Raw genomic sequence first — 55,923 nt, 5'->3', positions numbered from 1 at the left:
CCATGTCCACCGCCCCCGCTCCGCGCACCACCGTCGAGACGGCCCTGCTCACCGACGGAGCCACCGTCGAGATCCGCCCGGTCACCGCCGCGGACCGGCGGGCCGTCCTGGACCTGCACACCACCGGGATGTCGGAGGAGAGCCGCCGGCTGCGCTTCTTCGGCGCCAGCCGCACCGCGCCGCGGCTCGCCGCCGACCGCCTGTGCGGCCCGCACGGCCCGGGCCTGCTGGCGCTGGGCGCGTGGGCCGGGGGCGCCCTCGTCGGCGAGGCCGACTGCGAACTGCTGGACGAACCCCCGGGGACCGCCGAGCTGGCCCTCGTGGTCGCCGACCGCTGGCACCACCGGGGCGTGGCCACGCTGCTGCTGGAACACCTGATCCACGCCGCGCGGGGCCGGGGCGTGCGCTTCTTCGAGGCCGACACCCTGACCGGCAACCGCGCGGTGCACAAGGTCTTCGCCGGGCTCGGCCTGCCGGTGCACCGCCGCTTCGAGCGGGGCGAGGTGCGGGTCCGGGTGCCGCTGGAGGAAGCCGACGAGCACTACCGCGAGGCGGTCGACGAGCGGGCCCGCCGCGCCGACGTGGCCAGCCTGACGGCACTGCTGCGCCCGGCCTCGGTCGCGGTGGTCGGCGCCTCCCGGCGGGAGGGCTCGGTCGGCGGGACCGTCCTCGCCCGGATCCGGCGGGGCGGCTTCACCGGCCCGCTGTGGGCGGTCAACCCGTCCGCCGGAGCCGTGGGCGGAGTCCCCTCGTACCCGTCCGTCGGCGCACTGCCCGCGGTGCCGGACCTCGCCGTGCTCGCCGTCCCGGCCGCCGCCGTGCCGGATGTCGCCGAGGAGTGCGGGCGGGCCGGGGTCCGCGCCCTGGTGGTGCTCGCCTCCGGCCTCGGCCCGGAGCAGGCCCGCAACCTGCTGCGCACCTGCCGCCGGCACAGCATGCGCCTGGTCGGGCCGAACAGCCTGGGCATCGCGCACACCGATCCCGCCGTCCGGCTGGACGCCGAGTTCGGTGGGGCGTTCCCGCTGCCCGGCACCGCCGGGGTGGCCGTGCAGAGCGGCGGGGTCGGCATCGCCCTGCTGGAGCGGCTGGCCTGGCTGGGGGTCGGCGTGTCCGGCTTCGTCTCGCTCGGCGACAAGTACGACGTCAGCGGCAACGACCTGCTCCAGTGGTGGGAGCAGGACGGCCGCACCGACCTCGCCCTGCTCCACCTGGAGTCCTTCGGCGATCCGCGCGCCTTCGCCCGCACCGCCCGCCGGGTCACCCGGCGGATGCCGGTGCTCACCGTCGACGCGGGCCGCTCGGAGGCGGGCCGGCGGGGCGCGGCCTCCCACACCGCGGCCGCCGCCACGCCCACCGTCACCCGGGAGGCGCTGTTCCGCCAGGCGGGCATCACCGCCACCCGCAGCATCGACGAACTCGTCGCGACCGCGGGCCTGTTGCACGTCCAGCCGCTCCCGGCGCCGCGCGGCGCGGTCGCCGTGGTCTCCAACGCGGGCGGGATCGGCGTCCTCGCCGCCGACGCCTGCGCGGAGGCGGGCCTGTCGCTGCCCGAGCCCGGGCCCGGGCTCGCCCCGCTGCTCCCGCCGGGCGCCTCCGCCCGCAACCCGGTGGACACCACCGCGGCGGTCGGGCCGCAGGACCTCGCGCGCTGCCTGGACGCCCTGGAACGGGACCGGAGCATCGATGCCGTGCTGCTCTGCCTGGTCCCGACCGCGCTCGCCACCACCGCCGACCGCGATCCGCTGCGCGCCCTGCTGGACGGTCCCGCCCGGCGCCGCGTCCCGTTCGCCGCCGTGCTGCTCGACCAGCAGGTGCCGATCAGCTATCTGACCTGCGCCGACGGCGGCCGGATCCCGGCCTACTCGGACACCGTCGCCGCCGCCCGCGCGCTCGCCCACGCCCGGGACCGCGCCCGCCGGCTCGCCGAACCGCCGTCCCCCGAGGCCGACGCCCCGGGCTGCGACGTGCGCACCGCCCGCAGCCTCGTCGACGGCCACCTCGCCGCCCACCCCGGCGGTGGCTGGCTCGACCCGCTCACCACCGCCGACCTGCTGGAGAGCTACGGCCTGCCGCTGGTCACCTCGGTCTGGGCGCGCGACGAGCACACCGCCGCCGTCACCGCGGCGGCACTGGCCCGGCTCGGGCACGAGGGCAAGGTCGCCCTCAAGGCGTACTGGCCCGGCCAGGTGCACAAGAGCGCGGCGGGCGCGGTCCGTACCGGGCTCGCCGGGGAGGGCGACGTCCGTGCCGCCTACCGGGAGTTCACCGCCGCCTTCGGGGCCGGGCTGGCCGGCGCCGTGGTGCAGCCGATGGCCGCTCCCGGCGTCGAGCTGCTCGCGGGCGTGGTCCAGGACCGCGTCTTCGGCCCGCTGGTGGTGTTCGGCCTGGGCGGTACCGCGACCGAGGTCCTGGACGACCGCACGACCAGGCTGGCCCCGCTCACCGAACGCGACCTCACCACCATGGTCGACGACCTGCGCGCCGCACCGCTGCTGTCCGGCCACGGCGGGACGCCCCCGGCCGACCTGGACGCCGTCCGGTCCGTACTGGCCCGGCTCTCCCGGCTGGCCGCCGACCTCCCCGAACTCGTCGAGGCCGACCTCAACCCGGTCATCGCCCGCCCCGACGGCGCCGTCTGCGTCGACGCCCGGGTCCGCCTGGAACCCCGCCCCTCCTTCGACCCCTACCTGCGCCGCCTGCGCCGCCCGGCGTCCGCGGAGGACGGGTGAGGGCGGGAGGCCTTGCCGGCCCGTGACACGAGCCCCCGGTCCCGGAACGCGGGACCCCACGACGGGAAGCGGCTGGTGGGAGGGGCGGATGCGTCGCCGTCGCGGAGACGCGCGCCCTGATCACCCTCGATCACCGTCTCGAAACCGCGGCGCCATATTCCGGCCGGTGTTCCCGCAAATCCCTCCGGAGCCAGAACCGAGAGTGCGGACAACGTCGGGGCGGCCGACCGGACATCGAGTACGGACTGGGCGATTCGGGGCCCATGTCCGCGATCCAGGCGCGGCAGTTCTTTGCGGGCCGGAATCCGCACCGGTCTGCCGCACCGAGAACGGTTCGAATGTTCTCGTAGAAGACGTCCCGTTTGGCGAGTTGTGCCAGGGCCCCGGTTCTGGCCGGTACGACGTACTGGACGGCCTTCTTCGGCGGGCTGATGGCATCGAGCAGGACTTCACGGCCGGCCACGAGGTTCGCGAGCTTCACCGCCATGGGGCGGCGGGCTCACGGGTGCTCCTCGGACGGTCGTCGCCAAGGCGGTGGCGGTTGTGCTCCGGGCGCCCCGTACCCGCCGCCGCCCGGTGTGCGGATCTCCAGCGCGTCCCCCGCCGCCACGTCGGTGCCGCCGCAGCCGGGCAGTTCCTCCACGCTGCCGTCGGCGCGCAGGACGCGGTTGGCGCCGAGCGCGCCGGGGGAGCCGCCGGCGAGGCCGTACGGTGCGACCCGGCGGTGGCCGGAGAGCAGGCTGACCGTCATCGGCTCGCGGAACCGCAGGCGGCGCAGCGCGCCGTCGCCGCCGTGCCGGCGGCCGGTGCCGCCGCTGCCGGGGCGCACGGCGAACTCCTCGACGAGGACCGGGAAGCGCCACTCCAGGACCTCCGGGTCGGTGAGGCGGGAGTTGGTCATGTGGGTCTGGACGGCGTCCGCCCCGTCGAAGTCCGGGCCCGCGCCGGAGCCGGAGGCGATGGTCTCGTAGTACTGGTGCTCCGCGTTGCCGAAGGTGAGGTTGTTCATCGTGCCCGAGCCCTCCGCCTGCGCGCCGAGGGCCGCGTAGAGCGCGCCGACGACGGCCTGCGAGGTCTCGACGTTGCCCGCGGCGACGGCGGCGGGGTACTCGGGCGCGAGCATCGAGCCGGACGGCACGACGATCCGCAGGGGGCGCAGGCAGCCGTCGTTGAGCGGGATGTCGTCGGCGACGAGGGTGCGGAAGACGTAGAGGACGGCGGCGGTGACGACGGCGGTGGGGGCGTTGAGGTTGCCGTCGAGCTGGGGCGACGTGCCGGTGAAGTCGATGGTCGCGCTGCGGTCCCGGTGGTCGACGCGCACGGAGACGGCGATCACCGCGCCGGAGTCGGTCTCGTAACGGCAGGAGCCGTCGGACAGGCCGCCGACGGCCCGGCGCACGGCGGCCTCGGCGTTGTCCTGGACGTGCCGCATGTAGGCCTGGACGACGGCGAGTCCGTACTGGTCGATCAGGGCGTTGGCCTCGTCGACGCCCTTGCGGTTGGCGGCGATCTGGGCCCGGAGGTCGGCGAGGTTGGTGTCCGGGTCGCGGGACGGGTGGCGCGCCCCGGTGAGCAGCCGGAGGGTCTCCTCCTCGCGCAGCCGCCCGTCCAGCACCAGGGGCCAGGTGTCGAACAGCACGCCCTCCTCGTGGATCTCGTGGCTGTCGGCGGGCATCGAGCCGGGGGTGGTGCCGCCGATCTCGGCGTGGTGGCCGCGGGAGGCGACGAAGAACAGGAGGTCGCGGCCGTCCTGGTCGAAGACCGGGGTGACCACGGTGATGTCGGGCAGGTGGGTGCCGCCGTGGTAGGGGTCGTTGACCGCGTAGGTGTCGCCGGGGCGCAGCCGCGGGCCCCGCCGGCGGATCACCTGTTTGACGGTGGTGCCCATCGAGCCGAGGTGGACGGGGATGTGCGGGGCATTGGCGACGAGGTTGCCGTCCGGGTCGAAGAGCGCGCAGGAGAAGTCGAGCCGCTCCTTGATGTTGACCGACTGGGCGGTGGACTCCAGCCGGGCGCCCATCTGCTGGGCGACCGCCATGAAGAGGTTGTTGAAGACCTCCAGCAGGACGGGGTCGGCGGTGGTGGTGACGGCCTGCTCGGTGCGCGTCCCCGTGCGTTCGAGCGACAGGTGGCCGCCGGGGGTGACGGTGGCCCTCCAGCCGTCGTCCACGACGGTGGTGGAGTCGGGCTCGGTGATCAGGGCCGGGCCGGTGACCGTGTCGCCCGCGCGCATCGACCGGCGTTCGAGCAGCGGGGCCCGGCGCCACTCGCCGCCGCTGCGCAGCGTGACGGTGGCGGGCTCCGGGGGCTCCCCGGGGGGAGGGGCGGGGGAGAGGGCGTCGAGCCGCGGCTGCTCGGTGAGTCCGGTGCCCTCGACGGTGAGGGCCTCGATCACCAGCGGGCGGTCCATCAGGAAGGAGTAGGCGGCCCGGTGCCGCTCCTCGAACTCGGCCGTCATCTCGCCCGGCCCGCCCAGCGGGACGCCGATCGCGGTGTCGGTGCCCCGGTAGCGCAGTCGGGCCCGGTGGACCAGGCGGATGCGCTCGCGCGGGACGTCCTGGTCGAGCAGCTGCTCGGTGGCGTCCGCCGCGAGCTCCTGCGCGAGGTCCCGGACGGCGGCCATCTCCTCCCGCGCCAGCGGCCGTTCGACGGCCCGCTCGTGCAGGACGGTGGTGTCGGCCAGCCCGATGCCGAGGGCGGACAGCACCCCCGCCATCGGCGGGACCAGGACGGTGCGGATCCCCAGGGCGTCGGCCACCGGGCAGGCGACCTGGCCGCCCGCGCCGCCGAAGGTGGTCAGCGTGTAGCGGGTGACGTCGTGGCCCTGCTGGACGGAGATCCGTTTGATCGCGTTGGCGATGTGGCCGACCGCGATCCGCAGGAATCCGTCGGCCGCCTCCTCGGCGGTGCGGTCGCCGATCTCCTCGGCCAGTTCGGCGAACCGTCGTCTCGTCAGGTCGAGGTCGAGCGGCTGGTCGCCGTCCGGTCCGAAGACGCGGGGGAAGTGCCCGGCCTGGATGCGGCCGAGCAGCAGATTGGCGTCGGTGACGGTCAGCGGCCCGCCGTTGCGGTAGCAGGCGGGGCCGGGGTCGGCGCCGGCCGAGTCCGGCCCGACCCGGAGGCGTTCGCCGTCGAACCGCAGCACCGAGCCGCCGCCGGCGGCGACGGTGTGGATGGCGAGCATCGGCGCCCGCAGCCGCACCCCGGCGACCCGGGTGGTCACCACCCGCTCGTACTCGCCGGCGTAGTGCGAGACGTCGGTGGAGGTGCCGCCCATGTCGAAGCCGATCACCCGCCGGTGGCCGGCGAGCTCCGACATCCGCACCATGCCGACGATGCCGCCGGCCGGGCCGGAGAGGATCGCGTCCTTGCCCCGGAAGTGCCCGGCCTCGGCCAGGCCGCCGTTGGACTGCATGAACATCAGCCGGACACCGGCCAGTTCGTCCGCCACCTGCCGGACGTAGCGGCGCAGACCGGGGTTGAGGTAGGCGTCGACCACGGCGGTGTCCCCGCGCGGCACCAGCTTCATCAGCGGGCTCGCATCGCTGGACAACGACACCTGGTCGAAGCCGAGCCGTTCGGCGAGCCCTCCGATCTCGCGCTCGTGGGCGGGGTGCAGGTAGCTGTGCAGGCAGACCACGGCGATCGACCGCAGGCCGTCACGCAGACAGGCGCGCAGGTCCCCGGCGAGCCGGTCGAGGTCGGGCGGGCGCAGCACCCGGCCGTCGGCGTCGATCCGCTCGTCCACCTCGACCACCCGGGCGTAGAGCGGCTCGGGCAGGACGATCCCGCGCGCGAAGATCCGCGGCCGGTTCTGGTAGCCGATGCGCAGCGCGTCGGCGAAGCCGCGGGTGACGCACAGGACGGTCGGTTCGCCGGTGCGCTCCAGCAGCGCGTTGGTCGCCACCGTGGTGCCCATCCGGACGGACGCGATGTCCGCCCCGGGGGGCAGCAGGGCCCGGATCCCCGCCACCGCCGGGTCGCGGTGGCGGGCGGGGTCGTGCGAGAGCAGCTTGTGGGTGAGCAGCCGGCCATCCGGAGCCAGTGCGACCACGTCGGTGAAGGTCCCGCCCCGGTCCACCCAGAACTGCCAGCCCCTGGAAGCCATGACGGGTTCCCTCCGCCGTACCGCGCGGCGTCCTGTGCCGGCGCGGCCCCGTGCGTGAGCGGTTCTGTCCACGAGTATCCGACCGGGCGAACCGTTCGGGCAAACGGAACATACTGGGCATGACGGGCGGATGCGGGAGGCGGCGATGACGGCCACGACGGTGGGGGTGCTGCGGGAGACCGTCCCGGGCGAGCGCCGGGTGGCCCTCGTGCCCGACCTGGTGCGGGCCGTCGGCCGCCTCGGTGCGACGGTCCTGGTCGAATCCGGCGCCGGCGCCCGGGCGGGCCACCACGACGCCGGCTACCGTGCCGCGGGGGCCGTCGTCACCGGGCGCGGCGAACTGCTGGGCCGCGCGGACGTGCTGCTCGGGATCCACCCGCCCAACGCCGACCCGACGCGCGAGCTGCGTCCCGGGCAGGTGCTGGCCGCACTGGTACGACCGGAGCGGATCCCGTACCTGGTCCGGATCTGGGCGGACCGGGGGGTGACGGTGATCGGCCTGGACCTGGCACCCGACCTGCCCGCCGCGTACCCGCTGGACGCCGGGGCCTCGCAGGCCCGGGTGGCGGGGTACCGGGCGGTGCTGATCGCCGCCGCGCGGCTGGAGCGCTGCCTGCCGCCCTGGGGTACCCCGGACGGGCTGTTCGACCCGGTCCGGGTGCTGGTGGTCGGCGCCGGCCACGCGGGCCTGCAGGCGGTCGACACCGCCCGCCGCCTGGGCGCGCCGGTCGACGCCGTCGAACCGCGGCTCCGTGAGCGGACGGCGGTTGCCGCGCTGGGGGCCGGGCTGCTGGACCTGCCCGGTCTGCGCACGGTGGGGGACGGCCGGGAGCTGGCGCGGTCCCTGGACCGCCACCGTCCGGCGTGGGTGGCCGGGCTCGCCGCGGCCGCCGTCCGGTACCCCCTCGTGGTGTCGGCCCTCGCCCCGCCGGGCCGTACGCCCCCGGTCCTGCTCCACACGGCGACGGTGGCGCGGATGCGGCCCGGCTCGGTGCTGGTGGATCTGACGGCCGGTCCGGAGGGCGGCACCGTCGAGGGCGTGCTGCCGGACACCACGACCGAGGTCGGCGACGGGGTCACGGTGATCGGCGCCGGGGAACTCGCGGCGCAGGCGGCGGGGACCGCCTCGCGCGCGTTCGCCCACAACGCGCTGGCGCTGCTCGACCGGCTCGCGCACACCGGTGCCCCGGCACAGGACCCGGTCCTCGGCCCCATGCTGGTGACCGACCGGGGCGCCGTGCGGCACGGACCCACCGTCGGGCTGCTGACGCGGGCGACCGCCGCGGCGGGGCTTCCCTAGGCTCAGGGGCGTGCGAACAGCGCGGCGTGCCGGGCGACCGCCCCGGCACGGTCGGCGCACTGCTGGTAGCAGCAGGCCAGCACCACGAGGTCCACGAGATCGACGGCGTCCACCGGGTCCGTTCCCTCCCCGCCCCGCAGCAGCTCGTACAGCAGCCGCTGCCGCCGGGCGACTTCGTGCAGGACGGCCGGAACGTCGGCGACGCCCTCGGGCGCGCCGGTCTCCAGGATGTCGGCGCACCGCGCGACCAGGTCCAGCGCCGCACCGGCGAGCCCGTGCAGCGGAGTCCGCAGCCGCCCGTCGAACGGTTCCCGCTCCCGACGGGCCCAGGCGGCCTCCAGCAGCCGCTGGGCGAGCCGCCCGAGCGTCTCCACCTCGCACCCCACGTGGACGGCGACGACGGTCCCGGCCCGCCCGCCGGGCGCCACGGCGGCGTCCTCCTCGATCCGGGACAGCAGATCGGCCAGAGCCTTCTCCGCGGCCGGGATCCCGTCGCCGCCGTCGGCCGGATCCGTGAGGACGGCCGTCGCGCCGGCCAGCGCGGCGTGCGCGAGCCGTACCAGCGCGGCCAGCTCGTCGACCAGTGCGCGGTACCCGGTGTCGGCGCCGTCGGACATCCGGTTCACTCCTGTCGTCCGGTCCCCTCGACCAGTCTCGCTCCACCACCGGCGGCACCGCAGCCGCACCGGGCCCGCGACCGCGGTCGCCCCCCGGGACGGTGGCCCGCCGGGCCGGTCGGCGGACCAGGACCCGCTCGCCGGAGCGGGGGACCACGGCCGTCCAGCCGAGCTCGCGGTCGATCCGGTCGCGCAGGGCGGCCGAGCCCTCGGGCTCGCCGTGGACGAGGTACACCGCGCTCGGCTCGGGAGCCCCGCGCAGCCAGTCGACGGCCTCGGCGGCGTCGGCGTGCGCGGAGAACGCCGGGACGTGGACCACCTCGGCGCGCACCGGCACGTACGTGCCGTACATCTTCAGCGTGCGCGCCCCGTCCACCAGATCACGGGCCCGGGTGCCCTCGGCGGCGTAACCGACCACCACGACGGTGTTGCGGGGATCGGGCAGCGGGTGGCGCAGGTGGTGGACGACGCGGCCGCCGGTGGCCATCCCGGAGGCCGAGACGATCACCGCCGGACCGTGGGCCCGGTCCAGGGCGAGCGAGTCCTGGAGCGAGTGCACGAGGGTGAACGGCTCCGGGTCCAGCGCGGCCGCGACCCGGGCCAGGACGTCGGGGCGCAGCTGGTCGGAGCCGGCCGCGAAGGCCTCCCGGTAGATCTGCAGGGTCGCCAGCGCCATCGGACTGTCCACGTACACCGGGACGCCGGCCGGGAGCCGGCCCGAGCGGCGCAGCTCGGTCAGCCGGTGCAGCACGACCTCGGTCCGGTCCACCGCGAAGGAGGGGATCACCGCGGTGTCCAGCGGGACGGGGTCGAACATCCGCAGGGCGTTCTCGACGTCCTCGTCGTCGTAGAGCGGCTCGGCCGGCCGGTGCTTCGACCAGCCGTACCGGTTGGCGTGGTCGGCCTCCTCCCGCAGCAGGTGGGCGCTGTCGCGCAGGATCAGTTCGGCGATCCGGGCGGTGTCCGGGGTGGTGAGCACCGGGCCGCGGAAGCCGTCCCGGACGAGGCGGGGCAGGTGGCCGCAGTGGTCCAGGTGGGCGTGGGTGAGCACCACCGCCCGGACGTCGGCCGGGGCGAGCGGCAGCGGGCGCCGGTCGCGGCGGCGCAGCTCGGCGAGGCCCTGGAACAGGCCGCAGTCGATCATCAGCCGGGCGTGGTCGGTCTCCACCAGGAACTCGCTGCCGGTGACGGTGCCCACGCCGCCGAGGAAGGTCAGCAGGCCCGGCCGGGCCGGCGCCGGGGTCCGGCGCTCCCCCGGTCCGTGGTCATGGCCGCCTCCAGCGGAATCGGGGTCCCGGGTCCTCCCATCGTGGCGGCAGGCCGGTCCGCTGTCCCGGGGCGGACCGGCCCTGCCGGCAGGGACCGTCCGGCCCTGGGCGGCGTCCCGCGGGCGGCGGACAGTGGAGTCGGGACCGGCCGACCGCGGCCGTCGGTGCGCGGTGGTCCCGCCCCGACGCGCAGACCCGCCCCGAGGAGGAGTGAGGACGATGCAGCACCGCAGCGTCAACGACGTGATGACCCCCGAGGTCGTCACCGCCCGGCCCGACACGCCGTTCAAGGAGATCGCGGCGCTGTTCCACCGCAACGACATCACCGCGATCCCGGTCGTCGACGACCAGGACCGGCCGCTCGGCATCGTGTCCGAGGCCGACCTGATCCGCAAGGCGGCCGTGCTGCCCGACCCCGAGGGCCGCTACCCGGGCCGCTGGCTGGACGGCCCGGACCGTGCGCGGGCCGAGGCCGAGACGGCCGGCGGTCTGATGACCAGCCCGGCCGTCACCGCCCGCCCGGCGTGGACGGTCGCCGAGGCCGCCCGGCTGATGGACAAGCACCGCGTCAAGCGCCTGGCGGTCGTCGACGAGGCCGGCCGCCTGGTCGGCATCGTGAGCCGCAGCGACCTGCTGGAGGTGTTCCTGCGGCACGACACGGAGATCCGTGAGGAGATCGTCGACGAGGTGCTCGGGCGGACCCTGCGGCTCGCCCCCGACGCCGTTCGGGTGACCGTCGAGGACGGGATCGTCACCCTGACCGGACGGCTGCCGCGGCGCAGCCAGATCCCGGTCACCGAGCGGCTCTGCCGCGCCGTGGACGGCGTGGTGGCCGTGCACCGCGAGCTCGACTGGACCGAGGACGACACCGAACCCCGGCTCGAACACCCCCGCGCCTACCGCGCGGCGTCGTAGGAGGCCGTCATGACGGGCACCCCGAACACCGTCGCCGACGTCATGACCCACGGGGTCGTCGCCGTCGGCCGTGACGCGGACTTCCGCGAGGTCGCCGAGACCCTGCAGCGCTGGCAGGTCAGCGCCCTCCCGGTGCTGACCGGTGACGGCCGGGTCATCGGCGTGGTCTCCGAGGCCGACCTGCTCACCGCCCGGGACCGGGACGGCGAACGCGCCGACACCCTGACGGCCGGGCGGATGATGTCCGTCCCCGCCGTCACCGTGCACCCGGGCAGCCCGCTCAACGAGGCCGCCCGGGCGATGGCCCGCGGCCACCTCAAGCGCCTCCCGGTGGTCGACGCGGAGGACTTCCTGGTCGGCATCGTCAGCCGGGGCGACCTGCTGAAGGTGTACCTGGCCGAGGACCGGGAGCTCGCCGACCGGGTCCGCTTCGAACTGGTCGCCACCCTGGGCCCGGCCGGCCCGACGGCCGTGGACGTCCGGGCGCGGGAGGGCCGGATCACCCTGTCCGGCACCCTGCCCGACACGGTCCCCCTCCCGGTGCTGGAGCGGCTGGTCCGGTCCGTCCCCGGAGTCGTTGCCGTCGAGGTCCGGCTCAGCGCCCCGGCCTGACCGCACGAGTTCCCTGGTGCGCCGGGCGGTCCCCGCGCGCAGAATCGGTCACATGACCGGCCCGGTGACCCAGGGAGCAGCGATGGACGCGACCGAACCCGCCGCGGCCGAGCGGCGCGTGCGGGTGTTCCTGTTGGACGACCACGAGGTGGTCCGCCGCGGGGTGCGCGACCTGCTGGACGGCGAGCCGGACCTGGAGGTCGTCGGCGAGGCGGGCAGCTGCGCCGAGGCCCTCGCCCGGGTGCCCGCGCTGCGCCCGGACGTGGCGGTCCTCGACGTCCGGCTGCCGGACGGCGACGGCGTCACCGTCTGCCGGGAACTGCGCGACCGCATGCCGCACCTGGTCTGCCTGATGCTGACCTCGTTCGACGACGACGACGCCCTGCTCGACGCGATCATGGCCGGGGCGGCCGGCTACGTGCTGAAGCAGGTCAAGGGCGGCGACCTGGTCGGCGCGGTCCGGACGGTCGCCTCGGGCCAGTCCATGCTGGACCCGGCGACCACCCGCAAGCTGATGGAGAGCCTGCGCCACCACGACCAGACCCCGACCGAGGCCGCCCTGGCCCAGCTGACCCCGCGGGAGCGGGAGATCCTCGCCCTGGTGGGGGAGGGGAAGACCAACCGGCAGATCGGCCGGGAGCTGTACCTCGCGGAGAAGACGGTCAAGAACCACGTCTCGCGGCTGCTCGCCAAGCTCGGCGTCGAACGCCGCCTCCAGGCCGCCGTCCTCGCGGCGCACGCCGATCCGGAGGCCGGGCACCACCCGCACCCGCACTGACCACGGGGCCGGTGGGGCCCGGCAAGGGGCCCGACCGGCCCAAGCGGCCCGCCGCGGCCCCGGCGCAGGGTGGACGTGGGGCAACCCGCCCGCGCACCCCCTTGGAGGCGGCCATGTCCATCCTCGCCCTCGACGCCGCCGCGCTGGAGAGCCTCGTCTCCGCGGCGGTCGCCGCGCCCTCGCTCCACAACAGCCAGCCGTGGCGCTTCCGGCTCCGGCCGGAGACCTCCACCCTGGAGGTCCGGGCCGCCCGGGCACGGGCCCTGCCCGTGATGGACCCCGCGGGGCGGGCCCTGCACATCTCGGTCGGCGCGGCCGTGCTGAACCTGCGGGTGGCGGCCCGCCACCTCGGCTGGGCCCCCGAGGTCCGGCTGCTGCCCGACCCGGCCGATCCCGACCTGCTGGCCGCCGTGCAACTGGACACCGCCGCACCGGTGCGGCCGTCCCTCACCGAGGCGCTCTACACGGCGATCTGGCACCGCCACTCGATCCGCACGCCGTTCACCGGCGAGCCCGTCCCGCCGGCCGTCCTCGACGAACTCGCGACGGCCGCCCGGGCCGAGGACGCCCACCTCGGACTCCCGGACCACGAGGAGACCGTCCGGCTCCTGGAGCTCACCGCCGAGGCCGAACGGCGCAGTACCACCGACCCGGGGCGGAGCACCGAGAGCCGCGCCTGGATCCACAGCGGAGACCTGTTGCCCTACGGCATCCCGGCCCGTGCGCTCGGACCGCAGGACCGCGACGGGCACCTGCCCGTGCGCGACTTCACCGCCCTGCGGCCCGCCGGGCACCGCACGCCCGCCACCTTCGAGCGCGAACCGCGGATCGCCCTGATCGTCACCGGCCGGGACCGGCGCGCGGACTGGCTGCGCGCCGGCCTCGCCCTGGAGCACGTCCTGCTCACGGCCACCGTGCACGGGGTCCGCGCCTCCCTGCTCCACCAGGCGATGGAGTGGCCCTCCCTGCGCTGGGCCGCCCGCGAGCCGCACCTCGGTCCCGGCCACGTCCAGATGCTGATCCGCCTCGGCTACGGCCCGGAGGGCGCCCCCACACCGCGCCTGGCCGCCCGCGACGTCCTGGACCCCCGGTCCTAGGCGTCCGGCAGCGGGACCCGCCAGAGCAGTTCGGTGCCGCCCTCGGGGCGGGCGCCCGCGGTGAAGGTCCCGCCCAGGGCGGCGGCCCGTTCGGCGAGGTTGGCCAGGCCGCTGCGGCGCCCGCCCTCCGGCAGGCCGACGCCGTCGTCCGTGACGGTGAGCGTGAGGTCCGCCCCGGCGGTGAGGGAGACCTGGACGGCGCGGGCACTCGCGTGCCGGGCGGCGTTGGACAGCGCCAGCAGTTCGTCCAGGCGCAGCTTCGGCACGGGGGCGAAGCTCTCGGGATCGCTGTCCACGGCATCCTCCACGGCCTCGCCCGACGCCCCTGATCAGCGTAGTCGCGCGGTGGCGCCCGCCGCCGCGGACCGGGGCCGAACGGCCCACCCCGTCCACCCGGCGGACCCAAGCCGGGAGCCCGACGCGGCGGAACGCTGGAAGGGGGGAGCGGGGGCGGCGCCGCCGCTCCGCAGCCCGAGAGGAGTGACCGGGAGATGAAGGCACTGACCTACCACGGACCGGGCCGCCGGACCTGGGGCACGGTCCCCGACCCCGCCGTCCAGGACCCCGAGGACGCGATCGTGCGCGTCGACGCGGTCACCATCTGCGGCACCGACCTGCACATCCTGAAGGGTGACGTCCCCGAAGTCGCCGAAGGACGCGTCCTCGGCCACGAGGCCGTCGGCACGGTCACCGAGACCGGCCCGGGCGTGCGCACCGTCGGCGTGGGCGAGCGCGTCCTCGTCTCGTGCATCTCCGCCTGCGGCCGCTGCGCCTACTGCCGCACCGCGACGTACGGCCAGTGCACCGGCGGAGGCGGCTGGATCCTCGGCCACCTGGTCGACGGCTGCCAGGCCGAGTACGTCCGCACCCCCTTCGCCGACACCTCCCTGCACCGGCTGCCCGGCGGAGTCACCGACGAGCACGCGCTCTTGCTCGCCGACATCCTGCCCACCTCCTACGAGGTCGGGGTCCGCAACGGCCGGGTCGGTCCCGGCGACACCGTGGTGATCGTCGGCGCCGGGCCGATCGGACTCGCCGCGATCCTCACCGCCCGGCTCTACAGCCCGGCCCGCACCGTGGTGATCGACCTGGCCCGCGGCCGCCTCGACGCCGCGAAGCGGTTCGGAGCCGACATCGTGCTCACCGTCGACGAGGCCACCCCCGAGGCGGTGCGCGCGCTGGGCCGGGACGGTCTGGGCGCCGACGTCGCGATCGAGGCGGTCGGCGTCCCCGAGTCCTTCGAGCTGTGCACCCGGGTGGTGCGCCCCGGCGGGCGGGTCGCCAACGTCGGCGTCCACGGCCGGCCGGCCGTGCTGCACCTGGAGGACCTCTGGATCCGCGACGTCACCGTCACCACCGGCCTGGTCGACACCCGCAGCACCCCGATGCTGCTCGACATGCTGGCCGCCGGCCGCCTGGACGTCTCCGGCCTGGTCACCCACCGCTTCGGCCTGGACGAGATGCAGGAGGCCTACGACGTCTTCGCCGCCGCCGGGGAGAACGGCGCCCTCAAGGTCGCCCTCTTCCGCACCTGACGCCACCGGTACCGGCCGGCCGGGGCCCCGCGGCGACCACGGCGGTTCCGGCGAGTGCGGCGTGCAGGTTCGCGCCGTCGCGGGGTAGACGCCGGGCCGACGGGAGGTGGGCGGCGATGGGCGCTGACGACGCGGTGCTGGGCGGTGTGCTGGCCCGGCTGCTGGCCCGCTCCCGGGCGCACGGTCCGGCGGAGCTGCCCGGCCTGGTGCGGGAGGCGGCCCGCGGGCTGGGCGCGGACGGGGCCTGGATCCTGCTCGCCGACGTCCAGCAGCGGCACCTGGTGCCGCTGCCCGGGACGGGGGACGGCGAGATCGACGTCGAGGGGACGCTCGGCGGCCGCGCCTACCGGCTGCAGTGCGCCCAGTTCTCCACCGGCCCGCCCCCGGTCGGCTGGTACCCGCTGGTCGACGGGGTCGAGCGGATCGGTGTCCTGCGGATCGAGGGCGGGCCCCGGGACGAGGACATGACCCCTCGCTACGAGGCGCTGGCCTCCCTGGTCGCCCTGCTGGCGGTGTCGAAGAGCACGTACAGCGACGTCATGGTCGAGGTCGGGCGCCGGCAGCCGATGAGCCTGCAGGCCGAGCTGCTGTGGGCGTTCCTGCCGCCGCGCACCATCGGGACCCGCGACGTCACCTCCAGCGCCGTCCTGGAGCCGGCCTACGACGTGGGCGGGGACGCCTTCGACCACTCGGTGGCGCACGGGCGCCTGCACGTGTCCGTGTTCGACGCGATGGGCCACGACCTCGCCTCCGGCGGCGCCAGCTCGGTCGCCCTGGCCGCCTGCCGCTCCACCCGGCGGGCCGGCGGCGGGCCGGCCGACATCGTGCGGGCCATCGACCGCACGCTGGCCCGGTGGATCCCGGACCGGCTGCTGACCGCGGTGGTCGCCGACCTCGACACGGCCACCGGCGAGCTGTCCTGGGTCAACTGCGGCCACCCGCCGCCGCTGCTCGTCCGGGACCGCCGGGTCGTGTCGGACGCCCTGCTCCGGCGCGCCGAGCTGCCCCTCGGCCTCGGCTTCCACGAGAGCGGGCCGCAGCCCGTGCACCACGCCCGGCTGCAGCCCGGCGACCGGTTGCTGCTCCACACCGACGGGGTGACCGAGGCCCGCTCGGCCTCCGGCGAGCTCTTCGGGGAGCGCCGCCTGGCCGACACCCTGGTCCAGCACATGGCCGGCGGGGAGCCCGCCCCCGAGGCCCTGCGCCAGCTGATCCACGCCCTGGTCACCCACCAGGACCACCAGCTGCGCGACGACGCCACCATCCTGCTGGCGGAGTGGCACCCGCACCGGCCCGGCCAGTGAGGAGACGGGCGTCCGGCCTCGGCCGTACCGGGCAATTTCCGCCGCGTCCCGCGCCCGGGCGCCTCGGTCACCCTGATCGCGCCCGACGGCACCCCGGCCCCCGAACCCTTCGGCAACGGCGGCCTGTTCCTGCCCTGGGGCATCGCCGTCGACGGGGAGGACACGGTCTGGGTCGCCAACTTCGGCGGCCACCGCGTCGCCCGGCTGTGCGGCACCGACCCCAACGTCTGGCTGGTCAACAACTGGCGTACCGCCCCCCTCCAGGCGAATCCCGGCGGTCATGAGCTGGTGGTCCTGGTCGGCGCCGCCGCGCCCGTCCCGGCCCCGCGGCTCGGCGGGCCCGGGCGGCCCTGACCGGGCGCCCGGTCAGGGCCGCCCGGGGGGAACAGGGCCGAACAGCCCAGGCCCCTCGCCGACCGGGCCCCGGCCGGGCGATCCTGCGAAGGGGAGAGCACCAGCCGAGGAGCCGAACCGTGAACCGCATCCCCGACCTCGACGCCGTCCGGCGGGCCGACCCCGCCGAGGTGGCCCGCCGGATCACCGAGCGCCGTGACCGGCTCGGTCTGGACGACGACCGGGACCTGGCCCACCGGGCGGGCATGGCGCCCGCCTACTTCCGTCACCTGCTGACGGCCGGCCCGGCCTTCGACCCGGCCGGCTTCGTCCGGATCGCGGCCGCCCTCCGGATGACCTGGACGGAACTGCTGGACGACCGCTCGGACGCCCCGCCGGGGCAGTCGCAGCCCTCGCCGCAGGCGCCGCGGCCGCTGCTGATGCCGCTGTCCGAACCGGAGTGCTGGGTGCTGGTCGGCACCCACGGGGTCGGCCGGGTGGGCCTGCCCGGCACCCCGGCCCCGGTCGTCCTGCCGGTGAACTACCTGGTCGACGGCCGGACGATCGTCTACCACACCTCGCCCCGGAGCGCCGCCGCGGCGGCGGACGGGTCCCCGGTCTCCTTCCAGGCCGACCACATCGACGACCGGCTGAGCGAGGGCTGGAGCGTGCTCATGCTCGGCGCGGCGCACCGCATCGACGACGCCGGGGAGGAGCGGCGGCTGGCCCGGCTGCCGGGCGCGACCCCCTGGGCGGGCGGCGACCGCCCGCTCTGGCTGCGCATCCGGCCCGACGAGGTGACCGGCCGCCGCCTCGGTACGGACTGAGGCGGCGGCCGGTCACGCGCTCAGACGCCCAGGGCCTGGAGGATCGGGTGGCCCAGGGTGCCGAGCCAGCCGGCCAGCGCCGAGATCGGCCCGATCAGGGCGGTGCCGGCGGTCACCAGCGCGCCCGCCGAGGTGAGCAGGTGGGTGACCCGGCTGAGCCGGCCCGCCACCGCCTCGCGGTCCGGCTCCGGGCGGGCGACCTCGGTGTCCAGTGCCTCGATCTCGGACCGGACCTCGGGGGCCACCGCCGCCGGCAGCGGGGTCTGTTCCACGGCCGTGCGCAGTTCGCCGACCAGCTCCCGCACGTCCCGTCCGTCCGCCGTGAGGCGGCCGCGCTGGCCGCCGTGCACGGTCTGGTTCCCGGCGACGTTGTTGATGACGCCGCCCTGCTGGCTCCCGATGTGGAAGACCATGACGGTCCCTTCGCCAGGGGCCCGCGCCGCCTCAGCCGGACGGCGACGGGTCCGGGTTCAGTCGGCGCTCCTCCTCCTTCTCGTACCGGCGCTGCCGGATGACGGATCTGATCAGTACGGCGCCGCCGACGACCAGCAGCACCGCGCCGGCCACCCCCACCATGACGCTGGCGGTGTGCGCGATGCTCTGCACCCGGCCGTCGAGCACGTCCTGGTTGCCCTCCCAGCCGAGGAAGGCGCTGCCCAGCAGGGCGAGCACGAGACCGGTCACCATGAGGTGCCGGGCGATCGTCCTGGCGGTGGCGAGCTTGCGGAAGAAGGTCTCGCGGCGGGCGAGTTCGAGGTGGTCGTCCCGGTAGGTGTAGTTGTACTGGTTCCCGTTGACGTTGCTGAGGTTGCCCATCGCCCGCTGCTGGTCGACGTCGAAGCGGCCCGCCCCCTGCCGCGGTGCCGCCGGCGGCGGGACGTCCAGCCGGGGCAGCTGCGCCTGAACGGCCGACACGACGCCGCGGGGCGGATGGGAGCCCGGCGGCGCGGACGGCCTCGGCGGGGCGCCGGGCGTGCCGGGCGGGGAATCCTCCCGTTCGGGCTTCTCCGGCCGGGCCCGCTCCAGTGGGGCGGGCCCGGCCGGGGCCGCCGCCAGGCGGGCGGGTACCGCGACGGGCGCACCGCCGCGCGGGTGCGGGGGAGCCGCCGGCGCCCCGTCGGTGAGGAGCGTCGGCGGCTCCGGCCCTTCGGCCGCGCCGCTCGGCCCGGCGATCGCGGTCGCCGCCTCGGCGGGCTCCTCGTAGTGCACCTCCAGCGGGCCGAAGCTCAGGACGTCCCCCGTGTGCAGGATCCGCTCGCCCAGCAGCCGGTGACCGTTCAGCCGGGTGCCGTTGGTGGAGCTGAGGTCCTCGACGGTGGTGTGGCCGTCGGCCGACCGCACCACGGCGTGGCGCCGGCTGAGCAGCGGGTCCACCAGCTGGAGCCGGCAGGTGGAGTCCCGGCCGACCAGTAACGGCTCGTAGCCGAGCTCGTACACCTGGCCGCGGATCCGGTCGGGGTTGTCGACGATCAGACGAGGTAAGACCTGATCCTGCGAGGACGGGCTCATGGCGCGGCCTCCTCCCGAGTGGCACGGGTGCAACCGGTGGGCCGCCGTGGCGGTGAAACGCTTCGCCGCCCGTCGGCTCGGATGCGTTCACTTCCAGTAAAGGCCACTTCCGGCCTGTCGCACAGCCCCGTCCGGCTGTCGGGTCGTCGGAACTCCCGCCCGCTCACCACCCGTGCGCGGACCCTCACCGTCCGGTGCCCCAGGGGCGTGTCCGGCGATTCCCGCCGGGCGCGCGACGCCAGGGCGCGCGCCTCGCCGCGTGGACCGATGGCGGGGGCCAACTCGTCCGAAGCGCAGGAGAGTTGCCGTTCACCTTGCGTCGCCGGGCGGTGGGCGGACAGTCGTCCCGCGCGCACCCGGCCGTGATCGTCGCCCACGGCTTCGTCCCGATCGGCGGCCGCGGTTTCGTCCGCACCGGCCGACCGGTTGCGCCCCGTCGCCGAGCCGGAGCCCGCGCCGGGTCGGTGACGCGGCGGTACCATGCAGGCACCCTACGTGGTGACCGGGAGGCCCCTGATGAGTGTGACGAACCGGTACCGGGAGGCCTGGGAGGGCTTCTGGCGCGAGGCGCCCGAGAGCCAGGGCTCGGTGATCTGGGACGCGGGACCGGCCCTCACCGCCGCCCGCCACCTCGCGCTGTTCGAACCGTACCTCGCCGACCCCGCGCTGCCGCTCGTCGACCTCGGCTGCGGCAACGGCACCCAGACCCGCTTCCTCGCCGGCCGCTTCGCCCGCGTGCTCGGCGCCGACCTGTCCGCCGCCGCCGTCGCCCTCGCCCGGCGCTGCGACCCGGCGGAGCTGGCCTCGTACGTCCAGCTGGACGCCACCGACCCGGCGGCGGTCCGGGCCCTGCACGAGCGCCTCGGCGACGCCAACGTGTACGTGCGCGGCGTGATCCACCAGAGCGAGCCCGCCGACCGCCGGCCGGTCGCCGAGGCCGTCGCCACGCTGCTCGGCGCACACGGCCGGGCCTTCCTCGTCGAGCTCTCCGAGGCGGCCAAGCACGTCCTGGGCGGCCTCGCCCGCGACCCGGCCGGCCCGCCCCCGAAGCTGCGTCCGGTGTTCTCCCACGGCCTGGCCCCCGCCGAGCTCCCCGACGCGGCCTTCGGCGAGCTGCTGCCCACCGCCGGGCTCGCCGTCCTCGCCTCCGGTGAACTGCCGCTGTCCACCACCGAGTTCACCCCGGCGGGCGAGCGGATCGAGCTGCCGGCGCACTGGGTGGCGGTGGCCCCGGCCGGTGCGCGTCCGGCCTGAGGCGTCCGGTGACCGGAGCCGGGTGAAGCCTCTGCGGTGAACCGAGCGGTGGCCGGCGCGCGTCACTCCTGGTGTGACCGATCTGCAGCTCGTCCCACCGCTCCGCACCCCCACGGCGCCCGCCGGCGCCGCGATACCCGGCGCCCCGGCCCGGCGGTGCGGGTGACGGCCGCGCGCCCGGGCGCCCCCGGCGGGCGCGCCGGGTACGCGGCGGTCGCGATCGCGGTGGTGGCCGCCGTGACGGCGGGGCTGCTGTGGTGGAAGCCCTGGGCCGCCGAGGCGCCCAAGCCCCTGGCGTTCACCACGGCCCCGGGCGGCTCCGCGCGGTCCGGCACCGGGGAGCACCTGTACCGGTACAAGGTGCGGGCCGAGGACGGCCTGAAGGTGAGCCCGCAGGAGTTCGCCGCCGAGGTGGACCGGATCCTCGGGGACGTCCGGCGCGGCTGGGCGGCGAGCGGCACCTGGTCCTTCCAGCGGGAGGCCGCCGACCCGGTGGACTTCACGGTCTACCTGGCCACCCCGGAGTCCACCGACCGGATCTGCGGCCAGTACGGGCTGGACACCGGCGGCTGGGTGAACTGCGCGGCCAACCGCCAGGTCGTCATCAACCTCAAGCGCTGGACCGAGCTGTCCGAGTTCTACGCCGGGCAGCCCGAGGCCTACCACGCCCTCGCCGTCAACCACGAGGTCGGGCACATCCTCGGCCAGGGCCACGTCGACTGCCCCGGCCCGGGCGCGCCCGCGCCGGTGATGATGCAGCAGATCAAGGGGCTGCACGGCTGCGTGCCCAACGGCCGGCCGTACGGCGAGGACGGCACCCTGCTCACCGGCCCGCCGCTCCCGCCGGCCGCGCCCTCGCCCTGACGGTCCGCCGGGTCGGTGCCCCACCCGGCGGACCGTTCGCGCGGTGCCGGTACACCTGGTCCCGCTACACCTGGTCCCGCTACACCCCGGCCCGGTCGCCGACCGGCGCCGCGCCCCGCGGCAGCCCGTCGTCCAGCGCGCGCAGGATGGACTCCACGCTCTGCTTGGCGTCGCCGAACAGCATGGCGCTGTTCTCCCGGAAGAACAGCGGGTTCTGCACCCCCGCGTAGCCGGAGGCCATCGACCGCTTGAACACGATCACCCGCTCGGCCTCCCAGACCCGCAGCACCGGCATGCCCGCGATCGGACTGGCCGGGTCGTCCATGGCGGCCGGGTTGACGGTGTCGTTGGCGCCGATGACCAGGACGACACCGGTGGCGGCGAAGTCGTCGTTGATCTCGTCCATCTCCAGGACGATGTCGTAGGGCACCTTCGCCTCGGCGAGCAGCACGTTCATGTGGCCGGGCAGCCGCCCGGCGACCGGGTGGACGCCGAACCGCACCTCCACACCGCGCTCGCGCAGCCGCCGGGTCAGCTCCGCGACCGGGTGCTGCGCCTGCGCCACCGCCATGCCGTAGCCGGGGGTGATGATCACCGACTTGGCCTGTGCCAGCTGCCGGGCCGCCTCCTCGGCACGGACCTCCCGGTGCTCGCCCTGCTCCTCGCCGCCGCCCGCCGCGGCCTCGATGCCGAAACCGCCCGCGATGACGGACAGGAAGGAGCGGTTCATCGCCCGGCACATGATGTACGACAGGTACGCACCCGAGGAGCCGACCAGCGCACCGGTGACGATCAGCAGGTTGTTGTCGAGCAGGAACCCGGCGGCCGCCGCGGCCCAGCCGGAGTAGCTGTTGAGCATGGAGACGACCACGGGCATGTCGCCGCCGCCGATCGAGGCGACCAGGTGCCAGCCCAGCGCGAGCGCGAGCACGGTCACCGCGATCATCAGCCCGAGGCCCGGGCTGACCGTGAACCAGACCGTCAGCGCCACGAACGCGCCCAGCGCGCCGGTGTTCAGCGCGTTCTTGCCGGGCAGCGTCAGCGGGCGCGAGGCGATCCGCCCGGACAGCTTGAGGAAGGCGACGATCGAGCCGGTGAAGGTGACGGCGCCGATGAAGACGCCGATGAACACCTCGGCGTGGTGGATGCCCAGCAGGTCGGCGGTGACGGCGCTCTGGGCCGTGCCGTGCGCCTCGACCTCCAGGTAGCTGTTCCAGCCGACCAGCACCGCGGCGAGGCCGACGAAGCTGTGCAGCACGGCGATGAGCTCGGGCATCTGGGTCATCTCGACCTGCCGCGCCCGCCACAGGCCGATCGCCCCGCCCAGCGCCATCGCGAGCACGATCAGGGCGACGGCGCCGGCGGTGATGCTCTGCGCCGCCACCACGACGGTGGCGACCAGGGCGAGGGCCATGCCGGCGATGCCGTAGACGACGCCGGCCCGGGAGGTGCGGTGCTGGGAGAGCCCGGCCAGGCTGAGGATGAACAGCAGGGCGGCGACCAGGTCCGCGGCGTGGGCTGCCGTTGTGGAGGTCATCGGGCCTCAGCGCCTTTCGGGGGAGGTCGAGAACATGCTCAGCATGCGGCGGGTGACGGCGAAGCCGCCGAAGACGTTGACGCTGGTCAGCAGGATCGCCACGAAGGACAGCACGGTGACGAGCGTGCGCTCGTGCCCGATCTGCAGCAGGGCGCCGACCACCACGATCCCGGAGATCGCGTTGGTGACGGACATCAGCGGGGTGTGCAGGGCGTGGTGCACCTTGCCGATCACGTAGTAGCCGATCACCACGGCGAGCGCGAACACCGTGAAGTTCTCGGCGAGTTGGGTCGGGGCGAAGGCGACCAGCAGGAACATCGCCAGCATCCCGGCGCCGATCAGGCCGAACCGGGCCGCCGGGGTGAGCCGGGCCTTCGGCTCCACGGCCGCCGCTCCCGCCGCACCGGCCGGGGCGGGAGCGGCGGGCGCCGCGGCGGCGGGAGCGGCGGAGACCGCGACGGGCGGCGGCGGCCAGGTGACCTCGCCCGCGCGGGCCACGGTCACCGCCCGCTGCACCACGTCCTCGAAGTCCAGCACCAGCCGCCCGTCCCCGCCCGGCGTCAGCAGCTTCAGCAGGTTCACCAGGTTGGTGCCGAACAACTGCGAGGCCTGGGCCGGCAGCCGCGAGGCGAGGTCGGTGTAGCCGATGATGGTGACCCCGTTGCCGGTGACCACCGTCCGGCCGGCGACCGTGCCCTCGACGTTGCCGCCCTGCGCGGCGGCCATGTCGACGATGACGCTGCCCGCTTTCATCGCCGCCACGTCCGCCGCGGTGAGCAGCCGGGGCGCCGGCCGGCCGGGGATCAGCGCGGTGGTGACCACGATGTCCACGTCCCGCGCCTGCGCGTGGTAGAGCTCGGCCGCCGCCCGGTCGTAGTCGGCCGAGGTCGCCTTGGCGTAGCCGTCGCTGCTCGCCTCCTGGGCGACGTCCACCGCCAGGTACTCGCCGCCCAGTGACCGGACCTGGTCGGCGACCTCGGGTCGCGGGTCGGTCGCCCGGACGACGGCGCCCAGGCTGGAGGCGGCGCCGATCGCGGCCAGCCCGGCCACCCCGGCCCCGGCCACCAGCACCTTCGCCGGGGGCACCTTGCCGGCGGCGGTCACCTGGCCGGTGAAGAACCGTCCGAACACGTGGGCGGCCTCGATCACCGCCCGGTACCCGGCGATGTTCGCCATCGAGCTGAGCACGTCCATCGACTGGGCGCGCGAGATCCGGGGCACCGCGTCCAGCGCGAGCGCGGTGACCGGGCGCGCCGCCAGCGCCGCCAGCAGCTCGGGCCGCTGCGCCGGGGCCAGCAGGCCGATCAGGGTCGTGCCGTCGCGCAGCCGGGCGAGCTCGGCGGCCGAGGGGGCGTTGACCTTGAGGACGACGTCGGCGGCCCAGGCGTCGCCGGTCTCCGCGCCGGCCTCGGTGTAGGCCTCGTCGGTGAAACCGGAGGCCTCGCCCGCGCCGGACTCGACCACGACCCGGTAGCCGAGGGCGAGGATGCCCCGGACCGTCGACGGTGTGGCGGCGACCCGGGTCTCCCCGGTGGTCGACTCGGCGACCACGCCGATGCGCTGCGGTGGGTGGTGCGTGGAGCCCTGTGCGGTCATCACTCGTGCCTCTCTCGTCGGAGGAGCCGTTTGACGGCGGGATCCGCCTTCCAGGGAGTCTCGCTCCCTTGGAGGCAGGAACCTACCCGCCACGGCCGCACGAGGCGACGGGGCGTCACGGTGACGTGCTTCACCGGTCGCGGTGAACGCTGCCCGCCGGTCGCGGTGAACGCTGCCCGCCGGGTCCGGCTCCCGGCGGGGCCCGGGGGTCTCAGAAGCCGTGGACGGCGGCCCCGTCGCGCAGCAGGGCGAAGGCCGTGGCGGCCTCGGCGGCGGCCGAGCGGCCGGCCTCCTCGGGGCTCTGCCCCTCGGTGAGCCGGGTCCAGACGGCGCGGGCGAGCACCTGGCGGACGGCCACGTACTGGGCGGCGACCAGGCGGGCGGCCAGGCCGCCGTCCGGGTCCAGGGCCTCGGTGAGCGCGCGGGCGTCGGCCTCCAGGTAGTCCATCAGATGGGCGGAGAGGCTGGGCGTCTCGTAGACCAGCCGGAGGAAGGCGAGCACCTCGGGGTCGGCGGTGAGCCCGGTACTGGGGTCGCGGGCCGCCAGCCGCTCCAGGTGGTGGCGCTCCAGCGCGTCCAGCGGGGCGACGCCGGCGGGCCGGGCGCGCACCACCCGTCCGGCCTCGCCGAGGTGGTCGGCGAAGCGGTGCAGGACCAGCTCCTCCTTGCTGGAGAAGTACCGGAACAGGGTGGGCTTGGAGACCTCGGCGGCGGCCGCGATCTCGGCCACCGAGACCTGGTCGAAGCCCCGGTCGAGGAAGAGGGCGATGGCCGCCTCGGCGATGGCCTGCCGGGTGCGCTGCTTCTTCAGGGTCCGCAGACCCGGATCCGGTTCGTTCGGGCTCATGGGGTGATCATAACCCGGATAAATTAGTTACCGAGTTGCATTCATTACTCGGTTGCAGTTCCATGGAGGCATCGACGGAGACACCGACGACCGGAAGGGGCGGACACATGACGACCGTGGTGATCGTGGGGGCGGGGCCGACCGGACTGACCCTGGCGTGCGGGCTGGCCCGGCAGGGCGTGGCGGTCCGGGTGATCGACCGGGTGGAGCGGTTCCCCACCGGCTCGCGCGGCAAGACGCTCAACCCGCGCAGCCTGGAGGTCCTGGCCGACCTCGGCCTCGGCGAGCGGCTGATGGCCGCGGGCCGCACCCACCTGCCGTTCCGCAAGTACTTCGAGGGCGCGTTCGTCGACGAGACCGAGCCGTTCGCCGGCGCCGTGCCCACCGCCACCGCCCCGTACCCGGCGAGCCTGTGGCTGCCGCAGACCCGGGTGGAGCGGCTGCTGCGCGAGCGGCTCGCCGAGCACGGGGTGCGGGTCGAGCGCGGCACCGAACTGGTGGACCTGCGGCAGGACGGCTCCGGCGTGGAGGTCCGGCTCGCCGACGGCGGGCGGATCGCCGCCGGGTACCTGGTCGCCTGCGACGGCGGGCGCTCCACGGTGCGCAAGCTGCTCGGCATCCCGTTCGTCGGCGACGGCGACCCGGAGCCGGTGATGGTCTGCGGCGACGTCGAGGTCGACGGCCTGGACCCGTCCGCCTGGCACCAGTGGTTCGGCCCGCAGGGCGCGTTCATGCTCTGCCCGTTCCCCGGCACCCGCCGCTGGCAGCTCCAGGCCAGCCCGGAGACGGACGCCGACGGCCGGGCGCTCGCCCCGTCGCTGGAGGGCTTCCGGCGGCTGGCCGCCCGGCACACCGGGCGCGCCGACCTGAGGCTGTCCAACGCCACCTGGCTCTCCACCTGGCGGGTCAACGTCCGGGTGGCCGAGCGCTTCCGCGAGGGGCGGATCCTGCTGGCCGGCGACTGCGCGCACGTCCACCCGACGGCGGGCGGGCTCGGCATGAACACCGGGATCCAGGACGCCTGGAACCTCGCCTGGAAGCTCGGGTACGTGCTGCGCGGCCTCGCCGGCCCCGGCCTGCTGGACACCTACCAGGAGGAGCGGCTGCCGGTCGCCGCCTGGACGCTCGACGTCACCAGCGCCGGGATGGCGGCCGTCATGGACGGGATCGCCACCCCCGGGGTGGGCGTCGAGGCGGGCCGGGTGGGCGACCTCACCGGCCTCGCCCTGGGCTACCGGTGGAGCAGCCTGGCCGCCGACGGTCTCCCCGGCCCCGTCCGGGCGGGGGACCGGGCGCCCGACAGCCCCTGCGCCGGGCCCGACGGCGCACCGGCCCGGCTCTTCGAGCGGTTCGCCGGCGACCACTTCACCCTGCTCGGCTTCGGGGCGACCGCCCGTCCGGCCCTCGACGCCCTGCCCGCCCACGTCCACCCGGTGCCGCTCGACGACCCCGCCGGAACGGCCCGCCGGGCCTACGGCGTCACCGGCGACGCCCTGGTCCTGGTCCGGCCCGACAACCACATCGCGCTCGTCGCCCCGGCGGACGGGCGTGACACGGTGCTCGGCCACCTCGCGGCGCTCGGCCGGTAGCGGCCCGCGCGCGGGCGGGTGCTCAGGGGCGGGTGCTCAGGGGCGGGGGCGGACGGCCATGCCCGGGCGCCGCCGGTGGACCGTCAGGTAGACGGCGCCCTCCGGCCCCGCCGACACCGCGCGCGCCGCGCCGCGCGGCAGCAGGCGCAGCGCGCCCGGCTCCAGGGAGTGCTCGACGCCGCCGCAGCGCAGCGTGCCCCGGCCGGCGATGCCCAGCACCAGCACGTCCAGGTCCGGCTCCACGTGCTCGGCGACGGACGCCTCCGGGCGCAGCCGCACCACGTTCGCGTCCAGCTGGCGCTCCGCCCCGGTCAGCCGCCACAGCGCCCCGGCCCCGTCGGAGGCCGCCTCCCGCAGCAGCTCGTCCAGGACCACGCCCTCGCCGAGGGCCTCCGCATCCGTCATGCCGGACATCATCCCACCGGAGCGCGCGTCTGCCGCCCGGCCGCCTCCGGGGTGTCCAGGGTGACGGGCAGGCCGGCCTCGATCCGCCGCAGCAGACGGCCCCCGTGCACGCCCGGCGCGTCGAAGCCGCGCAGTGCGTCGGGGTCGTCCCCGGCCCCGGTGCGCAGGACCTCGGGCACCAGGACGGTCTCGGGGGCGACCGGCGGCGCCTGCGGGTCGGGCGCCAGGTAGGGCGGCGCGAGCACCGGTCCGTGCAGCGTGCCGCCGATCAGGTCCGGCTCGAACTCCGAGGAGAGTACGGTGACTTCGGCGTGCAGGTCGCCGTTGATCATCACCAGCTTGTCGGTCGTGTGGCCGACGAAGGCGCCGACCCGGACGTCCCCGCGCACCAGGAGCTTGGCGTCGCCCTCCAGGTAGACGGCCGCGGCCCGCAGGTCGCCCAGCACGATCAGCGCGGGGCAGCCGTCGTCGGTGTTCAGGACCGCCCCGCCGACGGTGAGGTCCCCGTCGACGATGTAGCCGGTGCCGTCCGGCTCCGCCGCGTCCAGGTCGAGGTGGCCCTCGACCGCCAGGTCGCCGGTGTGGACGTCGTACTCCTCCTCGTAGAGGTTCTCGTAGGAGTCCTCGGGCAGTCCGCGCCGCTCGAAGAGCGCCACGGACTCGTCCCAACTGTGCGGTGTGGTCGTGATGTTCATGAGCGGAACTGTGCCACGCGGCACTGTCGGCCGCCCCCGCCGGGGCGCCCCGGCGGGGGCGGGGGCGCTACGGGCGCGGCTGGTTGATGTTGACCAGCCAGGTGATGCCGAAGCGGTCCGTGCACATGCCGAAGACGTCGCCCCACATCTGGCGCTCCATCGGGACCAGGGTGGTGCCGTCGGCGGACAGCTTCTCCCAGTAGCCGCGCAGCTCGGCCTCGTCCTCGCCGCTGACGGACACCGACATGTTGGTGCCGGCCGTGTACGGCATGCCGGGCGGTGTGTCGGCGGCCATCAGCGTGAAGCCGGCGGTGGTCGTCAGCATGCCGTGCATGATCCGGTCGGCGCCCGGGCCGTCCCCGGCGCCGAACTCGCCGTAGGTGTTGAGCTTCAACTCGCCACCGAAGACGTCCCGGTAGAACTCCAGGGCCTGCCGGGCGTCGCCGGTGTAGTTGATGTACGGATTGAGGATGGAGGGCATGAATGGTCCCTTTCCTGGGGGAATGTCCGATCCGTAGCGTAGGAAACGGCGCGCCGAAGGGCGGGCCGACGCCCCGGCGCGAACCCGTGGAACCCGTGGAGTCCGGCACGAGCTGCCCGGACCGCACGGCACCCTGCCCGGAAGGCCCTTCCGTTCACCGGGCGGGTCTGACAGCATCGTCCGCTATTCGATGACCAAGGGCCGGTGACCGGTGCGCCGGACGCCCGGGGAGGAGCAGGATGCGGGACCGCGACGTGCCCGGTCGCCGGGGCGACGCCCACCGGCCGGCGGCCTGGGTGCGCACACGGCTGCGCTCGGCGCGGGCGGCCGCCCTGCTCACCGCCGTGCTCACGCTGGCCACCGTCTTCACCGCGGCCGCGCTGCCCAGGGCCGCCGACCGGGGCGCGGACAGCGCGGTGGCCAGGTTCGTCCTCGACCGCGGCGTCGGGGCCACCAGCCTGCACCTCACCGCCCGCCCGCGCCCCGGCACCCGGGCCGCCGACCTCGACACCCTGCGCGAACGGCTCGTGGCGCGGATCGGCTCCGACCTCCCGCTCACCCGCGACGGCGAGCACCACGGCACCCGCGCCCTGACCGCCCGCCCGATCCTCGGCGACGGCTACGACCGGCCCGGCGGGATCGCCCCGCAACTGCACCTGACGTACCTCCAGGGCCTCGCCGGGCACGCGACCCTGACCGAGGGCAGCTGGCCCGGCCCCGCCCTGCCGGGGGAGCCGCTGCCGATCGTCGTCAGCGCGCGGGCCGCCGAGAGCGTCCGGCTGAAGGTCGGCGACCTCCTCGACGGCGGCTCCGACAACGGCGCCGACGCCGGTGCCCCGCTCCGCGCCCGGATCGTCGGCCTCTACCGCGCCGACGCCCCCCGCGAGCGCTACTGGCAGGAACTGCCCTGCCCCGATCGCGCCTGCCTGAAGACCCTCGACGGCGGCGGCGTCCGCTGGGAGACCGGCGGCTTCGTCGGCCCGGACGCCCTCGCCGCCCTGCTCGCCTGGGGCGGAGGAGGCGAGGACTTCTGGCGCCTGCCGCTCGACCCGCACGCCCTGCGCGCCGACCGGCTCGCCGAGCTCCGCTCCGGCCTCGGCTCCCACCTGGCCGGGCCCGGCGCCGTCCGGGCCGCCGAGGAGACCGCCCGGCCCGACCTGAGCGTCTCCACCCTGCTGCCCGAGGTGCTCGCCGACGCCACCGCCCGCCACCGGGCCACCGCCCCGCTGGCGGCGATCGGCCCGGCCGGGGTCGCGGGAACCGCCGCCGTGGTGCTCTGCCTGGCCGCCGCCCTCGCCGCCGACCGGCGCGCCGCCGAGCTGCGGCTGCTGCGGGCCCGCGGCGCCTCGCGCACCGGCATCCTGCTGCGCCTGCTGGGCGAGTACGCGGTCACCGTCCTGCCGGCCGCCGCCGCCGGCACCGCGCTCGCCGTCCTCCTGCTGCCCGCCCCGCGCTGGACGGCGTCCGCCCTCGCGGCCGGCGCCACCGCGCTGTTCGCCCTGCTGGCCTTCCCGCTGCGCGCCACCCTGCTGCCGCCCCGGCCCCCGGGGACCACGCGGACCCGGCGCCGCCTCGTCGGTGAACTCCTCACCCTGACCGTCACGGCCGCCGCCGTGGCCGAGGTCCGCCGCCGGGGCGCGGCCCCGCCCGGCGACGCACCGGACCCGCTCCTGGTCACCGCCCCGCTGCTGGTCGCCCTCACCGGAGGCCTGCTGCTGGCCCGCGTCCAGCCCTGGCTGGTCGGCCGGCTCGCCGCCGGTGCCCGCCGCGGACGCGGCCTGATCGGCTTCCTCGGCCTCGCCCGGACCGCCCGGGACACCGCCGGCCGCCACCGGCCGGCCGTGCTGCCCACCCTCGCCCTGCTGCTCGCCGTCACCACCGCCGGCTTCGGGGCCACCGTGCTCGACACCACCGACGGCGCCCGGCTCCGCGCGGCCCGCACGGCGATCGGCGGCGACGCCGCCGTCCTGGTCCCGCCCGAAGCACCGCTGCCCGAGCCGTTCCTCACGGCCGCCGCCGCCCTGCCCGGCGTCCGCGCCGCCAGTCCCGTCCGGATCGAGCGCCAGACCTACGTCCTCGGCGTCGGCCGGCTCGCCGTCCAGGCCACCGCGGTGATCGTCGAACCGCGCGCCTACGCCGAGATCGCCCGCACCGTCGGCGTCGGCCCCTTCGACCCCGACACCCTGGCCGCGCCGCCCGGCGGCCCCGACACCCCGGTGCCCGCGCTGGTCAGCCCCGGCCTCGCCGAGCGGCTCCCGCCCGGCCCGCAGCGGTTGCGCACCCCCGGCGGCGAACTGCTCGCCACCGCCGCCGGAACCCTCGCCGCCACCCCCGCCCTGCCCGAGGCGATCCGCGAGTTCCTCGTGCTCCCGGTCGGCCCCGCCTCGGCGCGGCTGCCGGATCTCGCCCGCGCCGACGCCTGGCTGGCCGTCGGCGAGGTGGACGGGGAGCGGCTGCGCTCGCTCTTCGTGCACAGCGGCCTGGCCGACGCGACGGGCCTGGCCGAACTCCTGCGCGAGGAGGCCCGCGAGGTCAGCCGGGAACCGGACGGCATCCCCGACGGCTACCGGGTGCGCACCAGCCGCGAGGTGGACGCCCGGCTGGCCGCCGACCCCCTCCAGGCCTCCACCGTGCGGCTGTTCCGGACGGCGGCCGCCGCCGGCGCCGGATTCGCCCTGCTCGCCGTCCTGCTGACGGTCCTGCGGGCCTCGCCCGAGCGCGCGGCGCTGCTCGCCCGGCTGCGCACCATGGGCCTGCGGCCCCGCCAGGGCCTGGCGCTGATCCTCGCCGAGACCGTCCCGCAGGCCCTGGCCGCGGTGGCCGCCGGCGCCGCGGTCGCCGCGGCGGCCGTCGCCCTGCTCGGACCGGCGTTCGACCTCTCACCGCTGGTCGGCGCGACGGTGGACGACGCCCTGAGCCCGCTCGCGCTGCCGGTGCTGCGCCCCGCCGCGGCCCTGGCCCTGCTGGTCTGCGCCGCGGTGGCGCTGGAGGCGCTGGTGTCCGGCCGCCGCCAGGTCGCCACCGAGCTGCGGGCGGGCGAGCGGAACTGAGGCGGCGCCCGGACGCTCCCCGTCCGGGCGCGCCGCGCGGTCGGTCAAGGATCCGGCCGCCGTGCCGGCGCAGCTCGTGGGCGCGCTCGCCGGTGGCGGTCAGGATGTGCTCGACGCCCGGAACCGGTCGACGGTCCCGGTGGTCTCGTCGATCTTCGGCGCCCCCGGGTGGTCCTGATCGCTTGCCGGCGCCGCGGTCGTCCTAAGCCGCGGCTTCCCGCGGTACGCCGGCTGCGGCGCGGCCTTCCGCATCCGACCGGCACGCACCGGAGCCCCGGCCGGACGGCGGTCCCACCACCGCCGGCCGGCCGGGGCCCGGACCGGGTGCGGCCGTCAGGCGGCCACGAACTCCACGAGGTCCTTGGTGAACTCGGCCTCGTAGGCGCCGACCAGGCCGTGCGACCCGCCCGGGTAGACCTTCAGGACGCCCTGGGGGAGCAGCTTGACGGCCTTCTCGGCGGAGGCGGCGATCGGGACGATCTGGTCGTCGTCACCGTGCGCGACCAGCACCGGGACGTCGATCTTCTTGAGGTCCTCGGTGAAGTCGGTCTCCGAGAACGCCTCGATGCAGTCCAGCGCGTTCTTCAGACCGGCCTGCATGCCCTGCAGCCAGAACTCGCGGCGCTTGCCCTCGGAGACGGCGGCGCCGGGGCGGTTGAAGCCGTAGAAGGCCTCGCTCAGGTCGTAGTAGAACTGCGACCGGTCGGCGGCCACGCCGGCCCGGATGGCGTCGAAGGCCGAGAGCGGGGTGCCCTCGGGGTTGGCGTCGGTGCGCAGCATGAGCGGCGGCACGGCGCCCAGCAGCACGGCCCTGCGCACCCGCGCGGTGCCGTGCCGGCCCAGGTAGCGGGCGACCTCGCCGCCGCCGGTGGAGTGGCCGACCAGCACCGCCTCGGTGAGGTCGAGCTGGTCGAGCAGCTCGGCGAGGTCGTCGGCGTACTGGTCCATGTGGTTGCCGTCCCACGTCTGGGTGGAGCGGCCGTGGCCGCGCCGGTCGTGGGCGATGACCCGGAAGCCGGCCGAGGCGAGGGCCACGGCCTGGTACTCCCAGGCGTCGGCGTTCAGCGGCCAGCCGTGCGACAGGACGACGGGCCGGCCGCTGCCCCAGTCCTTGTAGAACTTCTGGGAACCGTCGGACAGGGTGATGAAGGGCATGGCGGCCTTTCGGGTCGTGCTCGGGGAGGAGCGGGGAGAGGTCGGGCCGGTGCGCTCTCGTGGGCGCTCCGGCCGGCTGGTTCCCAGCATGGCCGCCCCAGGGCCCGGGGGCACGGCCGCGGCGGGTCCTGTGCACCGTCGGTCAAACGCCGTGCGGTCCGGAGCACGTTCGGGCCCTCCACGCGGCGGGTGCGAACCCCCGGAGACGTTCCTAGGCTGGGGACATGGGTGAGTTCGACGCCTTCACGGCCCTGCTCGACTACCCGGTGTACGTGGTCACCGCGCCCGGGCCGCCGCCGGCCGGGTGCCTGGTCGGGTTCGCGGGGCAGTGCTCGATCGACCCCGTGCGGTTCGTGGTGTGGATCTCCAAGGCGAACCACACCCATGACGCCGCGCTCGCGGCCGACGCGCTGGGCGTGCACCTCCTGCCGTTCGGGCACGGGCTGGCCGCGCTGTTCGGCGGTCGCAGCGGCGACGACACCGACAAGTTCGCGGGCGTCGAGTGGTACCACGGGCCGTTCGGCGTGCCGCTGCTCGCCCAGGCGCCCGCCTGGTTCGTCGGCCGGGTGCTGGACTGCGCCGACTGGGGCGACCACACCGGCCTGCTGCTGGCCCCGGTGGCGGTCGGCGCCCCGCCCGAGGACGGGGCGCCGGTGCTGTCCTACCGCGACGTCGCCGGCATCGAGGCCGGCCACCCGGCCTGAGCCGGGGGCGTCACGCCCGGGCCACGTGTCCGGCCCACGTGTCCGGCCTAGGTGTCCGGGCCTCGCGCCTCAGCCGAGCGGACGGCAGAGCAGGGCGTCCGGGACGCCCTGGTGCAGCCACTTCCAGGTGGAGGCGACGCCGGCCAGGTACTCGTCGTCGGCGCACTGGCCCTTGTAGGACCCGGGCGCCCAGTCGCTGCCGGCCGACCCGCCGCTCGCCGGGCGGTTGTCGCCGTGGTCGAACCAGGCGGTGCGGGTGGCGGCCTGCGTCGCGGCGGCCGAGGGGGCGCAGAGCAGGGCGGCCATCGCGCCGGACCGCACGCCGTAGCCGACCGCGAGCTGCCCGTCCGGGCACTGGAGCTTGTTGTAGCCCGAGGCCCAGTCACCGTGGGTGACGTAGCGCTCGTCGGTGACGGTCACCCAGTCGCCCGCGCCGGTGGGCCGGCCGGCGGCGTCGGTGCACAGGCCCCGGCCGTCGCCGCGGGCGAGGCCGACCAGGCGCTGGCCGTCCGGGCAGTTGCCCTTGCGGTTGCCGGGGCTCCAGTCGGGGCGGGCGAGCATGCGCCGGGAGACGTCGAAGTCGCCGTGGTCGAGGTCCAGCAGGTCCCAGCTCGGGGCGGGGGCGACCTGCCCGGTGTACGACGGGGCGGAGACCAGCCGGTTCCAGGCGGCGGCGCGCCAGTCGCCCGGGTCCTCCAGACTGAGCGCCCGGCCGGCGGTGTCGAAGTGGAGCAGCGCCCAGCTGTCGTTCGGTACGCCGCCGTTGTGCCAGCCGACCAGCGGCCAGATGGCGAAGTCGGTGTCGTTCGCCGCCAGGATCCGGGTGAAGGCGTCGAACCAGGCGTGCTCCGCGGCGTCGGTGGAGCCCCGGCCGCCGGCGCCGAACTCGCTGATCCACACGGGCGCGGTGAAGTGCTGGCCGGAGCGGGTGACGAACAGCGCCTCGTCGTCGACGACCCGGGCCAGCTGCTCGGGGGTGAAGTCCTGGTAGCGGGGGTCGCCGGTGGCTCCCGGACCGCTCGCCGCACCGGTGTTGGCCGGGCCCGTGTAGCCGTAGAAGTGCGCCGAGTAGACCAGCTTGCCGGAGTCGAGGAGGGTGTGCGAGAGGGTGCGGACCGGGGTGAGCTGGGGGCGGCCGTGGCTGAATCCGGCGGCGGGGATGCCGTACCAGTTGATGCCCTCCATGATGACGAGCATGTCCGGGTCGGCCCGGAGGATCCGGTTGCCGGCCTCCTCGAAGGCGGCGTACGCGTCGTGGCCGTCGCCCAGGCCCCAGTTGGGGTCGTCCCAGACGTCGCGGCGGATCTCGTTGCGCAGGTCGGCGCCGACCACCCGCTTGTCGTTGCTGTACCGGTTCACCAGGAACACCCAGTCGTCCACCCACGCCTGGGTCGACTGGCCGCTGTTCCACCGCTCGTTGCCGTCCAGGCCGCAGCAGAACCGGTAGCTGGTGGTGTGGTTGTTGAGGATCACCGCGAAGCCGTCGGCGGTGAGCGCGGCCACCACGGCGTCGTACACCTGGAGCGGGGTCCGTCCCCTCAGCTGCGGGTTGGCGGCGACGGCGGCGTCCGGGACGGGGGCGGTGTCGTGGATCATGGCGTTGGCGAAGGGCAGCCGGATGCTGTTGACGCCGAGGCGGTGGAAGCCGCCCAGGATGTCGGCGATCGGTGCCCGGTCCAGGCCGAGCGGCAGGTTGTGGGACACCTGGCCCGCCTGGTTGTTCGCCGGGTCGGTGGCCGCGCCGCTGCCCTGCCAGGTGCCCTGGGCGCCCGCCCAGTTGCCGGCCTTGAGCTTGAAGCGGTCACCGTTGGCGTCGACGACATAGCGGCCCCGGGTGCTCAGCGGTCCGGTCCACGAGGCGGAGAGCTGGGCCCCGGTGAGCGGGGTCGGCGGCGGCACGGGGTCGGCCGTGGCGGTGCCCGCTGTGCCGGTGGTGCCGGTGGTGCCGGCGGAGGCGGCGGGGCCGGCCGCCGCGGTCATCGCGAGGCAGGCGAGCAGGGCCGTGCCCGCCGCCAGTGCGCGGCGTGCGAACGTCTTCATGGTCATCCCGGTGGGTGAGGGTGCGGGAGGGTGTGACAACCACTCATTACCCATCGGTAGGAGAGGAATCCCCGCCCGGCCGCCTCGGTGTGCGCCGTGATCGGCCGTCACCTGCGCCCCGCCCGTCCCGCCCGTCCCTGTCCCTCCCGCCCGTCTCGCCGGGGTCGCGCCGGCCGAGTCTGTCGGTGCCCCGGCCTAGGCTCGGGCGCATGAGCATGATCGGTCGTTACCTGCGGCTCAGCGCCGCGGAGTTGGAGCGCGCGGCACTGGAGCCGGAGTGGGCCCTGGCGTTCGTCGAGCGGCTGGACGACGAGTCCGCGGAGGCTGACGGCGGGCGGGCGCGCGGCGGTTGGGCGCGGCTGCACGGGACCGGGAAGGCGTGGCAGGCACTCGACTTCCTGCTGCGCCGCCGGGAGTTCCCGGTCGACCTGGTGCACGGGGAGGAGGAGCTGCCGGGCGCGGAGGACTGGGGCTACGGGCCGCCGTGCCGGATCGCCCCGGACCGGGTCCGGCTCGCCGTCGCGGCGCTCGCGGCGCTCGACCCCGGCCGGCTGACCGAGGGGGTCGCGCCGGCGGACCTCGCCGAGGCGCGGGTGTACCCGCAGAGCCTGTGGGAGGCGGAGGACTCGCTGCACCTGGTGACGGCCGAGTACCACGCCCTGTCCGACTTCCTCCGGGCGGTCGCCACCCGCCGGCACGGGGTGCTGGTCTGGATCGAGTGACGGGCCGTGCCCCGGCCCGGCACACAGAGCGATATATCGGTACATTGGGGACATTCGGGAGCAGTCCCGGACTCAGCGTGTTCACGCACAGAAGGCCGAGCCGCCTTCGGAAAGGGTCTCCATGCAGCGCGCCCTCAGCCCCGCCGTCCTCGCCGAGCTGCGCCGACCGAGGCCGTATCCGGCGGTGTCGATCCTGATGCCCACCCACCGCCGGGAGCCGGACAACGCCCAGGACCCGGTCCGGCTGCGCAACCTGCTGGCGGAGGCCAAGGAGAAGGTCCAGGCCGACCCCGAGGTCTCCCGCGCGGACCGGATCGACGTGCTGGAGCGGCTGGACCGTGCCCTCGCCGAGGTCGACCTGGTGCACGCCGACGACGGCCTGGCGATCCTCGCCGCCCCCGGTGAGCACCAGGTCTGGTCGCTCGGGCGTACCGCTCCCGCCCGGGTGGTGCTCTCGGACACCTTCCTCACCCGCAACCTGGTCGCCGCGCAGGCCGCCGAGCGCCCCTACTGGGTGCTCGCGGTCGCCGCCGACCGGGTGATGCTGTGGGGCGGCACCGAGGAGCGGGTCACCGAGGACCGCGAGCACGGCTTCCCGCTGGTGCGGGTCTTCGACAACCCCGACCCCGAGCGGCAGGAGCGGATCGGCGACACGCCCAGCACCTTCCGCGACGAGGAGACCAAGACCTTCCTGCGGCAGGCCGACGCCGAGGTCGGCAAGCTGCTCGCCGCCGACCGCCGCCCGCTCTACGTGACCGGTGAGGCCGCGGCGCTCGCCCTGCTGGACGCCGTCGGCCCGATCGCCAAGGAGGCCACCGCGCAGATCCCGCACGGCGGCCTCGCCCAGGCGGACACCGAGACGGTCCGCAAGGTGGTCGAACCCGCCGTCCGGGCCCAGGCGGATCGCGAGACCACCGAGTCGCTCGCCCAGCTCGACGCGGCCCGCGGCCGCCAGACCTTCGCCGCCGGCCTGGACGAGATCTGGCAGGCGGCCGGCGACGGCCGGATCGCCCGGCTCGTGGTCGAGGAGAACTTCCGCACCACCGTCCGCGACGACGGCGAGCACCTGGTCCCGGCCGCGGCCGAGGAGTCCGGGGCGCGCGAGGACATCGTCGACGAGGTCATCGAACGCACCCTGGGCACCGGCGCCCGGGTCGACTTCGTCCCCGACGGCTCGCTCTCCGACGCCGGCCGGATCGCCGCCGTCCTGCGGTACTGAACGCCGCGACCCTGAACCCGGACTCACGGAGTCCGGGTTCTTTCGCTGAGCGACGGGACGACGGGACGACGGGGCGGGAGGCGGGCGGGTGAGGGGGGAGGGGCGAGATCCCCCAGGCGCCCGCCCGAATCATCGCGTCGAGCACCCGACTCGTTCAACGTCATTCACTCATCGGTGAATTGAAGGCATCAAGCGCTCAGTAGGGGGCCAATTCCTGTCTTTTCCGGACAGCGCCGGATCGGGTGGCCGGAAGCCTTGCCCCGCCGCGCGGCACGGGTCCAAGATGGGCCTGAGCCTCCGGCATATGCCAATGGGGGGCGGTCCCGTGCAGCCCTGGCGGGCGTCGAGCCGGCGCCCGACTTCGCCCGGGCGGATCCGCCACCCCCGAACGGCGTGACTCCCCAGGCCCACGGCCCGGTTCCACTGACGCCGCTGCGCAGTCAGGCAGTCCGCGCGACCCAACTCCCCGATCCCTCAAGCCCGCTCGCGCATTCGCGCGCGCAGCACGCCCGCGGGCGCACACCACCATCCCCTTGGGACCCCTGTCCGGCCCCATCCCTCAGCGAGAGAAGGAATTGTCATGCGCACGCTCAGCGCGCGCCGGCTCGCCGCCGCGGCCGGCATCGCCATCGCCCTCCTCACGGCCGTCCCCGCCAGCGCCACTCCGGGGGCGCTGGACACCACCTTCGGCACCGGCGGCAAGGTGGTCACCGACTTCGGAGGCACACCCTCGCTCCCCGACGTCGGCAACGCCCTGGCGATCCAGCCCGCCGACGGAAAGATCGTCACCGCCGGCCGGGCGGGCATCAACCTGCCCGGCGCGGGAGGCAACGCCCAGTTCGCCCTGGCCCGCTACAACACCGACGGGACCCTGGACACGACCTTCGGTCCCTCCAGCGCCGTCCCCGGCACCGTCACCTTCTCGTTCCTCGCCGTACCCAACACCAACTTCGCCCGGGCCGTGGCGATCCAGGCCGACGGAAAGATCGTCGTCGCGGGGCTCGCCGGCCCGAACGAGCAGACCGCCAACGTCGCGATCGCGCGACTGAACACCGACGGCAGTCTGGACACCTCGTTCGGCACCGGCGGGAAGGTCCTGCTCAACGTCTCCGGCGGCCTCGGTGACGGCATCCGCAGCCTGGTCATCCAGCCGGACGGCAAGATCGTCGGCGCCGGCGCGGCCGGACCCAACGCCCTGCTGGTGCGCCTGAACTCCAACGGCACCCTGGACAGCACCTTCGGTGGCGGTCTGGGCCTCACCACCCTGCAACTCGGCACCACCAGCCACTTCTTCGGCCTGGCCCAGCGCAACGACGGCAAGCTCGTCGCGGCCGGGTTCTCCGTCAACACGGCCACCAGCGCCGACAACTTCCTCGCCGCCAGGTTCAACGCCGACGGCAGCCTGGACACCACCTTCGGCACCGGCGGCTCCACCAACGTCTCCTTCGGCCTGCTGTCCGACCTCGCGTTCGGCGTCGCGCTGACCAACGGCGGCAACAACGGCAAGATCGTCCTCGCCGGCCTGGCGCAGTCGCCGGACCCGTTCAACGTCATCGGGGCCGGCGCCTTCGGCCTGACCGAACTGAATGCCGACGGCAGCCTCAACCTCGCGTTCGGCACGCTCGGGAAGACCACGACCAAGGTCAGCCTCCTCGGCGACGAGGCCCGGTCCGTCACCATCGGCCCCGCCGGCAAGATCTACGCCGCCGGGGAGAGCAACGAGATCTCCCCCTTCCCGCTCGACCCGAGCACCGGCGTGCAGACCGTGCTCCGCTACACCTCCAACGGCCTCCTCGACACCAGTTGGGGCACGGCGGGCGTCGTCACCACCTCGTTCGGCACCGGCGGCGCCTCGGCCCGCGGCGTGGCGCTCGACTCCAGCAACCGCCTGGTCACCGGCGGCACCGCCACCGTCACCAAGCCCGACCTCCTGCCCGGCCTCGACTTCACGGCCGCGCGCTACCAGACCAACTGATCCGGCAGCGCACGCCCGGGCCCGGAACCGCCTCGGTTCCGGGCCCGGGCCCCTGACGAAGCTAGCGCAGCAGGACGGACAGCAGTTCGGCGAGGGTGGGGCCGGCGTCGGCGGGGTGGCGCAGCTGCTTGCCGTCGATGACGCTGTAGTGGTTGGTCCGGCCGTGGCGCTCGTGGCTGAGGTAGCCGGCCCCCTCCAGGTCGGCGATGATCCGCTGGACGGCGCGCTCGGTCAGCAGGCAGCGGGCGGCGATGTCGCGCACGCGGATGCCGGGGTCGCGCGCGATCTGGACGAGGACGCGGGCGTGGTTGGTGAGGAAGGTCCACTGCCGCGCGGCCGCACTGCCGTTCTCCATGGATCAAGGATAGGGCGTTGATTCACGACATCGAAAGCACGACAAAGAATTCGTGCAATGGTTGACATGTGAGCCGGACGGGCGAACAGTGGGCAGTGCGCCGGGACGCACCACCGCGCCCCCGTCGACGCCGCGCCGTTCCCGGGAGATGGTTCCGTGACCCACCTGAGCAGGGAAGGGCTGGAGCGGCTCGCGGCCTTCCTGACCGAGCGGATCGGACCGCCGTGCGAGGAGGGCGAGCACGCCTCCCGGGTCGAGCCGCTGCGCCGGCAGGTGCGGCACGCGGTCATGGGCGTCGACGCCTACCTGACCGCCGTCGAGGCGGGCGACGGCACCGCCCGTCACCTGCACGAGCAGGCGCTCGGCCTGTGGCACGGCCTGGAGCGCATCGCGGCCGCCTGGCCGGGCGCCCCGGGCGTCCCCGTGACGGAGGACGCCGTCCCGCTGGGCGGCTGAACCCGGCGGCGCGCGCCTACCGCACCGCGATCCCGACCAGGCAGGTGTCGTCGTCCGTGTCGGCGCTGCTGTAGCGCAGCAGGTGGTCCAGGTGCTCCTCCAGGCCGTCCGTGCCGCCCGCAGACGCGCCGCCGGCCTGCTCGGCCAGGGCCATCAGCCCCGCCAGGGACGCCTGGAGCGACTCGTCACGGCGCTCGATCAGCCCGTCCGTGTACATCACCAGCTGGTCGCCCGGCTCCAGGGCCAGCTCGCCCTCCTCGTACTCCGCCTGGTCGACGGCGCCGAGCAGGATCCCGCCCAGCTGCGGCAGGGTCGTCGCCCGCCCCGCGCGCAGCAGGACCGGCGGCGGGTGGCCCGCGCGCGCCCAGCGCAGCCGGCGGGACCCGGGCCGGTACAGGCCGCAGACGGCGGTGGCGGTGACGTTGTCGGTCAGGTGGTGGGTGACGCTGTTCAGCCAGCCCAGCAGCTGCGCCGGACCGGCCCCGGTGGCGGCCAGCCCGCGCAGCGCGTTGCGCAGGGCGACCATCCCGGTGGCGGCCTCGATGCCGTGGCCGGCGACGTCGCCCACGCACAGCAGGACGTCCCCCGAGGGCAGCGGCAGGGCGTCGTACCAGTCGCCGCCGACCAGATGGCCCTTCTCGGCCGGCCGGTAGCGCACCCCGACCCGCAGGTCCGGCAGGTCGAGCGGGCCGTTCGCCGGCGGCATGATGGCGTGCTGCAGCTGGAGGGCGAGGCGGCTGCGCTCGGCGGCCTGCTGCTCGCTCTGGGCGAGCTGGTCACGGGTGGCGGCGAGCGCGACCTCCGTCCAGTGCTGGGCGGAGATGTCCTGGTAGGCGCCGCGCACGGTGCGCAGGCCGCTGCCGGGCTCGTGCACCGGCTCCGCGACCACCCGGATGTGCCGGGTGACGCCGTCGGCGCGCTGCAGCCGGAAGGCGGTGGACGCCGGGCGGTGGTGGTGCAGCAGGGTGCGCAGGAACCGCCCGATGGCCTGCCGGTCGTCCGGGTGGGCGTGCTCGGGGAGCTGGTCGAGGGCGATCGGCCGCGCGGTGGGCGGCAGCCCGTGCAGCTCGAACAGGGTGTCGTTCCAGGCGATCCGGCGGGTGCGCAGGTCCTCCTCGAAACCGCCGATCCGGCCCAGCCGCTGCGCGTGCTGGAGCAGCCGGGCCACCCGCGGGGTGCCGTCGTCCAGGCGCCAGACCACCGCCAGATGGCTGCCGTGGCGGCTGATGCTCACCCGTGCCCGGGTGACCAGCGGCACTCCGTCGACCAGCGCGGCGAGCCGCAGGTCCGGGGTGCGGAACGGCTCCCCGGTGGCGAACACGTGCTCCACTTTCTCGGCCAGGCCGCCCGGCTCGGCCGCCAGCGGGTATGCCTCCAGCAGCCGGGCGCCGGTGATCGCCCCGGTGGGCCGGCCGGCGAAGTCGACGAAGGCCGGGTTGACGTGCCGGATCACGAACGGCGGCGGCCCGTCCTCACCCTCGGGCGCGACCCGCAGGACCATGCACGGGTCGAACAGGCCGTCGGTCAGCCGGCGCAGCTCGTCGAACTGCGCGTCGGCGGCCTCCGGCGCGCTCGGCCCGCGCCCGCCCGCGGACTCCAGGGTGGCGGCGGCCACCTCCGCGAGCGCCTCGAACTGCCGCTGCAGGGGCTGGGACTGCTCGGGCAGTTCCTCGTGCCAGCACAGCTCCAGGACGCCGATCAGCCGTCCGCCCTTGCCCGCCGGGACGGCCAGGCGCCCGCCGCGGATCTCGTGCTGGCCGACCGAGGGCAGCGAGGCCTCGGCGAGCGTCGGGTAGCCGACGGGCGCCCGCTCGTCCAGGGCGCGGCGGGCCGGGGTCGGCACACCGGGCGGCACGTGGCGCCAGCGGCGGGCCTCCTCCTCGTGGAAACCGGCGCTGCCGGCCAGCGACAGCGACAGGTCCGGGTGGGCCGCCCAGACCGCGACGGCCGCCACGCCGAGCGGGCGCAGCGCGTGGTCCAGCATGGCGCGGGCCGCCGCCGCGGCGTCGCCGCCCGCCAGGGCGTCCGCCTCGGTGCTGCGCAGCCGGACGGCCACGGGTTCGGCCGGTGCGGCCGGTTCCTCCGGGGGGACGGCCGTGCCCTCGACGAAGGCGCGGGCGAGCGCCGAGATCTCGTCCGCGGCGGCCTGGTTGACGAGGTCGGCGGCGAGCGCCAGGGTCGACACCCCGGCCTGCTCGGCGAGGCTCTCCAGTTGCCCGGCCGCCTCGGTGGGCCCGCAGCGCAGCCGCTCGACCAGCACGCCGACACCCATCTCGACCACCGCGCGGCCCGCCGAGTGGGCCTGGGCCCGCTCCAGCTCCAGCCGCAGCCGCTCGACGGTGCCGGCGAGCCGGCCGACCGCGGTCGCCTCGCCGCCGGCGGCCGCCTCACCGGCCGCCCCGCCGACCCCGCCGCCGACCGCGCCGGGGCCGCGCTGGGGGGCGACCCGCGCGGCACCCTCGGTCGGCGCGGGGCGGCCTGTGGCCGGGGGATCCTGCGGCTGCTGCACGGTGGTGACTCCTGGTGGTCGGGGCGGGGGCCGCGGCGGGCGGACGCTACCGGGTCAGGTGGTGCTTGATGCGGCCGATCACCTCGGCCGCGTCGACCGGCTTGGTGATGTAGTCGCTCGCGCCCGAGGCCAGGCTCTTCTCCCGGTCGCCGATCATCGCCTTCGCCGTCACGGCGATGATCGGCAGCCCCTCGTGCTCGGGCATCGCCCGGATCGCCGCGGTGGCCGTGTACCCGTCCATCTCCGGCATCATCACGTCCATCAGGATGACGTCGATCCCGGGGTGGGCGGCCAGCGCCTCCAGCGCCGCGCGGCCGTTCTCCGCCTGGAGCACCCGCAGGCCGTGCAGCTCCAGGATGCTGGTGAGCGCGTAGAGGTTGCGGTCGTCGTCGTCGACCACCAGCGCCGTGCGGCCGGCCAGCCTCGGATCGGCCTGCGGGCTCCAGGAGGCGTCGCGCTCGGGGCCGCGCACCAGCGGCAGCACGCCCCCGGGACGGTCGGCGCTCATGTGCAGCGCCACGCGCTCGCGCAGCTCGTCCAGGCTGGAGAGGAACTCCAGCGGCCGGCTGCCGTCCCGGCGCACGGCGCGCTCGTCCTCGGCGCCGACGCCCCGGTTGTGGTGCGCCAGCACCGGGACGGCGTGCAGTGCCGGGTCGCGCTCCATCTCCTCCAGCAGGGTCGACGCGGTGCCGTCGGGCAGGTCGAGTTCCAGTACGACGCAGTGGCAGGGGGAGGTGGCCAGCGCGGTGGCGGCCTCCTGGGCGCCGACGGCGGTGACGATCTCGACCTGGCGCTGCGCGCCGGCGTAGCGGGCGAGGTCGGCCACGGCGTTCTCCGCGACCAGTGACAGCAGGCCGTTCGGGCGGCCCTCCACCACCAGCAGGCGGCGCGGTCCTTCGGCGGCAGGGCGGCCGCCGGGGCCGTGCTCCGTCTCCCCGGAGGGCTCCGGGGCGCGGCCGAGCGCCCGGCGAGGGGCGCCGTCGGCGCCGGCGAGCGCGTCCGGCCGGGCGGCGGGCAGGTACAGGGTGAAGGTGCTGCCCCGGCCGAGGGTGCTCTCGACGGTGATCGCGCCACCGAGCAGGTAGGCGATCTCGCGGCTGATCGACAGGCCGAGGCCGGTGCCGCCGTACTTGCGGCTGGTGGTGCCGTCGGCCTGCTGGAAGGCGCCGAAGACGGTCTCCAGGTGCTGGGGCGCGATGCCGATGCCGGTGTCGCTCACCCGGAAGGCGAGCACCGGGCCGGCGTCGCGCCGTACCCCGTCGGGCAGTTCGGCCGCGACGGCCGGCTCGATCCGCAGCTCGATCCGGCCCTGCTCGGTGAACTTGACCGCGTTGGACAGCAGATTGCGCAGCACCTGGCGCAACCGGTAGTCGTCGGTGGCGAGTTCGGCGGGCACGCCGTCGACCGTCTGCACCGCGAAGGCGAGGTTCTTCTGGCCGGTCATCGGGCGGAAGGTGGCCTCGACGTAGTCGAGCAGCGCGCGCAGCGGCACCGCCTCGACGTTGACGTCCATCTTGCCCGCCTCGACCTTGGACAGGTCGAGGATGTCGTTGATCAGCTGGAGCAGGTCGGAGCCGGCCGAGTGGATGATGCCGGCGTACTCGACCTGCTTGGCGGTCAGGTTCCGGGTGGGGTTCTGGGCGAGCAGCTGGGCCAGGATGAGCAGGCTGTTGAGCGGGGTGCGCAGCTCGTGGCTCATGTTGGCCAGGAACTCCGACTTGTACGTGGAGGCGAGCGAGACCTGGTGGGCGCGGTCCTCCAGCTCCTGGCGGGCCTGCTCGATCTGCAGGTTCTTCGCCTCGATGTCCCGGTTCTGCGCGGCGAGCAGCTCGGCCTTCTCCTCCAGCTCCGCGTTGGAGGCCTGGAGCTCCTCCTGGCGCGCCTGCAACTCCTCGGAGCGGGCCTGGAGTTCGGCGGTGAGCCGCTGGGACTCGCCGAGCAGTTCGTCGGTCCGGGCGTTGGCGATGATGGTGTTGACGTTGACGCCGATGGTCTCCATCAGCTGCTCCAGGAAGTCCCGGTGGACCTGGGTGAACGGCTGGACGGAGGCCAGTTCTATGACGCCGAGGACCTGCTCCTCGACCACGATCGGCAGTACCACCAGGGACAGCGAGCCGGTGCGGCCGAGGCCGGAGGAGGCGGCCAGGTAGTCCGGCGGCAGCGAGTCCACGGTGATGGTCCGCCGGCCGCGCGCCGCCTGGCCGACGAACGACTCGCCCAGGCGGAAGCGGGTGGGGCGCTCGCCGTCCGGGAACGCGTAGGAGCCGACGAGCTGCAGCACCGTCCCCTCGGGACCCTCCTCCGCCAGGTAGAAGGCGCCGCACTGGGCGGCGACCAGCGGGGCGAGTTCGTCCATCACGGACTCGGCGACGACCACCAGGTCGCGCCGGCCCTGCATCAGTGCCGAGAAGCGGGCGAGGTTGGTCTTCAGCCAGTCCTGCTCCTCGTTGGCGCGGGTGGTCTCGCGCAGCGACTGGACCATGAAGTTGACGTTGTCCTTGAGGTCGGCGACCTCGCCGGAGGCGTCCACGGTGATCGAGCGGGTGAGGTCACCGGCCGCGACGGCGCTGGTGACCTCGGCGATCGAGCGCACCTGCCGGGTGAGGTTGCCGGCGAGGCGGTTGACGTTCTCGGTCAGCCGCTTCCAGGTGCCGGAGACGCCCTCCACCTGGGCCTGGCCGCCCAGCCGGCCCTCCGAGCCGACCTCGCGGGCCACCCGGGTCACCTCGTCGGCGAAGGAGCTGAGCTGGTCGACCATCGTGTTGATGGTCTCCTTCAGCTCCAGGATCTCGCCGCGGGCGTTGACGGTGATCTTCTGCGAGAGGTCGCCGCCGGCCACCGCGGTGGCCACCTGGGCGATCGCCCGGACCTGGCCGGTGAGGTTGCCGGCCATGAAGTTCACCGAGTCGGTGAGGTCGCGCCACGTCCCCGAGACGCCCTTCACGTCGGCCTGGCCGCCGAGGATGCCCTCGGTGCCGACCTCGCGGGCCACCCGGGTCACCTCGCCGGCGAAGGAGCTGAGCTGGTCGACCATCGTGTTGACGGTGTTCTTCAGCTCCAGGATCTCGCCCCGGGCGTCCACGGTGATCTTCTGCGAGAGGTCGCCCTTGGCGACCGCGGTGGCCACCTGGGCGATGTCGCGCACCTGGGTGGTGAGGTTGCCGGCCATCGCGTTGACCGAGTCGGTGAGGTCCGCCCAGGAACCCGACACGCCCGGCACCTGGGCCTGGCCGCCGAGCCGGCCCTCGGTGCCGACCTCGCGGGCCACCCGGGTCACCTCGGAGGTGAACCGGGACAGCTGGTCGACCATGCCGTTGAACACCGTGGCGATCTCGCCCAGCAGCCCGTCCGCGTCGTCCGGCAGCTCGGTGCCGAAGTCGCCGTCCCGCACCGCCGTCAGCCCGGCGAGGAGCAGCCGCAACTCGGGCTCGCCCACGCGGGCGGTGTCGGGTCCTCGGTCCGGGTCCTGCCGCGGGCCGTGGAAGGTCGTGGGGCCGGCCATCGAATGCTCGCCTCCGATCCTGGGTACCGCGGGAACGGGTCGGCGGACCGGTCCTCGGGCGCGGTGTGTACCGCCCCGGAGGCTACCCCAGCCCTTACGGCGGTTGAAAACCGATGGTCGCCTGAGGCAACCTTCTGTACGGCTCCGTTGCCCCGAAGCCCGCTCGCCTGCAAGGAACCTTCACAAACGGCGACTGCATCCTTTCGCGGATCCGGGGTAACGGGGCAGGACCGTGCCGACACGACGGAAGGACTCCCATGGTGCCCCCCACCGGTGACTCGCCCGTTCTCGCCGTTGCGTCGTCCCCGAGCGGACTGCGCGACCTGCTGCCCCCCGAACTGGCGGCCGTGGACGACCCGCGCGAGATCGCGCCCGCGGACGCCCGCGACCTGACCCGGGTGCTGCTGCGCCGCCTGGCGACGCTGGAGGAGGGGACCCGGGAGTACTCCTACGTCCGCTCCACCCTGGTGGAGATGAACCTCTCCCTGGTGCGGTTCGCGATCCGCCGCTTCGACTCGCACCGCGAACCCAAGGACGACCTCCTCCAGGTCGGCGCGCTCGGCCTGATCAAGGCCATCGACCGCTTCGACCCCGAGCTCGGCGTGGAGTTCACCACCTTCGCCCTGCCGACCGTGCTCGGCGAGATACGCCGGCACTTCCGCGACACCACCTGGGCCGTGCACGTCCCCCGCCGCCTCCAGGAGCTGCGGATCACCCTGGCGCGTGCCCAGGAACGCCTCTCCCAGCAGCTGGACCGGGCCCCGACCGTGGCCGAGCTGGCCGAGCACGTCGGGATCACGCCGGAGGAGGTGGTCGAGGGGCTGACCGCGGCCAACGGCCACACCGCGGGCTCCCTGGAAGGCAGCGCTGAGGACGACGACGGGCCGGGTCCGCTGGTCGAGCAGCTCGGCGAGGACGACCGCGAGCTCGCCCTGGTCGAGGACCTCGTCGCGCTGAAGCCCCTGGTGGGCGCCCTGCCGGAGCGCGAGCGGCTGATCCTGTCCATGCGCTTCTGCGAGGACATGACGCAGTCCCAGATCGGCGCCCGCCTCGGCCTGTCCCAGATGCACGTCTCCCGGCTGCTCAGCCGCACCCTGCGACATCTGCGCCAGGGGCTGGAGGCCGCCTGACCGTGCCCGCCGGCACGGCGCCCGGGGGCGCGCCGGCCCCGCTCCACCACCCCTCACTTGGCCGACGGGCGCGACCTCCGTAAGGTCGGAAGGCACGGACATGGAGGGGACGACGATGACGCCATCCGACAACGACTGGGGAGACACTGTGCTGGCCGCCTCCCAACCCCGCCCCGAGCTGGTGGTGGAAACCCGCTCCGGGCCCGACGGCGCGGTGGTCTGCACCCTGGCCGGCGACCTCGACGTGGAGACGCTCGCCCCGGCCGCCGAGGCGCTCGCGCAGCTGGTCGCCGGGCGGACCGGCGCCGTGGTGGTCGACCTGCGCGGCGTGGGCTTCTGCGACTCCTCGGGGCTGAACGTCCTGCTGCGCACCCGCCTCGCGGCCCAGCGGGCGGGACTGGAGCTGCGGCTCGCCGCCGTTCCGCCCACCGTCATGCGGGTTCTCGACCTGACCGGCGCGCGGACGGTGTTCGCCATCCACGAATCGGTCGACGCGGCCCTGGCGGGATGAGCCGGAGCACGCGCCGACCGGTCCGGCGGCAGGCATAATTCCGGAACCGCCGGGAAACCGACCCTGCGGAACCGCCGTCGATCCGAAAGGGTGCCCTCCTATGACGCTGAGCCGGGGAACCCTGGACGGAGACCCCCAGCAGGCCGGGCCCGCGGCGCCGCCGGGAGGCCAGCGCAGGCGGCTGACGCTGGCCGCGCTCCCCAAGCCGGTCGCGCACGCCAGGAGCTTCACCGCCCGCACGCTCGCCGAGTGGTACCCGTCCGCGGCCGGGAGCGGCGACCACGACGGGGTCGTGGAGGACGTGGTGCTGCTGGCGGCGGAGCTCGTGGCCAACGCGATGCTGCACGGCGACGGCCCGCTGGAGCTGGTCCTGGACGTCACCGGGGCCCGGCTGCGGATCGAGGTCAGCGACCGCAGCCCGGTGATGCCCACCCCGCGCCAGCCGCACAACCCGGCCCTGCCCGGCGGTCACGGGCTGTTCATCGTGGAGCGGACCGCCGACCGCTGGGGCGCCGAGCCGCACGGCCAGGGCAAGACCATCTGGGCCGAGGTCGACACCGCGCGCTTCCTGCGCGACGCCTGACCGGCGCCCGCGCGGCGAACGGGGCGGGAGGGGGCGGGCCGGGCCAAAGGGCCCGCCCCCTCCCGGCCCCTCGACCGCGCGGTAGCCGGCCAGCGCGCAGCGGCGGCACGCCGGCAGCTCCTGGCAGGTGCTGCCGATCTCCTGGCCGAGCAGGTGCCGCGCCACCTCGGCGTCGTGGTCGTGGCTCTCATCCATGCGGCGACCGTGCCCACCGGCCGACGCGCGAATCCCGCCGTACCGGGGCGAGATCCCGTGGAACGGGCGGAGCGGCCCGGCCGCGCCCGCCGGTCACGGCCGGTGCCCGCGTGCCCGGAACGGACACCGGCCGTGACCGACGGGGATTACCCCGGCCCCGGCCGGGCAGACGCGGCGCGGAAGCACGCGGACGACCGCAGGAAGCGAGGGATCGGCCATGGCCGGCTGCCCCGTCCACGGCCCGGACCGCCGCCGGGTGCCGCCGGGCGGAGCGCCCCCGCCCGCACGGCACCGCCGCGAGGGACGGGGCTGACGTGCGAGGGGCACCGCCGGTACGGTTCGCCGCCACCTGGTGGCGGGTGCTGCGGGCGGCCGCGGCGGACCTGTGGCGCCACGGCCGGACCGTCGAGCTGCTCCAGCGCTCGATGGCCTTCGCGGCCCTGTTCTTCGTGACCCTGGTACCCCTGCTGATCGTGATCGCCGCGGCCTATCCCGCCCGGGGCAGCGGCATCGCCGAATGGATCACCGACGGCCTCGGGCTGACCGGGCGCGGGGCGGACGCGGTCCGCCGGCTCTTCGCCTCGCGGGGGCAGATCCTCTCGACCACCACCGGCTTCGGCCTGGCCGCGCTCGTGGTCTTCGGCGTGTCCCTGATGGCCGCCGTCCAGGGGGTCTACGAGCGGATCTGGGACCTGGAACGCGGCCCGTGGCACGCCGTCTGGCGGCAGACGCTCGGTCTGGTGGGGCTGGTCGGGTACCTCGGGCTGGCCGCCTGGAGCGGTGCGCCCTGGCAGCGTACGGGCGTCCAGCCGGCCTTCCGCATCGTGGTGTCGGCCGTCGGCGGCGTCCTGCTGTTCTGGTGGCTGCAGCGCCTGCTGCTCGCCGGGCGCGTGCCCGCGCGGGAGCTGCTGCCCGGCGCGGTGGCGACGATGGCCGGACTGGCGGGTCTGCGGGCCTTCTCCCGGGTGGTCTTCGCGCCCCTGCTGGTGTCCAACGCCGTCTCCTACGGGACGGTCGGAGCGGTGCTGATCGTTCAGTCCTGGCTGATCGGCGTCGGCTACACCGTCTACGGCGGCGCGCTCGCGGGACGCGCCGTGGTACGGGCCCTCGGCGCCTCGTACGACGCCCGCCACTCCCGCCGCCGCCCGGCCGCATGACCACGGCGCGCCGGGGCAGACGGTGCGCACAGGGTTCGGCAGCAGGAGTGGCGGGAGGCGGGGCCGATGTCGGAAGTGGTGGCGGCACAGCTGAGGATGCGTCTGATCACCGGGGAGGCGCGGGGACGGGACCTCGACGTCGAGTGCCGCTACGAGACCGGCGACCCCTTCGCCGTCCGGCTGGACTTCGGCGCCGAGGAAGCCGTCTGGGTGCTGGCCCGGGACCTGCTGGCGGCCGGGCTGCGCGGGCCGGTGGGCGACGGCGACGTCCACATCGAACCCAGCGGCACCGGCGAGCACGTCTTCATCGCGCTGGGCGGCCGGGCCGGGGTGGCGCTGCTGAACGCCCCCGTGCGTCCGCTGGCCCGCTTCCTGCGGGCGACCGGGCGGGCCGTCCCGGTGGGCTCCGAGTCCGAGCGCATCGACTGGGACCGCTGCATCAGCGACCTGCTCTCCGCCTGAACGGCAGGTCCGGGGCCCGCCGGCGGCATGAACCGGCGGATCGCGGTTAGACGGAGGCCGCGACACCGACCGCCGTCGAGTGACCAGGAAGGGACTCCCGTGACCGACATCTCCCGCCTCCCCGGCGCCGTGGACCACAAGTGGAACTGGCAGCTGGAGGGGGCCTGCCGCACCGTCGACAGCAGCATCTTCTTCCACCCCGTCAACGAGCGCGGCGCCGCCGCCAAGGAGCGGGAGCAGCACGCGAAGTCGGTCTGCGCGCGCTGCCCGGTGCGGGTGCCGTGCCGCCGGTACGCCCTGGCCACCCGGGAGCCGTACGGGGTGTGGGGCGGGCTGACCGAGGAGGAGCGGCGGGTGCTGTTCAGCGATGCCTCGGCACCGGCGCCCCGCGGTGCCTGAGCGGGCTGCCCGCAGCGGCCGCTGCCGGATTCCGCGCGAGGGCCGCGTTTGCGCACCGGGAAGGGTGGTACACGCAGCGCAGGGGCGGGGCCGGGGACCGGCGGGTCACCGGCCCTCCGGCGCCCCGCCCGCCCGCACCCATCGGGAGGCTCCCGTGATCATCCTCGGCGTCATTCTGCTCATCATCGGCTTCATCACCGGTGTCACGCTGCTCTGGACCATCGGCATCGTCCTGCTCGTCATCGGCCTCGTCCTGTGGGCCGCCGGTGCGCTCGGGCACGCCGTCGGCGGACGCAAGCACTACTACTGATCCGCCCACCACTGCCGATCCACGGTGCCACCGACCCGCAGCACGGCTCCGGGGGTCCACCGGCCACGCGGCCGGTGGACACCCGGAGCCGTGCGCCGGCGCTACCGGCCCTCGTCGATCAGCCCGAACTCCTCCAGCAGTGCGCCGACCTCGGTCGCCTCCAGCCGGTGCAGCAGCCGCTTGCGCAGGAACTCCGGTCCGGGCAGGCTCAGTTCGGCGCCGTCGCGCAGCCGGCTGGTCGCCGCGAGCAGCTTGCGCACGTCATAGGTCGAGTTGAACACCTCGGGGACGCCCCGCTCGACGTCCAGCAGCCGGTAGACGGCCTCCATGCCGGTGCGCACCGAGTACTCGGTGGTGAAGATGCAGTCCCGGCCGGTCTCCGCGAACTGGCCGATGAACGCGAAGTTCACCGCGCCGTCCGGCACCACCTGCGGCCGGTCGCCGGCCTTGCGGGGCAGGAAGAACGAGGTGACGTAGGGCATCATCACCGGGACGCAGCGCGCGGCCCCGGCGGCCAGCTCCGGGATCTCCGCCTCGGGAACGCCCAGGTGGTAGAGCCACTCCTGGGTGATCTCCTCGCCGGTGCACTCCTGCATCGGCTTGCGGACGTAGTCGCCCGGGCGGTCGACGAAGAGCGAGTACAGCCAGACCACGATCTGGTCGGCCGGCTGCTGCTTGAAGTGCGGCTGCCGGTTGACCGTCCAGCTCAGCAGCCACGAGGAGTCACGGGCGGTGACGATGCCGCCGGTGACCACGCCACCGCCGAACGGGTCGCGCTTGGCGACCTGCTGGATGTACCGGGGGATGCGCGGGTCCAGGGTGGTGACGGTGGCCGACTCCCACTTGCTCCGCGGGATGTTGCCGCAGAACACCTCCGGGCGGCCGAACTCCGGGTCCTTGGCCGCGATCCGCCGCCACAGGTCCCAGGCCGGCGCCGGGCCCTCGTTCAGCCGCGCCGGGGTGTGCTGGTCGCCGTTGTCGGAGTTCTCGGTGAGCGAGCCGATGGTGGTGAACACCAGGTCGTCCTCGCCGAGTTCGACGCCGCCGGGCTTGCCCGCCTCGGTCCAGTGGATCCGGGTGGCCCGCTTGCGCCCGGGCGCGAGGTCGAAGTCGATGTCGGTGACCTCGGTCTCGAAACGGAAGGTCACGCCCTGGTCCATCAGCCAGCGGGTCAGCGGCAGCACCATCGACTCGTACTGGTTGTACTTGGTGAACTTCAGCGCGGAGAGGTCCGGCAGGCCACCGACGTGGTGGACGAAGCGGTGCAGGTAGAGCTTCATCTCCAGGGCGCCGTGCCACTCCTCGAAGGCGAACATGGTCCGCCAGTACAGCCAGAAGTTGCTGTCCAGGAAGTCGCGGCCGAAGACCTCGTCGATCCGCTTGCCCTCCAGCTCCTCGCGGGTGGCGAGGAAGATCCGCACCAGGTCCTTCTGCGCCCGGTCGTTCAGCGCGAACAGCCCGTCGGTGCGGGCGTCCCGGCCCCGCTGCTCGGTGACCCGCTGGAGCGAGAAGTTCGGGTCGTCCTTGTTCAGCCAGTAGAACTCGTCGAGCACCGAGGCGCCCTCGACCTCCAGCGAGGGCACCGAGCGGAAGAGGTCCCACAGACACTCCATGTGGTCCTCCAGCTCGCGGCCGCCGCGCACCACGAAGCCCTTCTCCGGCTCCTTGATGCCGTCCAGCGCGCCGCCGGGCAGCCGCAGCCGCTCCAGGACGGTGATCCGCTCGCCCGGCACCTGCGCGTCGCGCACCAGGAACGCGGCTCCCGCGAGCGAGGCCAGCCCGGCGCCGACGAACCAGGCACTGGCCCGGTCGGCCCGCTCGGGCTTGCGCGGCCTGGCGAACGCTTCGTAGTTCCCGCTGCTCCAGTACACGTGCAGTCCTTCGATCGGTGGTACGGCCGTTCGCGCGCCGACGGTCCTCGCCCACGCTTGCCAACGGCGCCTGCGGCGGCAACGCGGCTGGTCCGATCGGGTGACACCCCGGCGGACCGGCCGGCTGCGCCGTGATCACCACACTGCCGCGCCCGGGGGAGCGGCGAATCGGCCGACCGGGACCTGATCGCGGACCCAAGGTCCCGGGCCGGTGATGCGCTTGGTCCCGGTTTGGGTCGATGCTCCGCCGGGCACTACGGGCCCGGCACCGGCGCGGCGACCACGAACAGCCCACCCCGGGGTGTCCGGGAGGCCCGGGCGTCCGATCCTCGTGCCATGGCCTCGATCGTCGTCCTCTACGAGCTGGACCCCGGCCGGGTGCTCGGCCCGGAGGGGGTCGAGCCCGCCGTGGCAGCCGTGCACGCCGCCGGATCGGACCCGGACGTGCCGGAGGACCCGCTGCCGAGCACCCTGTGCGGGCGGGACACCGGAGACATGGAGCACGCGCACTTCCGCCCCGGTCTGGGCGAGCCGTGGTACCCGCCCGCCCTGGCCGAGCAGCGCTGCCGCGAGTGCGAGCGGGCGCTGCGCGCCCTGTAACGGACGGCGGGCCGCCGCCGGTCTTCCGGCCGGCCACCGGATCCGGCCGGGGGGTTTCCCCCAGGCAGGTCGGAGGCCGTCCCCAGCGCGCCGCGGGCGGCGCCGACGCGAAGATCGACTCACTGAACGCCGAGGTCGTCGGCGTTGTGTCGAGTCGAGGAGTGATCGCAGGCATGGCAGGCAACAAGCGGATCGGACGGCGCGGACTGCTGGCCGCGACGGCGGCGGTGGCGGCCGCGGCCGTCCTGGCCCCGATGGCGGCGGTGGCGGCGCCGGTGTCCCCGGCAGCGCCGGCGGTCCCTGCGGCCCCGGCGTCCTCGGCGCCCCCGGTGTCCCCGGCGGACGGGTACGCGGCCACGGCGCGGCGGTCCGCCGTCGTGCGCGCGCTGGAGAGCGTCGCCCAGCCGCTGCGGACGACGGAGCCCGGCGCCCGCACCGCCGACCTCCGGGCGCTGGACGCGATGATCGGTGACGCCGCGGTGGTCGGCCTCGGCGAGGCGACGCACGGCTCGCACGAGTTCTTCGCGATGAAGCACCGGCTGTTCCGCCACCTCGTCGAGGAGAAGGGCTTCACCACCTTCGCCCTGGAGACCAGCTGGACCAGCGGACTGCTGGTCGACGAGTACGTCCAGGGCGGTCCTGGCGATGCCCGCCAGGTCGTCAAGGAGGCCCTGGGCGGCAGCCCCTGGGAGCGCGAGGAGTTCGCCGACCTCATCGACTGGATGCGCGCCCACAACCGCAGCCACCCGCAGCGCCCGCTGCACTTCGTCGGCGACGACATCGGCGCCCCGAGGCTGGGCGACCGGATCTTCGAACGGGTCACCTCCTATGTGCGCGAGGTCCGCCCCGACGCCGTCGCGCGGCTCGACGGGCTCTACGCGGGCCTGCGGCCCTTCGACGACGTCTTCGGCTACCTCCGGCTGCCGCTCGCCGAGCGCCGGGAGAACGCCGCCAGGGCCCAGCAGGCCCTCGACCTGGTCACCGCGACCGGTGCCCCCGGCGAGGACGCCCACGAGTGGGCCGTCCAGCACGCCCGCAACATCGCCCAGACCTTCGCCTTCGCCGGCCTGGACCTCACCGACCCGGCCTCCGTCTCCGCCGCGGAGCAGCTGCGCGACCGGGTGATGGCGGACACCACCGCCTGGTGGCAGCGCCGCACCGGCGGCAAGGTGCTGCTGTCGGCGCACAACGGCCACACCGGCTACCTGGCCACCGACACCTTCCTGTACCCCAAGCCGCAGGGCTCCCACCTGCGCGACGCCTACGGCAGCGACTACGTCGCCATCGGCTTCACCTTCGACAGCGGCTCCTTCCTCACCAACGACGAGATCCTGACCGGCGCCTGGAAGACCGTCACGGTGCCGGCGGCCACCCCGGACATGAACGAGTACACCCTCGACCAGGTCCGTTACCGCGACTACTACCTCGACCTGCGCACCGCCCCGCGCGCGGCCCGCGACTGGCTGGACGTCACCCGCCCCACCTACGACGCCGGCTCCGTCTTCGTCGACGACCCGATGCCGCGGCTCGCGCTCGGCCGGGCCTACGACGTGCTCGTCCACCTGAACCAGGTCACCCAGGCGCGCAAGTTCTGACGCTCCCCGGGCAGGCCCGGCACGGCGAAAGAATCTTCGTCTCCGTACGGTGTGACACCCCCACTTGAGAGGGTCGTAGCCGAAGAATTTCCTGTCCTAGCCTGCCTGCCGCTGCCCGGGACGAGGCCCGCCGTGCTGCGGTCCCCGGAGGCCGGTGGTCGTCGTGGGCCGAGGAAGGTGGAGAATGTGCAGGTGAGCGATGTACGTGAGGTCCTGGATTATCCGGCGTTCGGCCGGGCGGTGCGCGAGCTGGCGCAGGCGGTGGCGGATGACGGGTTCGAGCCCGATCTCATCCTGAGCATCGCCCGCGGCGGTGTGTTCGTCGCAGGAGGTCTGGCCTACGCGCTGGACTGCAAGAACATTCATCTCGTGAACGTCGAGTTCTACACGGGCGTGGGCACGACCCTCGACATGCCCGTGATGCTGGCACCCGTTCCCGAGGCGATCGATTTCACCGACAAGAAGGTCCTGATCGCCGACGACGTCGCCGACACCGGAAAGACGCTGAAGCTGGTGCGCGACTTCTGCCTCGGCCACGTCGCCGAGGTGCGCTCGGCCGTCATCTACGAGAAGTCGCACAGCCTCGTGCAGTGCGAATACGTGTGGAAGCGGACCGACGACTGGATCAACTTCCCGTGGTCGACGCAGGCGCCGGTCGTCAGGCGCGCGGGCGGAGTACTCGACGCCTGACCGGGCCGGACCTCCCGTACCCTGGGCAGGGCCGTGCGGCGAGCGCGTGCGTGCCCGCCCGGGCCGTTCCGCCCGCCGGAGGCGGGTCGGTGCGGGTGCGAGCGGGAGGTGTACCGGTGGACGGTAGCGGCGTTCTGTGGTGGGTCGCCGGCGCTCTGCTGGCTGTGTCCCTGGCGGTCGCGGTGGTCCTGGTCGTGAAGCTGGTCCGGGCCCGGAAGCTCCTGGCGTCGACCGGTGTCCCCATGTCGGCCAAGGTCCTGTTCTGGGCGTCCGTCGCCTACCTGATCAGCCCCGTCGACCTGCTCCCCGACCCGGTTCTGCTGGACGACATCGGGCTGCTCCTGGTGGCCCTGCGCACCCTGCACAAGGCGGCGGTGCGGGCACCGCGCGGATCGGGCGACGTCGAGCGATCCGGTCCGGCCTGACCACCCGCGGGGGCCGGGGGGGGGGGCGGGGGGGGCCCCCCCCCCCCCCCCGCGCCGCGCCCCCGCCCCCCCCCCCGCCCCAGAACCCCCCCGCCCGACAGAAGCCAC

At 75.1% G+C, this 55,923-nt stretch carries 47 protein-coding genes and 1 pseudogene; 30 read left to right on the top strand and 18 right to left on the bottom strand.

All coding sequences use genetic code 11. The features are described 5' to 3' along the window. Nucleotides 1-2 precede the first annotated feature (2 nt). A complete protein-coding gene (locus ABT093_RS17655) occupies nt 3-2,729 on the top strand; it encodes a bifunctional acetate--CoA ligase family protein/GNAT family N-acetyltransferase (protein WP_350565150.1) in 2,727 nt (908 codons plus the stop codon). Between the two features lie 499 nt (nt 2,730-3,228). Here the strand turns inward: ABT093_RS17655 and ABT093_RS17650 are convergent, their stop codons facing one another. Then, the gene (locus tag ABT093_RS17650) at nt 3,229-6,837 is read right to left on the bottom strand and encodes a hydantoinase B/oxoprolinase family protein (protein WP_350565149.1); all 3,609 of its coding nucleotides are present in this window, start codon (nt 6,835-6,837) and stop codon (nt 3,229-3,231) included. A gap of 145 nt (nt 6,838-6,982) precedes the next feature. Between ABT093_RS17650 and ABT093_RS17645 the strand changes: the two genes are divergently transcribed. Next, nucleotides 6,983-8,137, top strand: a complete 1,155-nt coding sequence (locus ABT093_RS17645) for a Rossmann-fold NAD(P)-binding domain-containing protein (RefSeq protein ID WP_350565147.1) — start codon at nt 6,983-6,985, stop codon at nt 8,135-8,137. Nucleotides 8,138-8,139: 2 nt separating this feature from the next. Here ABT093_RS17645 and ABT093_RS17640 read toward each other — a convergent pair whose 3' ends face one another. Then, entirely contained in the window at nt 8,140-8,754 is a 615-nt protein-coding gene (locus ABT093_RS17640) for a hypothetical protein (protein ID WP_350565145.1), read from the bottom strand. A gap of 160 nt (nt 8,755-8,914) precedes the next feature. Beyond that, nucleotides 8,915-10,345 (bottom strand): annotated as a pseudogene (locus ABT093_RS17635) (MBL fold metallo-hydrolase RNA specificity domain-containing protein); the annotation flags it as partial. On the opposite strand from ABT093_RS17635, the gene ABT093_RS17630 reads away from it, so the two are divergent. The 4 genes from ABT093_RS17630 to ABT093_RS17615 all read left to right on the top strand — a co-directional run bounded on the left by ABT093_RS17630 (nt 10,242) and on the right by ABT093_RS17615 (nt 13,424). Continuing rightward, entirely contained in the window at nt 10,242-10,937 is a 696-nt protein-coding gene (locus tag ABT093_RS17630; RefSeq protein WP_350565143.1) for a CBS domain-containing protein, read from the top strand. The pseudogene ABT093_RS17635 and the gene ABT093_RS17630 overlap by 104 nt on opposite strands. A 9-nt stretch (nt 10,938-10,946) precedes the next feature. Further along, nucleotides 10,947-11,549: a CBS domain-containing protein gene (locus ABT093_RS17625; RefSeq protein ID WP_350565141.1), complete on the top strand. Its 603-nt coding sequence runs from the start codon at nt 10,947-10,949 to the stop codon at nt 11,547-11,549. 82 nt (nt 11,550-11,631) lie between these two features. Beyond that, on the top strand, nt 11,632-12,327 hold the full coding sequence (locus ABT093_RS17620) for a response regulator (RefSeq protein ID WP_350565262.1): 696 nt from the start codon (nt 11,632-11,634) through the stop codon (nt 12,325-12,327). Nucleotides 12,328-12,440: 113 nt separating this feature from the next. Continuing rightward, on the top strand, nt 12,441-13,424 hold the full coding sequence (locus ABT093_RS17615) for an Acg family FMN-binding oxidoreductase (RefSeq protein ID WP_350565139.1): 984 nt from the start codon (nt 12,441-12,443) through the stop codon (nt 13,422-13,424). Here the strand turns inward: ABT093_RS17615 and ABT093_RS17610 are convergent. Continuing rightward, complete coding sequence (locus ABT093_RS17610) at nt 13,421-13,720, bottom strand: sensor histidine kinase (protein ID WP_502884245.1); 300 nt, start codon at nt 13,718-13,720, stop codon at nt 13,421-13,423. The two genes, ABT093_RS17615 and ABT093_RS17610, sit on opposite strands and share 4 nt — an antisense overlap. Nucleotides 13,721-13,915: 195 nt before the next feature. On the opposite strand from ABT093_RS17610, the gene ABT093_RS17605 reads away from it, so the two are divergent. The 4 genes from ABT093_RS17605 (at nt 13,916) to ABT093_RS17590 (ending at nt 17,423) form a co-directional block, all read left to right on the top strand. After that, complete coding sequence (locus ABT093_RS17605) at nt 13,916-14,959, top strand: zinc-dependent alcohol dehydrogenase family protein (protein WP_350565137.1); 1,044 nt, start codon at nt 13,916-13,918, stop codon at nt 14,957-14,959. Nucleotides 14,960-15,075: 116 nt separating this feature from the next. Beyond that, nucleotides 15,076-16,263: a PP2C family protein-serine/threonine phosphatase gene (locus ABT093_RS17600; RefSeq protein WP_350565136.1), complete on the top strand. Its 1,188-nt coding sequence runs from the start codon at nt 15,076-15,078 to the stop codon at nt 16,261-16,263. Nucleotides 16,264-16,335: 72 nt separating this feature from the next. Next, the gene (locus ABT093_RS17595) at nt 16,336-16,617 is read left to right on the top strand and encodes a hypothetical protein (RefSeq protein ID WP_350565260.1); all 282 of its coding nucleotides are present in this window, start codon (nt 16,336-16,338) and stop codon (nt 16,615-16,617) included. A 119-nt stretch (nt 16,618-16,736) separates the two neighbouring features. After that, complete coding sequence (locus tag ABT093_RS17590) at nt 16,737-17,423, top strand: pyridoxamine 5'-phosphate oxidase family protein (protein ID WP_350565134.1); 687 nt, start codon at nt 16,737-16,739, stop codon at nt 17,421-17,423. A gap of 20 nt (nt 17,424-17,443) precedes the next feature. On the opposite strand, the gene ABT093_RS17585 is transcribed toward ABT093_RS17590, so the two are convergent. After that, nucleotides 17,444-17,836 (bottom strand): hypothetical protein, encoded by a 393-nt coding sequence (locus tag ABT093_RS17585; RefSeq protein ID WP_350565132.1) that lies wholly within the window; start codon nt 17,834-17,836, stop codon nt 17,444-17,446. Nucleotides 17,837-17,867: 31 nt separating this feature from the next. Beyond that, nucleotides 17,868-18,932 (bottom strand): FHA domain-containing protein, encoded by a 1,065-nt coding sequence (locus ABT093_RS17580; protein WP_350565130.1) that lies wholly within the window; start codon nt 18,930-18,932, stop codon nt 17,868-17,870. 516 nt (nt 18,933-19,448) lie between these two features. On the opposite strand from ABT093_RS17580, the gene ABT093_RS17575 reads away from it, so the two are divergent. Together ABT093_RS17575 and ABT093_RS17570 are read left to right on the top strand one after the other, a co-directional pair. After that, nucleotides 19,449-20,186, top strand: coding sequence for a class I SAM-dependent methyltransferase (locus ABT093_RS17575; protein ID WP_350565128.1), 738 nt, complete (start codon nt 19,449-19,451; stop codon nt 20,184-20,186). 162 nt (nt 20,187-20,348) lie between these two features. Beyond that, nucleotides 20,349-21,050: a DUF3152 domain-containing protein gene (locus ABT093_RS17570; protein WP_350565126.1), complete on the top strand. Its 702-nt coding sequence runs from the start codon at nt 20,349-20,351 to the stop codon at nt 21,048-21,050. 79 nt (nt 21,051-21,129) lie between these two features. Here the strand turns inward: ABT093_RS17570 and pntB are convergent, their stop codons facing one another. From pntB to ABT093_RS17555, 3 genes are all read right to left on the bottom strand, one after another. After that, complete coding sequence (gene pntB / locus ABT093_RS17565; RefSeq protein ID WP_350565124.1) at nt 21,130-22,587, bottom strand: Re/Si-specific NAD(P)(+) transhydrogenase subunit beta; 1,458 nt, start codon at nt 22,585-22,587, stop codon at nt 21,130-21,132. 6 nt (nt 22,588-22,593) lie between these two features. Further along, complete coding sequence (locus ABT093_RS17560) at nt 22,594-24,183, bottom strand: Re/Si-specific NAD(P)(+) transhydrogenase subunit alpha (RefSeq protein WP_350565123.1); 1,590 nt, start codon at nt 24,181-24,183, stop codon at nt 22,594-22,596. Between the two features lie 211 nt (nt 24,184-24,394). Beyond that, nucleotides 24,395-25,030: a TetR family transcriptional regulator gene (locus ABT093_RS17555; RefSeq protein ID WP_350565121.1), complete on the bottom strand. Its 636-nt coding sequence runs from the start codon at nt 25,028-25,030 to the stop codon at nt 24,395-24,397. A 107-nt stretch (nt 25,031-25,137) separates the two neighbouring features. On the opposite strand from ABT093_RS17555, the gene ABT093_RS17550 reads away from it, so the two are divergent. Further along, the gene (locus ABT093_RS17550; protein WP_350565119.1) at nt 25,138-26,619 is read left to right on the top strand and encodes an FAD-dependent monooxygenase; all 1,482 of its coding nucleotides are present in this window, start codon (nt 25,138-25,140) and stop codon (nt 26,617-26,619) included. A gap of 36 nt (nt 26,620-26,655) precedes the next feature. On the opposite strand, the gene ABT093_RS17545 is transcribed toward ABT093_RS17550, so the two are convergent. The 3 genes from ABT093_RS17545 to ABT093_RS17535 all read right to left on the bottom strand — a co-directional run bounded on the left by ABT093_RS17545 (nt 26,656) and on the right by ABT093_RS17535 (nt 28,200). Further along, nucleotides 26,656-27,024: a cupin domain-containing protein gene (locus tag ABT093_RS17545; protein WP_350565117.1), complete on the bottom strand. Its 369-nt coding sequence runs from the start codon at nt 27,022-27,024 to the stop codon at nt 26,656-26,658. A gap of 8 nt (nt 27,025-27,032) precedes the next feature. Next, a complete protein-coding gene (locus ABT093_RS17540) occupies nt 27,033-27,719 on the bottom strand; it encodes a hypothetical protein (protein WP_350565115.1) in 687 nt (228 codons plus the stop codon). A 67-nt stretch (nt 27,720-27,786) separates the two neighbouring features. Next, complete coding sequence (locus ABT093_RS17535) at nt 27,787-28,200, bottom strand: VOC family protein (RefSeq protein ID WP_350565113.1); 414 nt, start codon at nt 28,198-28,200, stop codon at nt 27,787-27,789. Between the two features lie 239 nt (nt 28,201-28,439). Between ABT093_RS17535 and ABT093_RS17530 the strand changes: the two genes are divergently transcribed. Further along, a complete protein-coding gene (locus tag ABT093_RS17530; protein WP_350565111.1) occupies nt 28,440-31,250 on the top strand; it encodes a hypothetical protein in 2,811 nt (936 codons plus the stop codon). 333 nt (nt 31,251-31,583) lie between these two features. Here ABT093_RS17530 and ABT093_RS17525 read toward each other — a convergent pair whose 3' ends face one another. Next, the gene (locus ABT093_RS17525) at nt 31,584-32,405 is read right to left on the bottom strand and encodes an alpha/beta fold hydrolase (RefSeq protein WP_350565109.1); all 822 of its coding nucleotides are present in this window, start codon (nt 32,403-32,405) and stop codon (nt 31,584-31,586) included. A gap of 224 nt (nt 32,406-32,629) precedes the next feature. Between ABT093_RS17525 and ABT093_RS17520 the strand changes: the two genes are divergently transcribed. After that, nucleotides 32,630-33,109, top strand: coding sequence for a flavin reductase family protein (locus tag ABT093_RS17520; RefSeq protein ID WP_350565108.1), 480 nt, complete (start codon nt 32,630-32,632; stop codon nt 33,107-33,109). A 69-nt stretch (nt 33,110-33,178) separates the two neighbouring features. Here the strand turns inward: ABT093_RS17520 and ABT093_RS17515 are convergent, their stop codons facing one another. Continuing rightward, nucleotides 33,179-35,149, bottom strand: a complete 1,971-nt coding sequence (locus ABT093_RS17515; protein WP_350565106.1) for a glycoside hydrolase family 5 protein — start codon at nt 35,147-35,149, stop codon at nt 33,179-33,181. Nucleotides 35,150-35,358: 209 nt separating this feature from the next. Here ABT093_RS17515 and ABT093_RS17510 point away from each other — a divergent pair, with 209 nt between their 5' ends. The 3 genes from ABT093_RS17510 to ABT093_RS17500 all read left to right on the top strand — a co-directional run bounded on the left by ABT093_RS17510 (nt 35,359) and on the right by ABT093_RS17500 (nt 39,065). After that, a complete protein-coding gene (locus ABT093_RS17510) occupies nt 35,359-35,871 on the top strand; it encodes a DUF1877 family protein (RefSeq protein WP_350565104.1) in 513 nt (170 codons plus the stop codon). Between the two features lie 121 nt (nt 35,872-35,992). After that, the gene (locus tag ABT093_RS17505; RefSeq protein WP_350565103.1) at nt 35,993-37,090 is read left to right on the top strand and encodes a baeRF3 domain-containing protein; all 1,098 of its coding nucleotides are present in this window, start codon (nt 35,993-35,995) and stop codon (nt 37,088-37,090) included. Nucleotides 37,091-37,670: 580 nt separating this feature from the next. Continuing rightward, nucleotides 37,671-39,065, top strand: coding sequence for a delta-60 repeat domain-containing protein (locus ABT093_RS17500; RefSeq protein ID WP_350565101.1), 1,395 nt, complete (start codon nt 37,671-37,673; stop codon nt 39,063-39,065). Between the two features lie 61 nt (nt 39,066-39,126). On the opposite strand, the gene ABT093_RS17495 is transcribed toward ABT093_RS17500, so the two are convergent. Further along, complete coding sequence (locus ABT093_RS17495) at nt 39,127-39,420, bottom strand: helix-turn-helix transcriptional regulator (RefSeq protein ID WP_350565099.1); 294 nt, start codon at nt 39,418-39,420, stop codon at nt 39,127-39,129. A 156-nt stretch (nt 39,421-39,576) separates the two neighbouring features. Between ABT093_RS17495 and ABT093_RS17490 the strand changes: the two genes are divergently transcribed. Beyond that, the gene (locus tag ABT093_RS17490; RefSeq protein WP_350565097.1) at nt 39,577-39,876 is read left to right on the top strand and encodes a hypothetical protein; all 300 of its coding nucleotides are present in this window, start codon (nt 39,577-39,579) and stop codon (nt 39,874-39,876) included. Nucleotides 39,877-39,892: 16 nt separating this feature from the next. On the opposite strand, the gene ABT093_RS17485 is transcribed toward ABT093_RS17490, so the two are convergent. Both ABT093_RS17485 and ABT093_RS17480 read right to left on the bottom strand, forming a co-directional pair. Further along, nucleotides 39,893-42,385, bottom strand: a complete 2,493-nt coding sequence (locus ABT093_RS17485; protein ID WP_350565096.1) for a SpoIIE family protein phosphatase — start codon at nt 42,383-42,385, stop codon at nt 39,893-39,895. Nucleotides 42,386-42,431: 46 nt separating this feature from the next. After that, nucleotides 42,432-45,905 (bottom strand): HAMP domain-containing protein, encoded by a 3,474-nt coding sequence (locus tag ABT093_RS17480; RefSeq protein WP_502884250.1) that lies wholly within the window; start codon nt 45,903-45,905, stop codon nt 42,432-42,434. A gap of 239 nt (nt 45,906-46,144) precedes the next feature. On the opposite strand from ABT093_RS17480, the gene ABT093_RS17475 reads away from it, so the two are divergent. The 7 genes from ABT093_RS17475 to ABT093_RS17445 all read left to right on the top strand — a co-directional run bounded on the left by ABT093_RS17475 (nt 46,145) and on the right by ABT093_RS17445 (nt 50,634). Then, on the top strand, nt 46,145-47,017 hold the full coding sequence (locus ABT093_RS17475) for an RNA polymerase sigma factor SigF (RefSeq protein WP_350565092.1): 873 nt from the start codon (nt 46,145-46,147) through the stop codon (nt 47,015-47,017). A gap of 115 nt (nt 47,018-47,132) precedes the next feature. Then, nucleotides 47,133-47,528: an STAS domain-containing protein gene (locus ABT093_RS17470; RefSeq protein WP_350565090.1), complete on the top strand. Its 396-nt coding sequence runs from the start codon at nt 47,133-47,135 to the stop codon at nt 47,526-47,528. Nucleotides 47,529-47,628: 100 nt separating this feature from the next. Next, the gene (locus tag ABT093_RS17465) at nt 47,629-48,111 is read left to right on the top strand and encodes an ATP-binding protein (protein ID WP_350565088.1); all 483 of its coding nucleotides are present in this window, start codon (nt 47,629-47,631) and stop codon (nt 48,109-48,111) included. 509 nt (nt 48,112-48,620) lie between these two features. Then, a complete protein-coding gene (locus ABT093_RS17460; protein ID WP_350565087.1) occupies nt 48,621-49,463 on the top strand; it encodes a YhjD/YihY/BrkB family envelope integrity protein in 843 nt (280 codons plus the stop codon). Nucleotides 49,464-49,529: 66 nt separating this feature from the next. Then, nucleotides 49,530-49,925 carry an SsgA family sporulation/cell division regulator gene (locus ABT093_RS17455; protein WP_350565085.1) on the top strand — a complete coding sequence of 132 codons (396 nt, stop codon included), beginning with the start codon at nt 49,530-49,532 and terminating at the stop codon, nt 49,923-49,925. A 99-nt stretch (nt 49,926-50,024) separates the two neighbouring features. Beyond that, nucleotides 50,025-50,324 carry a WhiB family transcriptional regulator gene (locus ABT093_RS17450; protein WP_350565083.1) on the top strand — a complete coding sequence of 100 codons (300 nt, stop codon included), beginning with the start codon at nt 50,025-50,027 and terminating at the stop codon, nt 50,322-50,324. Nucleotides 50,325-50,478: 154 nt separating this feature from the next. Beyond that, entirely contained in the window at nt 50,479-50,634 is a 156-nt protein-coding gene (locus ABT093_RS17445) for a DUF6131 family protein (RefSeq protein WP_350565081.1), read from the top strand. 101 nt (nt 50,635-50,735) lie between these two features. Here the strand turns inward: ABT093_RS17445 and ABT093_RS17440 are convergent, their stop codons facing one another. Next, nucleotides 50,736-52,505 carry an oleate hydratase gene (locus ABT093_RS17440; RefSeq protein WP_350565079.1) on the bottom strand — a complete coding sequence of 590 codons (1,770 nt, stop codon included), beginning with the start codon at nt 52,503-52,505 and terminating at the stop codon, nt 50,736-50,738. A 336-nt stretch (nt 52,506-52,841) separates the two neighbouring features. Between ABT093_RS17440 and ABT093_RS17435 the strand changes: the two genes are divergently transcribed. From ABT093_RS17435 to ABT093_RS17420, 4 genes are all read left to right on the top strand, one after another. Then, nucleotides 52,842-53,105, top strand: a complete 264-nt coding sequence (locus ABT093_RS17435) for a hypothetical protein (protein ID WP_350565078.1) — start codon at nt 52,842-52,844, stop codon at nt 53,103-53,105. A gap of 173 nt (nt 53,106-53,278) precedes the next feature. After that, nucleotides 53,279-54,700, top strand: coding sequence for an erythromycin esterase family protein (locus ABT093_RS17430; protein WP_350565076.1), 1,422 nt, complete (start codon nt 53,279-53,281; stop codon nt 54,698-54,700). Nucleotides 54,701-54,892: 192 nt separating this feature from the next. Then, nucleotides 54,893-55,390, top strand: coding sequence for a phosphoribosyltransferase (locus ABT093_RS17425; RefSeq protein WP_350565074.1), 498 nt, complete (start codon nt 54,893-54,895; stop codon nt 55,388-55,390). Nucleotides 55,391-55,506: 116 nt separating this feature from the next. Beyond that, a complete protein-coding gene (locus ABT093_RS17420) occupies nt 55,507-55,815 on the top strand; it encodes a YkvA family protein (protein WP_350565072.1) in 309 nt (102 codons plus the stop codon). The last annotated feature ends 108 nt before the right edge of the window (nt 55,816-55,923 follow it).

The organism is Kitasatospora sp. NPDC002551, from assembly GCF_040296005.1.
GTDB lineage: Bacteria > Actinomycetota > Actinomycetes > Streptomycetales > Streptomycetaceae > Kitasatospora.
The sequence above is the reverse complement of the archived record's forward strand: the minus strand, read 5'-3'. Positions and strand labels throughout refer to the sequence as shown.

What these genes read in the sequence shown, in the direction of transcription:
- ABT093_RS17655 (WP_350565150.1), top strand. Translation starts at nt 3, where the DNA reads ATGTCCACCGCCCCCGCTCCGCGCACCACCGTCGAGACGGCCCTGCTC.
- ABT093_RS17650 (WP_350565149.1), bottom strand. Translation starts at nt 6,837, where the DNA reads ATGGCTTCCAGGGGCTGGCAGTTCTGGGTGGACCGGGGCGGGACCTTC.
- ABT093_RS17645 (WP_350565147.1), top strand. Translation starts at nt 6,983, where the DNA reads ATGACGGCCACGACGGTGGGGGTGCTGCGGGAGACCGTCCCGGGCGAG.
- ABT093_RS17640 (WP_350565145.1), bottom strand. Translation starts at nt 8,754, where the DNA reads ATGTCCGACGGCGCCGACACCGGGTACCGCGCACTGGTCGACGAGCTG.
- ABT093_RS17630 (WP_350565143.1), top strand. Translation starts at nt 10,242, where the DNA reads ATGCAGCACCGCAGCGTCAACGACGTGATGACCCCCGAGGTCGTCACC.
- ABT093_RS17625 (WP_350565141.1), top strand. Translation starts at nt 10,947, where the DNA reads ATGACGGGCACCCCGAACACCGTCGCCGACGTCATGACCCACGGGGTC.
- ABT093_RS17620 (WP_350565262.1), top strand. Translation starts at nt 11,632, where the DNA reads ATGGACGCGACCGAACCCGCCGCGGCCGAGCGGCGCGTGCGGGTGTTC.
- ABT093_RS17615 (WP_350565139.1), top strand. Translation starts at nt 12,441, where the DNA reads ATGTCCATCCTCGCCCTCGACGCCGCCGCGCTGGAGAGCCTCGTCTCC.
- ABT093_RS17605 (WP_350565137.1), top strand. Translation starts at nt 13,916, where the DNA reads ATGAAGGCACTGACCTACCACGGACCGGGCCGCCGGACCTGGGGCACG.
- ABT093_RS17600 (WP_350565136.1), top strand. Translation starts at nt 15,076, where the DNA reads ATGGGCGCTGACGACGCGGTGCTGGGCGGTGTGCTGGCCCGGCTGCTG.
- ABT093_RS17585 (WP_350565132.1), bottom strand. Translation starts at nt 17,836, where the DNA reads ATGGTCTTCCACATCGGGAGCCAGCAGGGCGGCGTCATCAACAACGTC.
- ABT093_RS17580 (WP_350565130.1), bottom strand. Translation starts at nt 18,932, where the DNA reads ATGAGCCCGTCCTCGCAGGATCAGGTCTTACCTCGTCTGATCGTCGAC.
- ABT093_RS17575 (WP_350565128.1), top strand. Translation starts at nt 19,449, where the DNA reads ATGAGTGTGACGAACCGGTACCGGGAGGCCTGGGAGGGCTTCTGGCGC.
- pntB (WP_350565124.1), bottom strand. Translation starts at nt 22,587, where the DNA reads ATGACCTCCACAACGGCAGCCCACGCCGCGGACCTGGTCGCCGCCCTG.
- ABT093_RS17560 (WP_350565123.1), bottom strand. Translation starts at nt 24,183, where the DNA reads ATGACCGCACAGGGCTCCACGCACCACCCACCGCAGCGCATCGGCGTG.
- ABT093_RS17555 (WP_350565121.1), bottom strand. Translation starts at nt 25,030, where the DNA reads ATGAGCCCGAACGAACCGGATCCGGGTCTGCGGACCCTGAAGAAGCAG.
- ABT093_RS17550 (WP_350565119.1), top strand. Translation starts at nt 25,138, where the DNA reads ATGACGACCGTGGTGATCGTGGGGGCGGGGCCGACCGGACTGACCCTG.
- ABT093_RS17545 (WP_350565117.1), bottom strand. Translation starts at nt 27,024, where the DNA reads ATGACGGATGCGGAGGCCCTCGGCGAGGGCGTGGTCCTGGACGAGCTG.
- ABT093_RS17540 (WP_350565115.1), bottom strand. Translation starts at nt 27,719, where the DNA reads ATGAACATCACGACCACACCGCACAGTTGGGACGAGTCCGTGGCGCTC.
- ABT093_RS17535 (WP_350565113.1), bottom strand. Translation starts at nt 28,200, where the DNA reads ATGCCCTCCATCCTCAATCCGTACATCAACTACACCGGCGACGCCCGG.
- ABT093_RS17530 (WP_350565111.1), top strand. Translation starts at nt 28,440, where the DNA reads ATGCGGGACCGCGACGTGCCCGGTCGCCGGGGCGACGCCCACCGGCCG.
- ABT093_RS17525 (WP_350565109.1), bottom strand. Translation starts at nt 32,405, where the DNA reads ATGCCCTTCATCACCCTGTCCGACGGTTCCCAGAAGTTCTACAAGGAC.
- ABT093_RS17520 (WP_350565108.1), top strand. Translation starts at nt 32,630, where the DNA reads ATGGGTGAGTTCGACGCCTTCACGGCCCTGCTCGACTACCCGGTGTAC.
- ABT093_RS17515 (WP_350565106.1), bottom strand. Translation starts at nt 35,149, where the DNA reads ATGAAGACGTTCGCACGCCGCGCACTGGCGGCGGGCACGGCCCTGCTC.
- ABT093_RS17510 (WP_350565104.1), top strand. Translation starts at nt 35,359, where the DNA reads ATGAGCATGATCGGTCGTTACCTGCGGCTCAGCGCCGCGGAGTTGGAG.
- ABT093_RS17505 (WP_350565103.1), top strand. Translation starts at nt 35,993, where the DNA reads ATGCAGCGCGCCCTCAGCCCCGCCGTCCTCGCCGAGCTGCGCCGACCG.
- ABT093_RS17500 (WP_350565101.1), top strand. Translation starts at nt 37,671, where the DNA reads ATGCGCACGCTCAGCGCGCGCCGGCTCGCCGCCGCGGCCGGCATCGCC.
- ABT093_RS17495 (WP_350565099.1), bottom strand. Translation starts at nt 39,420, where the DNA reads ATGGAGAACGGCAGTGCGGCCGCGCGGCAGTGGACCTTCCTCACCAAC.
- ABT093_RS17475 (WP_350565092.1), top strand. Translation starts at nt 46,145, where the DNA reads ATGGTGCCCCCCACCGGTGACTCGCCCGTTCTCGCCGTTGCGTCGTCC.
- ABT093_RS17470 (WP_350565090.1), top strand. Translation starts at nt 47,133, where the DNA reads ATGACGCCATCCGACAACGACTGGGGAGACACTGTGCTGGCCGCCTCC.
- ABT093_RS17465 (WP_350565088.1), top strand. Translation starts at nt 47,629, where the DNA reads ATGACGCTGAGCCGGGGAACCCTGGACGGAGACCCCCAGCAGGCCGGG.
- ABT093_RS17455 (WP_350565085.1), top strand. Translation starts at nt 49,530, where the DNA reads ATGTCGGAAGTGGTGGCGGCACAGCTGAGGATGCGTCTGATCACCGGG.
- ABT093_RS17435 (WP_350565078.1), top strand. Translation starts at nt 52,842, where the DNA reads ATGGCCTCGATCGTCGTCCTCTACGAGCTGGACCCCGGCCGGGTGCTC.
- ABT093_RS17430 (WP_350565076.1), top strand. Translation starts at nt 53,279, where the DNA reads ATGGCAGGCAACAAGCGGATCGGACGGCGCGGACTGCTGGCCGCGACG.